This is a genomic window from Streptomyces sp. NPDC059679 (assembly GCF_042734105.1).
In the GTDB taxonomy this organism is placed as follows: domain Bacteria; phylum Actinomycetota; class Actinomycetes; order Streptomycetales; family Streptomycetaceae; genus Streptomyces.
In genome coordinates, this window is sequence record NZ_JBHWES010000028.1 from 73,420 (window position 1) to 131,090 (window position 57,671).

Sequence of the window (57,671 nt, forward strand, 5' to 3'; positions counted from 1 at the left end):
AAGACGGACATCCGGGAGGCCGACACCGTCACCGCCGCCTGGCCCAACGCGGTGCTCTACCGCTCCTTCGACCTCGGCGACGCCGGCCCGGACCGGATCAACGAGATGCTGACGCACCTGGTGGAGCTGTTCGACCAGGGCGCGCTCTCGCCGCTGCCGGTGACCGCCTGGGAGACCCGGCAGGCCCCGGAGGCCTTCCGCTACTTCAGCCAGGCCCGCCACATCGGCAAGGTCGCGCTCACCACGCCGCCCGGCCCGCTCGACGGCACCGTGCTGATCACCGGGGGCACGGGCGTCATCGGCTCCTCGGTGGCCCGCCACCTCGCCACCGCCCACGGCGTAAGGGACCTGGTGCTCACCAGCCGCCGGGGAGCGGACGCGCCCGGCGCGGCCGACCTGGTGGCCGAGCTCGCCGGACTCGGCGCCACCGCGCGGGTGGTGGCCTGCGACGCCGCCGACCGCGAGGCGCTGGCCGGGCTGCTGGCCTCACTCCCCGAGCTGCGCGGGGTGGTGCACGCCGCCGGCGTCATCGACGACGGCGTGGTGTCCACGCTGACACCGGAGCGACTCGACACCGTGATGCGGCCGAAGGTGGACGCCGCCTGGCATCTGCACGAGCTGACCCGCGACCGCGATCTGTCGCTGTTCGTGCTGTTCTCCTCCGCCGCGGGTGTGTTCGGCGCGCCGGGCCAGGGCAACTACGCGGCAGCCAACGCTTTCCTGGACGCGCTGGCGCAAGCCCGCCGCCGGGCGGGGCTCCCGGGGCAGTCGCTGGCCTGGGGGCTGTGGGCCGACCGCAGCGAGCTGACCGGGGACCTGGACCAGGCGGACCTGGACCGGATGGGCCGCACCGGTGTGCAGCCGCTGTCCACCGAAACGGGGCTCGCCCTGCTCGACGCCGTCGTGGGGCGGGGCCAGGCCCACACCGTGCCGGTGCGCCTGGACGTCTCCCGGTTCACCGGTGCGGTCCCGCCGCTGCTGCGCGCACTGGTCCGCGGCACCGCCAAGCGAGCCGTGGCCGACACTGCGGCGGCGTCCGCGGCCGGCGGCGGGCTGACCGAGCGCCTGGCGGGCCTGGCACCCCTGGAGAGCGAGCAGCTGCTCACCGACGTGGTGCGCACCCAGGCCGCGGTGGTGCTGGGCCACGACGACCCGGGCGCCGTGGGCGCGGAGCGCCCGTTCAAGACGATGGGCTTCGACTCGCTGACCACCGTGGAGCTGCGCAACCGCCTCAACTCCGCCACCGGGCTGCGGCTGCCGGTCACGGTGGTGTTCGACCACCCGACGCCCGCCGCGCTGGCCGCCCATCTGCGGCAGCAACTGGTGCCCGAGATCGACCCCGTGGAGCTGGCCACCACCGAGATCGACCGGCTGGAGGCCATCCTTGCCGAGGTCACCGGCGACGACCCCGGCCGGGCCGGCCTCACCACCCGGCTGCGTGCCCTGCTGACCAAGTGGACCGACGGCGAGGCCCGGGACGACGGCCCCGACCTCGACTCGGCCACGGACGCGGAGCTGTTCGACCTCATGGACAACAGGCCGTGGACCTGAACCGGCAGGCGGGCCGCCCCGCCCCCACACGACGTGACCCGTTGATCGCCACAGATCGTTGAAGAAGGCCTGGATGTCGAACGAGCAGAAGCTCCGCGAATACCTCAAGCAGGCGATCACAGACGCCCGCGACGCCCACACCCGGCTGCGCGCGGTGGAGGACGCCGCCCGCGAGCCCATCGCCATCGTCGGGATGAGCTGCCGGTTTCCGGGCGGCGTGAGCTCGCCCGAGGAGCTGTGGGAGCTGGTCGCGGGCGGGCGCGTGGGCATCGCGGACTTCCCGGCGGACCGCGGCTGGGACCTGGGCGCCCTGTACGACCCCGAGGGCGCGCGCCCGCGCAGCTCCTACATCCACAAGGGCGGGTTCATCGACGGTGCCGCCGATTTCGACGCCGACTTCTTCGAGATCTCGCCCCGCGAGGCGCTCGCGATGGACCCGCAGCAGCGGGTGCTGCTCGAGACGTCCTGGGAGGCGTTCGAGCGGGCCGGTATCGACCCCGGGGACCTGAGCGGCGAGAAGGCGGGCGTCTTCATCGGCGGTGTGCTGTCCGGATACGGGGCCGGTGGCGCGGGCGGCCAACAGGACAGCGAGGGCTATCTGCTGACCGGCAGCGCCTCGAGCATCCTGTCCGGGCGGCTCTCCTACACGTACGGCTTCGAAGGGCCCGCGGTCACCGTCGACACCGCGTGTTCCTCGTCGCTGTCCGCACTCCATCTGGCGATGCGCTCACTGCGCGCCGGCGAGAGCTCGCTCGCCCTGGCCGGCGGGGTCATGGTGATGGCCACCCCGGACGCGTTCACCGAGTTCAGCAAGCAGCGCGGGCTCGCCAAGGACGGCCACTGCAAGGCGTTCGCGGCGGCCGCGGACGGTACCGCCTGGGGCGAGGGGGTCGGGCTGCTGGTGCTCCAGCGGCTGTCCGACGCCCGGCGCGAGGGCCGCCGGATCCTCGCCGTCGTCCGGGGCTCCGCGCTCAACCAGGACGGCGCGTCCAACGGGCTGACCGCCCCCAGCGGCCCCGCCCAGCAGCGGGTGATCCGTCAGGCGCTGGCCGGCGCCGGAGTGTCCGCGTCCGAGATCGACGTGGTGGAGGCGCACGGCACCGGCACCACCCTGGGCGACCCCATCGAGGCCCAAGCCCTGCTCGCCACCTACGGCCAGGACCGGCCCGGGGAGCGGCCGCTGCTGCTCGGTTCGGTCAAGTCCAACATCGGCCACACCCAGGCCGCGGCCGGCGTGGCCGGGGTCATCAAGATGGTGATGGCGCTGCACCACGGCGTCGTACCGCCGACCCTGCACGTGGACGAGCCCACCCCGCACGTCGAGTGGAGCGCCGGCGCCGTCGAACTGGCCACCGAGCGAGTGCCCTGGCCCGAGACCGGCAGGCCCCGGCGGGCCGCGGTGTCCTCGTTCGGGATCAGCGGCACCAACGCCCACGTCATCCTGGAGCAGGCGCCGGAACAGGCCGAGGCCGACGGGACCGCCGCGACCCCCGAGCCGCTGATCAGCGGCGGCCCGCTGCCCTGGACGCTGTCCGCCAAGAGCGCCCCCGCGCTGCGCGGCCAGGCCGCCGCGCTCCGCGCCCACCTCGGCGGTGGCGGCGCGGACACCCTGCCGGACCCGGCCGTCGCCGCCGCGCTGGCCGGCACCCGGGCCGCCTTCGACCACCGCGCCGTCGTCCTCGCGGCCGACCGTGGCGCGTGTCTGTCCGAGCTGGACGCGCTGGCAGGTGGCGCCGGGGAACTGGCGGACACGGTGCGCGGGCTGGCCCGGCCCGGGGCCAGGACGGCGCTGGTGTTCCCCGGTCAGGGGTCGCAGTGGGTCGGCATGGCCACCGGGCTGCTGGAGTCGTCCCCGGTGTTCGCCGAGTCCTTCCGGGCCTGCGCCGAGGCGCTCGCTCCCCATGTGGACTGGGATCTGCACCAGGTGGTGCGGGACGAGGCGGCGCTCACCCGCGTCGATGTGGTGCAGCCCGCGCTGTGGGCGGTGATGGTGTCGCTGGCCGCGCTGTGGCGCTCGCTCGGCGTGGTCCCCGCCGCGGTGGTGGGCCACTCCCAGGGGGAGATCGCCGCCGCGTGCGCCGCCGGTGTGCTGTCCCTGGCCGACGGGGCCCGGCTGAGCGCCCTGCGCAGCCGGGTCATCGCCGAGGACCTGGCCGGTCAGGGCGGGATGGTCTCGGTGGCCGCGTCCGTGGAGCGGACCACCGAACTCATCGCGGGGCGCGACGGCGTGTGGGTGGCCGTGGTCAACGGCTCGGCCGCCACCGTGATCGCCGGCGCCCCGGACGCGCTCGCCGAGGTGGTCGCCACCGCCGAGAGCGAGGGGGTGCGGACCCGCACCATCCCCGTGGACTACGCCTCCCACACCCCGCACGTCGAGCGGCTGCGCGAGCGGCTGCTGGAGCTGGCCGCCCCGATCACCCCGTGCGCCGGGACCGTCCCGATGTACTCGTCGGTGACGGCCGAACTGGCCGACCCCACGGCCTGCGACGCGCGGTACTGGTACCGCAACCTGCGTCAACCGGTGCGGTTCGCCGAGACGGTGACCGTGCTGCTGGACGCGGGCGTGGACACCTTCGTCGAGGTCAGCCCGCACCCGGTGCTGACCGCCGCGATCGAGGACCTGGCCGCGGCCGGGGGCCGGCGCGATGTGGTGGTCGCCGGATCGCTCCGCCGCGACCAGGACGAGCGGGCCGCGCTGACCCGGTCGGCGGCCACGCTATGGACCCGGGGGGTCGAGGTCGACTGGCCGGCGCTCGTCCCGCCCGGCACGGCACCGGTCGACCTGCCCACGTACGCGTTCCAGCGGCAGCGGTTCTGGTCGATGGCTCCCGCGTCCTTGGGCAACGCCTCGGATCTGGGCCTCGACCCGGCCGACCACCCCCTGCTGACCGCCGCCACCCGCCCCGCCGGCGCGGACTCGGCCGTCCTCACCGGACGGCTGTCCCTGGTCACCCAGCCGTGGCTGGCCGATCACGCGGTGCTCGGCCAGGTGCTGCTGCCCGGCACCGCCTTCGTGGAGCTGGCCCTGATGGCGGGCCGGGAGTTCGGCTGCCAACACCTCGCCGAGCTGACCCTTCAGACCCCACTGACTCTGGACGGCACGCGAGGCGTCACCCTCCAGGTGCAGCTCTCCGGGGCCGACGAGTCCGGCGCGCGGACCGTGACCGTCCACTCCCGCACCGATGCCCCCGAAGGCGACGGCCCGTCGGAGTGGACCCGGCACGCCACGGCCACCCTCACCCCCGACCTCGCACCGGCCGCCGCCGAGCCCGGCCCCCTGGCCGGAGCCTGGCCGCCGCCAGGGTCCTCGGCCGTCGAGGTGGGGGACTTCTACGACACGCTCTTCGAGCGCGGCTACGAGTACGGCCCGGCCTTCCAGGGGCTGCGGGCGGTGTGGCGGCGCGGTGACGAGGTGTTCGCCGAGGTGGCGCTGGCCGACGACACGGCGGCGGACGGCTTCGTCGTACACCCCGCGCTGCTGGACGCGGCGTTGCACGCGACCGGACTGGGCGGGCTCTTCGGCGACGAGGGCGCGGTACGCCTGCCGTTCGCCTGGTCCGGCGTCCGGGCCTGGGCGACCGGGGCCCGGATGGCGCGCGTGTGGCTGACGGCCGCGGGCGAGGACGCCGTACGCCTGAGGGCCACCGATGCGACCGGCGCCCCCGTCGCTGCCGTGGACGAACTGGTGCTGCGCCCCATGGCGGCCGCGCAAGGGAGCGTGGCCCCGGCCCGGTCGCTGTATGTGCCCCGCTGGGACCGGTGGCAGCCGCAGGCCCCCGCCGTGGCCACGCGCGTGGCCGAGTGGGCCGACGGGGCGTCGGTCGAGGACGTCCTGGCCGAGGGCCCGGAGGTGGTGCTGCTCGACTGCGCCGCCGTGGCGGTGCCCGCCGACGACGTCCCCGGGGCGGTGCGGGCCCTGAACCGTACGGTGCTTGAGCGGATCCACGCGTGGCTGGCGCACGAGGGCGCCTCGGCCGCGCGGCTGGCCGTGCTGACCCGCGACGCGGTGCCGGCCGAGGCCGACGACCGCGTGGACCCGGTGCACGCCTCGGTGCACGGGCTGGTGCGGTCCGCGCAGTCCGAACACCCGGACCGGTTCCTGCTGATCGACGGCAACCGCGACGGCAACCGCGACGGCGACGGCGCCCGGATCCCGGCCGAGGCGCTGGGTGCGCTGGTGGCGGCGGGTGAGCCGGAGGCCGCCGTCCGCGCGGACCGGCTGTACGTCCCCCTGCTCACCCGGCCCGGAACGGCGGCCGCCGAGGCCACACCCCCGTGGTCCGGCGAGGGCGCCGTGCTGATCACCGGCGGCAGCGGAGTCGTCGGCTCGGCGGTGGCCCGGCACCTGGTGGCCGCACACGGCGTCACCGAACTGGTCCTCGTCAGCCGCCGGGGAGCCGACGCCCCCGGCGCGGCGCGGCTTGCCGCCGAACTGACGGAGGCGGGCGCCAAGGTGCGGCTGGCGGCCTGCGACGTGGCCGACCGTGCCGCGCTCGCGGCCCTGCTGGACGGTATCCCGAAGCTGCGGGGTGTCGTCCACGCGGCCGGCGCCCTGGACGACGGCGTGGTCACCGACCTGACGCCCCAGCGGCTGGACACCGTGCTGCGGCCCAAGGCCGACGCGGCCTGGCACCTGCACGAACTCGCCCACGACGTCGCCACCTTCGTGCTGTTCTCCTCGGCGGCCGGCACGTTCGGCACCCCCGGACAGGCCAACTACGCCGCGGCCAACGCCTTCCTGGACGCGCTCGTGGTCCGCCGCCGGGCCGAGGGACTGCCCGCCCACTCGCTGGCCTGGGGCCTGTGGGAGGAGACCAGCGAGCTGACGGCCGGTCTCGGCGTGGCGGACCGGCGCCGGTTGAGCCGGGCCGGGCTGCGCCCCCTCACCACCGGGGAAGGGCTCGCACTCCTGGACCACGCCCTCGCCCTCGACCACGCCCACACCCTGCCCGTCCGGCTGGACCTGCCGCGCGGCCAGGACGGCGGACGGGAGACGCCACGGCTGCTGCGCGCCCTGGTGCGCACCCCGGCCCGCCGCGCGTCCGGCCCCGCCCCGGCGGGCGGCTGGCGGGAGCGGTACGACGCGACACCGGACGACGAGCGCGAGGCCCTGCTGGTCGCCCTGGTCCGTACGCAGGCCGCCACCGTGCTCGGGCACGGCGGAGCCGACGCGATCGCCACGGACCGTGGCTTCAAGGACCTCGGTTTCGACTCGCTGACCGCCGTGGAGCTGCGCAACCGCCTGGACGAGACCACGGGTGTCCGACTGCCGGCCACCTTGGTGTTCGACTACCCCAACGCGGCCGCGCTGGGCGCCTATCTGCACTCGCTGCTGGCCGGCCGGACCCCGGGGCGCGACGAGGCGGTGCCCGTGGTCGCACCGGAGGAGCCCATCGCGATCGTCGGGATGAGCTGCCGGTTCCCCGGCGGGGTGGACTCCCCGGAGGACCTGTGGGACCTGCTGGTCCAGGGCGGCGAGGGGCTGGGCGGATTCCCCGCCGACCGCGGCTGGGACCTGGAGAGGCTGTACGACCCGACCGGCGAGCGCCCCGGCAGCTCCATGGTGGACCGGGGCGGTTTCCTCGACGGAGTCGCCGACTTCGACGCCGCGTTCTTCGGCGTGGCGCCCCGCGAGGCGGTGGCCATGGACCCGCAGCACCGGGTGCTGCTCGAGCTGGCGTGGGAGGCGATCGAGCGGGCCGGTATCGACCCGACGGGCCTGCGCGGCAGCCGTACGGGCGTGTTCTCGGGCCTGATGTACCACGACTACGCGGCGCGGCTGCGGTCCGTGCCCGAGGACGTTGCCGGCTTCCTGACCGGCGGGAACGCAGGCAGCGTGGCGACGGGCCGGGTGGCCTACACGTTCGGCTTCGAGGGCCCGGCCGTCACGGTGGACACCGCGTGCTCCTCGTCGCTGGTGGCGCTCGACATGGCGGTCAGCGCGCTCCAGCGCGGCGAGTGCGACCTCGCCCTCGCGGGCGGGGTGACCGTCCTGGCCACCCCCGTGGTGTTCGCCGAGTTCACCCGGCAGCGCGGACTGGCCCGGGACGGCCGCTCCAAGGCGTTCTCGACCGACGCCGACGGCATGGGGGTCGCCGAGGGCGCCGGCCTGGTGCTGGTGGAGCGGCTCTCGGACGCGCGGCGCAACGGACACCACGTCCTCGCCGTCGTACGGGGCTCCGCGGTCAACCAGGACGGGGCGTCCAACGGCCTCACCGCGCCCAACGGCCCCTCGCAGCAGCGGGTCATCCGCCAGGCGCTGGCCAAAGCCGAGGTCGCCGCGGCCGAGGTGGACGTGGTGGAGGCCCACGGCACCGGCACCTCGCTGGGCGACCCGATCGAGGCCCAGGCGCTGCTGGCCACCTACGGCCAGGACCGGCCGCAGGGCCGTCCGGTGCTGCTGGGCTCCGTGAAGTCGAACATCGGGCACACCCAGGCGGCCGCCGGGATCGCCGGGGTCATGAAGATGGTGCTGGCGATGCGCCACGGCACCGTGCCCGCCACCCTGCACGTGGCCGAGCCGAGCCGGCACGTCGACTGGACGGCGGGCGACGTACGGCTCGCCACCGAGCCCGTCCCCTGGCCCGAGACGGACGGTCCGCGCCGCGCCGCGGTGTCCTCGTTCGGGATCAGCGGCACCAACGCCCACGTCGTCCTCGAACAGGCACCTGAGGCCGAGCCGGCCGCCGAGCCCACGCCCCCCGCCGTCGACACGCCGGCCGGGGCGGTGCTGCCCTGGACGCTCTCGGCCAAGTCGGCCGCGGCCCTCCGCGGCCAGGCCGGACGGCTGCGCGACGCCGCCGCCGAAGGCGTCGGCCTCGCGGCGGCCGCGTCCGCCCTGGCCGGCACCCGCGCGGCGTTCGACCACCGCGCGGTGGTCCTCGCCGCCGACCACACCGGGTTCACCGGCGCCCTGGACACCCTGGCCGGCGGGGAGCCGGACGAGGAGCGGGTGGTGACCGGCACGGTGCGCCCCGGCGCCACCGTGGCGTTCGTCTTCCCCGGACAGGGCGCCCAGTGGACCGGCATGGCGCTCGGGCTGCTCGACTCGTCGCCCGTGTTCGCCCAGTGGCTGGAGCGCTGCGACGAGGCCCTGTCCGCCCACACCGACTGGAACCTGATCGACGTGCTGCGCGGCGCGGACGGCGCCCCGTCGCTGGAGCGGGTCGATGTGGTGCAACCCGCGCTGTGGGCCGTGATGGTGTCGCTGGCCCAGCTGTGGCGCGCCGTCGGCGTGACCCCCTCGGTGGTCGTCGGCCACTCGCAGGGCGAGATCGCCGCGGCCTGCGTGGCGGGCGCGCTGTCGCTGTCCGAGGCGGCCCGGATCGTGGTCACCCGCAGCGCCGTCATCGCCGGACAGCTCGCGGGCCGCGGCGGCATGGCGTCGCTGGCCGTGTCCGCCGACCGGGCGCGTGAACTCGTCGAGCGTTACGCGGGCGATGTCGGCGCGGTCTCGGTGGCCGCCGTCAACGGCCCCGCCGCGGTCGTCATCGCGGGCGACGAGGAGCCGCTGCGGCGGGTGCTCGACGGCTGCGCGGCGGACGGCGTCCGCGCCCGCCGGATCCCGGTGGACTACCCCTCCCACGCCCCGCAGGTCGAGCTGGTCCGGGACCGGCTGCTGGCGGAGCTGAGCGACATCACCGCGGGCCCCGCCGACATCCGATGGCACTCCACCGTGACCGGGGAGCCCATGGACGGCCCGGCGGCCGACGCCGAGTACTGGTTCCGCAACCTGCGCGAGCCCGTGCGGTTCGCCGACGTGGTGGCCGCGCTGGTGGACCAGGGCGTGGACACCTTCGTCGAGGTGAGCCCGCACACCGTGGTCGGCGCGGCCATCGAGGACATCGCCCTCGGTGCCGAGGGCCGCGAGGTGGTCGTGGCCGGTACGCTGCGGCGCGAGACGGACGAGCGCGCCGAACTGCTGCGCTCGGCGGCCACGCTGTGGACGCGCGGCCTCCCGGTGGACTGGCCCGCGCTGCTCCCGGCCGCCAACGCCCCCGTGGACCTGCCGACGTACGCCTTCCAGCGCGAGCGGTTCTGGCTGGAGGCGCCGCAGGAGTCCGGGGACGCGAGCGGCGTCGGGCAGCGGCCCACCGGCCACCCCGTGCTGACGGCCGCGGTCACCCCGGCCGGCACCGACACGGTGCTGTTCACCGGGCGGCTCTCGGTGGCCGGACAGCCCTGGCTGGCCGAGCACACGGTCCAGGACACCGTGGTGGTGCCGGGGGGTGTGCTGCTCGACTGGGCACTCCACGCCGCACACCACCTCGGCGGGAGCGGTGTCGTACGCCTCGAACAGGACACGCCGCTGGTTCTGGAGGCCACGGGCGCCGTACGGGTCCAGCTGATGGCCGGAGCGCCGGACGACGCGGGCCGCCGGGAGCTGACCGTCCACGCGCAGCCGGAAGCGGGGGGCGAGGAGCAGGGACACGACCGGTGGACCCGCCACGCCGCCGGAGCGCTGGAGCCGGCCGACCACGCCGCGGACACCGGGTTCGCGGAACTGGCCGGCGTATGGCCGCCGTCGAAGGCCACGCCGCTGGACGTGACCGACCGCTACGACGAGTTGTTCCGGCGCGGCCACGGCTACGGCCCGGCATACCAGGGGCTGCGCGCCGCCTGGCGGCGCGGCGAAGAGGTGTTCGCCGAGGTGGTCGTCCCCGACGAGGCGGCGGGCGGCGCCGGAGCGCGGGCCGTGCTCCTCGACGCCGTCTGCCACGCCTGGCTGCCGGGCGAAGCCGACCCGGCCGAGGCCGCCGGACCGCTGCTGCCCGCCGCCTGGTCCGGGGCGCGGCTGTGGGCGGACGGCGCCCGGTCGGTGCGGGTGGCGCTGTCGCCCGCGGGCGAGGACGCCGTACGCATCCGCGCCGTCGACGACCTCGGAGCGCCCGTCCTGAGCATGGACCGGGTGACGCTGCGCCCGGTGGCGGCCGAGCGGCTGCGCCCGGCCGGGGCGGCCGCCGCGCGGTCGCTGTACGCGGTGAACTGGCAGCCGTGGGACCCGGCGCGGGCCACCGGGCCCACGGTGTCCGCGGACGGCGCGGCGTCGGCTGACGAGGTGCGCCCGAGGCTCTGGGCGGGCGGCGCGTCGATCGAGGAGATCGCGACCGCCGTCGCGGAGGGCGCGAACCCGGTGCTGTGGGACTGCTCGGACCTCCCGGCGGCCGATGGCGAGGTGCCCGGGCGGGTCCGCGATCTGCTGACCGCCGTGCTGGAGCGGGTGCGCGAGTGGCTGGCCAACGAGAAGCTCGCCGACACCCGGCTGGTCGTGGTGACCCGCGGCGGGGTCGAGGTGTCCGACGCGGACACCGTGGACCTGGCACAGGCCGCGGTGCACGGGCTGATGCGCTCGGCACAGACCGAACACCCCGACCGGTTCTGGCTGGTCGACAGCGACACCGGCGCCGAGGACGTCCCCCTTGAGGTGCTGGCGGCCGCGACGGCCGGGCAGGAGCCGGAGATCGCGATCCGGCGCGACGCGGTGTTCGTGCCCCGGCTGGCCCTGGCGGACGCGGACACCGAGGCCCGGAACACCGGCGCCCGGCCGCCCCGGGAGGGCACGGTGCTGATCACCGGCGGCACCGGGCTCATCGGGGCGGCGGTGGCCCGCCACCTGGTCTCCGCCCACGGCGTCACCGACCTGGTGCTGGTGGGCCGGCGCGGCATGGACGCCCCCGGCGCGGCCGAACTCGCCGACGAACTCACCGAGTCGGGCGCCCAGGTGCGGATCGCGGCCTGCGATGTCGCGGACCGCGCCGCCGCCGCGCGACTGCTCGCGGACATCCCCGCCCTGCGCGGCGTCGTCCACGCGGCCGGTGTCCTGGACGACGGCGTGGTGACGGCGCTGACCCCGGAGCGGCTGGCCACGGTCCTGCGGCCGAAGGTCGACGCGGCCTGGCATCTGCACGAGCTGACTGGAGACGACCTCGACATGTTCGTGGTGTTCTCCTCCGCCGCCGGTGTGCTGGGCGCGCCGGGACAGGCCAACTACGCGGCGGCCAACGTCTTCCTGGACGCCCTGGCGCTCCGGCGCCGGGCCGAGGGCCTGCACGCTGCCTCGATGTCCTGGGGCCTGTGGGGCGAGACCAGCGGCCTGACCGGCGCGCTCGACGAGACCGACCTGAGGCGCATGAGCGGCGGCGGCCTGTCCCCGATGACCACCGAGGAAGGGCTCGCGCTGTTCGACCACGCCCTCGCCTCCGGCCGTGCGCACACCGCGCCGATCCGGTTCGACCCCGCGCGCCTGCGTACCGAGGAGACGCTGGTGCCGGCGCTGATGCGCGGGCTGGTGCGCACCCCGCTGCGCCGCGCCACCACCCTGGACGCCCAGGCGCTGCGCCGCCGGCTGGCCGAACTCGACCCCGGTGAGCGGCTGGAGACCCTGCTGAATCTGGTCCGCGAGCATGTCGCCGCGGTGCTGCGGTACGCGGAACCGACCGGGATCGCCCCCGCCCAGTCGTTCACCACCCTGGGCTTCGACTCGCTCACGGCCGTGGAACTGCGCAACCGGCTCGCCCGGGTGGCCGGCACCCGGCTGCCCACCACGCTGGTCTTCGACTACCCCACCCCCGAGCTGCTCAGCGGCCATCTGCTCGGGCTGCTGCTGCCCGAGACGGACACCGGCGAGTGGGGCACCGAGACCTTCGAGCGCCTCGAGGCGATGCTCGCCGAGGAGCGGGACGAGACCGAGGTCAGGAAGGTGACGGCCCGGCTGGAGACGCTTCTCGCCCGCTGGCGGGAGCGCTCCGGTCCCCGGGACACCACCGGGAAGCCCGACACCGGCGTGGACGAGCTCGGCGCGGCGAGCGAGGACGACCTTCTGCGCTACATCGACGACGAACTCGGGCTGAGCTGATGCGCGCGACCGAGCGGGCGCGCACCCGGCCCACGCACGAGTGCCGTTCTATGAGGGGTTTGGAACATGGCTGAGAAAGAGCAGGTCGTCGAGTACCTGAAGCGGGTGACGGCCGATCTCAAGCGGACCCGGCAGCGGGTCCGGGATCTGGAGGACGCGGGCCGGGAGCCGATCGCCATCGTCGGGATGAGCTGCCGGTTCCCCGGGCACTCGAACACGCCCGAGGAGTTCTGGGAGTTCGTCCGGGACGGCGGCGACGCGATGGGCGGCTACCCGGACGACCGGGGCTGGCGGCGGGGCGGTGGGGAGGGCGACCCCGACGGGCCGCCCGGCCGGGGCGGGTTCATCGACGCGGCCACCGACTTCGACGCGGGCTTCTTCGGCATCTCCCCGCGCGAGGCGCTGGAGATGGACCCCCAGCAGCGGGTGCTGCTCGAAGCGTCGTGGGAGGCGCTCGAGCGCGCGGGCATCGACCCGGCCACCCTTCAGGGCAGCCGGACCGGCGTGTTCATCGGCGTCAACGGCGCGGACTACCCGGGCCTGCTGAACCACGCCGGCCACGAGTCGCTCGGCTATCTGCTCACCGGCACCGCCTCCAGCGTCGTCTCCGGCCGCATCGCCTTCACCTACGGCTTCGAGGGTCCCGCCGTCACGGTGGACACGGCCTGCTCGGCGTCGCTGGTGGCCCTGCACCTGGCGGCCCAGGCCCTGCGCTCGGGCGACTGCCCGCTCGCGCTGGTGGGCGGGGTGACCGTGATGTCCACGCCCGGCGTCTTCGCGGAGTTCGGCAAGCAGCGCGGGCTGGCGGCGGATGGGCGGTGCAAGGCGTTCGCGGCGTCGGCCGACGGTACGGCGTGGGGTGAGGGCGTCGGTGTGCTGTTGGTGGAGCGGTTGAGCGATGCCCGGCGGCTGGGGCACCAGGTGTTGGCGGTGGTGCGGGGGTCGGCGGTCAACCAGGACGGCGCGTCGAATGGTCTGACGGCGCCGAATGGTCCGTCGCAGCAGCGGGTGATCCGGGATGCGTTGGCGGGTGCGGGTGTGGTGGCGTCGGATGTGGATGTGGTGGAGGCGCATGGCACCGGCACCTCGCTGGGGGATCCGATCGAGGCTCAGGCGTTGTTGGCGACGTATGGGCGGGAGCGGTCGGGTGGTGGGGCGGTGTTGTTGGGGTCGGTGAAGTCGAATATCGGTCATACGCAGGCGGCGGCGGGTGTGGCGGGTGTGATCAAGATGGTGATGGCGATGCGGCATGGGGTGGTGCCGCCGACGTTGCATGTGGACGAGCCGACGCCGCATGTCGACTGGTCATCCGGCGCGGTGGAGCTGGCCACCGAGCGTGTCGCCTGGCCCGAGACCGGCAGGCCGCGGCGGGCGGCGGTGTCCTCGTTCGGGATCAGCGGCACCAACGCCCATGTGATCCTGGAACAGAGTTCCCCGGACACCAACACGGTCCCCGTCACTGACGCCGACACGGACACCGACGCCCCGGCGGACACGCGCGCGGACCACGGGGTGCTGCCGTGGGTGCTCTCGGCCAAGTCGGAGGCCGCGCTGCGCGGGCAGGCCACCCGGCTGCGTGACTTCGCGAACGCCGCCGCCCCGGACGTCGCCGGGGCGGCCGTCGCGCTCGCGACCGCCCGTACGGCCTTCGAGCACCGGGCCGTCGTCCTCGCCGAGGACGCCGCCGGATTCGTGCAGGTACTGGACACCCTCGCCGGGAAGGCCGCCACCGGCCGGCACCATGTGCGCGGCGCCGTGCGCCCCGGCGCCAGAGCCGCCTTCGTCTTCACGGGGCAGGGCGCCCAGTGGGCGGGCATGGGACGGGAGTGGTACGGCGCCGTCCCGCCGTTCGCCGAGGCGTTCGACGCCGTGTGCGCGGTGGCCGACCCACAGCTCGATGTGGACCTCGCGGACATCGTCCTCGCCGCGCCGTCCTCCCCGCGGGCGGACCTGGTCCACCGGACCGAGTACACCCAGATCGCCATGTTCGCGATCGAGGTCGCGCTGTTCCGCACTCTGCGGGCCTGGGGGGTGACCCCCGACGCCGTGCTCGGACACTCGATCGGTGAGATCGCGGCGGCCCATGTGGCCGGGGTGCTCTCCCTGTCCGACGCGGCGACCCTGGCCGTGGCCCGTGGCCGGCTCATGCAGCGGCTTCCCGACGGCGGCGCCATGCTCGCCATCGACGCCGAGGAGGCCGAGGTCGCAGGGTGGCTGGCGGACGAGCCCGCGGACCGGGTGGCGATCGCCGCGGTCAACGGCCCGTCCGCCGTCGTGGTTTCCGGCGCCGAGGACGTGGTACGGCGCGTCGCCGACACCGCCGAGGCGGCCGGGCGGCGCACCCGCGGGCTGCGGGTCAGCCACGCGTTCCACTCGCCGCTGATGGAGCCGATGCTCGAGGAGTTCCGTTCCGTACTCACCGGGCTGGTCTGGTCGCCGCCGACGCTCCGCATGGTGTCCACCGTCACCGGGGCCCAGATCGCGGCCGAAGAGGTCATGTCGCCCGAGTACTGGATCCGCAACGCCCGCGAGGCGGTCCGCTTCCAGGACGCCGTGCAGGCCCTGGAGGGAGAGATCGACGTCTTCCTCGAGATCGGCCCGCACACCGCGCTGACCAGGCCGATCGAGGACAGCCTCCGGGACGGGGCGGCGGCCGTGGCCGCGGTCGCCCACCGCGAGCGGCCGCTCCTCGCCGGCCTGCTGCGGGCGGTCGGCACGCTGTGGACCCACGGCGTCGAGGTGGACTGGCGCGCGGTGCTGCCCCCCGCGCCGGGCCGCGTGGACCTGCCCACCTACGCCTTCGACCGGCGCCGCTTCTGGCCCCGGATGTCCTCGCGCGGGGCGGCGGCCGACGTCGCGTCGGCCGGGCTGACCGGTGTCGACCACCCGTTGCTCGGGGCGGTGGTCAGCGTGGCGGACGGCGACACGGCCGTGCTCACCGGCCGGCTGTCCCTGGCCACCCACCCCTGGCTGGCCGACCACGCCGTGCTGGGCGCGGTGCTGCTGCCCGGCACGGCCTTCGTCGAACTGGCCCTGCGCGCCGGGCAGGACCTGGGGTGCGGCCAGGTGCGGGACCTGACCCTGGAGACCCCGCTGGTGCTCGACGCCGCGGGCGCGGCACAGGTCCAGGTCGTGGTGGGCCGGGCCGACGCCGACGGACAGCGTTCGGTGTCCGTCCACTCGCGCCCCGAACCGGCCGACGACGGCGCGGTGCAGGGGCAGGCACAGGGGCAGGGGCAGGGGCAGCACGAGTGGACCTGCCACGCCCAGGCCGTGCTCGCGCCACCGCACGAGAGCCCGGGCACCACCGACTTCGGGCCGCTGACCGGCCGGTCCTGGCCGCCGAGCGACGCCGCCCCCGTCGACACGGAGGACTTCTACCCGGCGCTGGCCCGCCAGGGCTATGCGTACGGCCCCAGCTTCCAGGGGCTGCGCGCGGCCTGGCGGCGCGGCGACGACTTCTTCGCCGAGGTGGTCCTGCCCGACGACGCCACCGAGGAGGCCGAGGAGTTCGGAGTCCACCCCGCGCTGCTGGACGCCGCGCTGCACGGCATCGGGCTCGGCGTGTTCGCCGATGACACGAACGGCGCCGAGACCACATCGCGGCTGCCCTTCGCCTGGTCGGGAGTGCGGCTGTGGGCGGGCGGCGCACGGACGGTCCGGGTATGGCTGCGGACCGTGGGCGCGGCCGCGGTCCGGGTCCGGATCGCCGACGCCACCGGCGCCCCCGTCCTGGGGATCGACGAGCTGGTGCTGCGCCCGGTCACCCCGGCCCAGGTGCGTTCGGCGCGCTCGGCGGTGGCCGGATCCCTGTTCGCCCACCGCTGGGAGCCCTGGGAGCCGGAGGCGGTGGCCACCGGCGGGCGCCCGCCGGTGTGGTGGGCCGAGGGAACGCCCGTCGAGGAGCTCGCGGCCGCGGTGGCCGACGGGGCCGACACCGTACTGCTGGACGGCACGGGCCCGGCGGCTTCCGGCGCTGTCCCGGAGCGGGTGCGGGGCTCGGTGGCACGCGTCCTGGAGCGGGTACGGGAGTGGCTGGCCCACGACGGACTCGACGGCGCCCGGCTGGTGGTGACGGTGCGCCGCGGGGCCGAGGTGAACGCCGGGGATGGCATCGACCTCGCCGGGGCGGCCGTCCACGGCCTGCTGCGCTCGGCCCGCTCGGAACACCCGGACCGCTTCGCGCTCCTGGACATCGAGACAGAGGCAGACACCGACACCGCCGCCGACCTGCCGATGGACCTGGTCCGCGCGGCGATCGGCGCGGGCGAGACCGAGATCGCCGTCCGCGGCGCCCGGATGTTCGTCCCCCGCCTGGCCCGTACGGCTCTCCCCGCAGCCGACGCGCCGGTGCCCTGGTCCGGCCGGGGCACCGTGCTGATCACGGGAGGCACCGGGGTCATCGGCGCTGCCGTCGCCCGGCACCTGGTCACCGCCCACCAGGTCACCGACCTGGTGCTGGTCGGCAGGAGCGGCCCGGCCGCCCCCGGCGCCGCCGAGCTGGCCGAGCGGCTGCGCGGCCTCGGCGCCACGATACGGCTGGCTGCCTGTGACATCGCGGACCGGGACGCCGTCGCCGAACTGCTGGCCTCCCTCCCCGAACTGCGCGGGGTGGTGCACGCGGCCGGTGTCCTCGACGACGGCATGGTCGCCGCGCAGACACCGGAACGCCTCGCGGCGGTCTTCCGGCCGAAGGTGGACGCCGCGTGGCATCTGCACGAGCTGACCGAGGCTCTGGACCTGGACTTCTTCGTGCTGTTCTCCTCCGCCGCCGGGATCTTCGGCTCCCCGGGACAGGCCAACTACGCCGCGGCCAACACCTTCCTCGACGCCCTGGCCCGGCACCGGCACGCCGCGGGCCTGCCCGCGCAGTCGCTGGGCTGGGGGCTGTGGGCCGAAGTGTCCACCATGACCGGGGCGTTGAGCGACACCGACGTCAAGCGGCTGAACCGAGGCGGCCTGCGGGCGCTCTCCGAGGAGGAGGGGGTGGCGCTCTTCGACGCCGCCGCCCGGCTGCCCGAACCGGTGCTCGTCCCGGTCCACCTGGACCTGCGCGGCCGCGGTGACGCGCCCCCGCTGCTGCGCGGGCTGGTCACGGCCCCACAGCGGCGGGCCGCCGCCGCGCCATCGGCCGCGGACTCCGGCTGGCGCGACCGGCTGCGCGGCCTGTCGGCGGGGGAGCGGTCGGCGCTGCTGGTCGACCTGGTGCGGGAGCATGTCGCCACCGTGCTGGGACACGCCGCGCCCGACGACATCGAGCCCGCGCAGTCCTTCGCCACCCTGGGCTTCGACTCGCTCACCGCGGTCGAGCTGCGCAACCGGCTGGCGGAGGACACCGGAGTGCGGCTGCCCACGACGCTGGTGTTCGACTACCCGAGCCCCGAGGCGCTCGCCGCGTTCCTCGGCTCGGCGCTGGTCGGCACGGCCGACGAGGGCGACCGGCCGCGGGCCACGCTCGCCGTGGCCGACGAGCCGATCGCGATCGTCGGCATGAGCTGCCGCTATCCGGGCGAGGTGCGCTCCCCCGAGGACCTGTGGGACATGGTCCTGCACGGCCGCGAGGGCATCGGTGGCTTCCCCGACGACCGCGGCTGGGACCTGGACGCGCTGTACGACCCGGAGGGCGCGGGCGCGAACACGACGTATGTGCGGGAGAGCGGCTTCCTCTACGACGCCGCCGACTTCGACGCCGCCTTCTTCGGCGTGGCGCCGCACGAGGCGGTGGCCATGGACCCGCAGCACCGGCTGCTGCTGGAGCTGTCGTGGGAGGCCGTCGAGCGGGCCGGTATCGACCCGGTCCGGCTGCGGGGCAGCCGGACCGGTGTGTTCACCGGTCTGATGCACCACGACTATGTGGCGCGGCTCCAGGAGGTGCCCGAGGAGATCGCGGGCTATCTGAGCAACGGGACCGCGGGCAGCGTGGCATCGGGCCGGATCGCGTACACCTTCGGCTTCGAGGGTCCCGCCGTCACGGTGGACACGGCCTGCTCGTCCTCGCTGGTGGCGCTGGACATGGCGGTCAGCGCGCTGCGGCGCGGAGCGTGCGACCTCGCCCTGGCGGGCGGTGTCGCGGTCGTCTCGACCCCTGCCGCGTTCACGGAGTTCGGCAAGCAGCGCGGGCTGGCGGCGGATGGGCGGTGCAAGGCGTTCGCGGCGTCGGCCGACGGTACGGCGTGGGGTGAGGGCGTCGGTGTGCTGTTGGTGGAGCGGTTGAGCGACGCGCGGCGCAACGGACATCGCGTCCTCGCCGTCGTCCGGGGCTCCGCGGTCAACCAGGACGGGGCGTCCAACGGCATGACGGCGCCGAATGGTCCGTCGCAGCAGCGGGTGATCCGGGATGCGTTGGCGGGTGCGGGTGTGGTGGCGTCGGATGTGGATGTGGTGGAGGCGCATGGCACCGGGACGCCGTTGGGGGATCCGATCGAGGCTCAGGCGTTGTTGGCGACGTATGGGCGGGAGCGGTCGGGGGGTGGGGCGGTGTTGTTGGGGTCGGTGAAGTCGAATATCGGTCATACGCAGGCGGCGGCGGGTGTGGCGGGTGTGATCAAGATGGTGATGGCGATGCGGCATGGGGTGGTGCCGCCGACGTTGCATGTGGATGAGCCGACGCCGCATGTGGACTGGTCGTCGGGCGCGCTGGAACTGGTGACGGAGGCCGTGGCCTGGCCGGAGGCGGCCAGGCCGCGGCGGGCGGCGGTGTCCTCGTTCGGGATCAGCGGCACCAACGCCCATGTGATCCTGGAACAGGCGCCCGACGACACCGACGCGGAAACCACCGTAGAACCCACCGCGGACACCGCCGAGCGGCCCTCGGTGGTCGTCGAACCCTCCCCGGCGGCGCCCCCGCCGTGGGTGCTGTCGGCCAGGTCGGCCGTCGCCCTGCGTGGCCAGGCCGAGCGGCTGCGGGAGTTCGCCACCGCTCCGGCGGGCGCCGCGGTGTCAGCCGGCGATATGGCGGCCGCCCTGGCGGAGTCCCGGACCGTCTTCGGCCACCGCGCGGTCGTACTCGCCGCCGACGGCGCCGGGTTCGCCTCGGGCCTGGACACCCTCGCGGGCCAGGGCACCCTCGCGGGCCAGGACAACGAGGAGCCGGACGTCGTACGCGGCGTGGCCCGCAATCGCACCAAGGCCGCCTTCGTGTTCCCGGGCGAGGCGTCGGCGTGGGCCGGCATGGCGGCCGGACTGCTCGACTCCTCCCCAGTGTTCGCCAAGGCGATGGGGGAGTGCGCCGAGGCGCTGGCGCCGCACACCGGCTGGGATCTGGACGCGGCGCTCCGGGGCGAGCCGGGCACGCCGATGCGCCATGACGTCGCCGTTCCCGCGCTGTGGGCCGTGATGGTCTCGCTGGCTGAGCTGTGGCGCTCGGTCGGTGTCACACCCGCCGCCGTGGTCGGCCGGGCGCACGGCGAGATCGCCGCCGCCTGCGTGGCCGGTGTGATGTCCCTGGCCGACGGGGCCGCGCTGGCGGCGTGGCGGGGCCGGGCGCCGGCGGCCGAGCCGTCGGAGGCGCCCCCGCCGGTCATCGTACGGAGCGGTCGCGTCCGGCTGTACTCGTCCGCCACGGGGCGCCCGTTCGACCCGGAGAGCGCGGACGCGGACCACTGGCACCGGCGCCCCGGCGCGCCCGACGGGTTTTCCGACGCGGTCGGGATGCTGCTGCGGGACGGGGTGGACACCTTCGTCGAGCTGAGCCCCCATCCGGTGGCGACGGACACCGTGGCCGGCCTGGCGGCCGCCGCCGGACACGACGCGGTCGTGGTCGGGTCCCTGCGGCGCGAACACGACGACCGCGCCGCGCTGACCCGGTCGGCGGCGACGCTGTGGGTCCACGGCGACGGGGTGGACTGGTCCACCCTGGTGCCGCGCGCGACACGCCCGGTCGACCTGCCCACCTACGCCTTCCAGCGGCAGCGGTTCTGGCTCGAGGCGCCCGCGCGCGCCGGGGACGCGAGCGGAGTCGGCCTCGACGCGGCGGACCACCCCCTGCTCGCCGGCGCGGTCATCCCCGCCGAGGGCGACACCGCCCTGTTCACCGGCAGGCTCTCGCCGGCGGCGCAGCCGTGGCTCGCCGACCACGCGGTGTCGGGCACGGCCCTGCTGCCCGCCGGTGTGCTCGTCGACTGGGCGCTGTACGCCGGTCACCGGCTGAACTGCCCCGAGCTGCGTGAACTCACCCAGGAGGCGCCGCTGATCCTCGGCCACGACACCGCCGCGCACGTTCAGGTGCAGGTGGGCCCGGCCGGCGAGGACGGCCACCGCGCCCTGACCGTCCACTCCCGCCCCGAGTCCTCCGGCAATGGCGAGGCCGCGGACTGGACGTGCCACGCCCGCGCGGTCCTGGCCCCCCGGTCCGACGGCCCGGAAGACATCGAAGACCAGGACGCGCCGGAGGGCTTCGAGGAATTCGCGGGCGCCTGGCCGCCGCCCGGCGCGGTGGCGGCCGACGTGGCAGGCCTCTACGACGCACTGGCCGAACAGGGCTTCACATACGGCCCCGCGTTCCAGAGCCTGCGCGCCGTGTGGCGGCGGGGCGCGGAAGTCTTCGCCGAGGTGGCCCTGGCGGAGGGGACCCCCGTCGGCGGCTTCCGCCTCCACCCGGCGCTGCTCGACGCCGCCCTGCACACCACGGGCCTGGGCGGGTTCCTCGCCCTCGACGACGCTCAGGTGACGATGGCGCGAGCGTGGGCCGGGGTGCGGCTGCACACCACGACCGTCGCCACAGCTGCCGACGCCGTTGCCACGGCCGTCCGGATCCGGCTCTCCGGCGCGGGCGAGGGCGCGATCGACGTCCGCCTCGCCGACCCCGAGGGCCGCCCGGTCGCCGGAGTCGACCGTCTGACGCTGCGCGCCATGCCCACGGCCGAGTTCCAGCCCGCCCCCGGGTCGGCTGCCACGCGGCCCGCCCGGCCCGGAAGGCCACCGCGGAAGCCTGGGGAGCGGGGGGTGCAGGGGGAGCCGGGGGAGAACACCCTGGCCCGGGTGCGCGAGGCCGCGCCGGACAAGCGCCGCCGACTGCTGGAGGACATCATCCGCGGCGAGCTGGCCGCGGTCCTGCGCCACGGCGTGGGCGCGGACATCGACTCCGACGTGGAGTTCCTCGACCTGGGGGTGGACTCGCTGGCGGGCATCACCCTGCGCGACCGGCTCGGCGCGCTGCTGGAGGTCGAACTCCCGGCCACCACGATGTTCGAGTACTCCACCACGGCCCGGCTCGCCGGCCACCTGGCGCAACTCGTCACCGCCGGCGCCGCGCCCGGCCACCGGGCCGCGGACCACGCGCCCTCGCCCTCCTCTCCCTTCGACAGCATCGAAGCGCTCTACCGCGAGTCGTACGCACTCGGGCAGGCGGGCACGGCGGGCATGGACCTCATCCAGGCCGCCGCGCGGCTCAGGCCGTCCTTCACCGCGGAGACCGCGGCGGACCACGTCCCGCGGACCGTCCGGCTCGCCCGGGGCGACGGCGGCCGGGCGGCGGTGGTCTGTGTGCCCGCCATCACCGCCACCGCGGGTCCGGTGCAGTACGCCCGGCTCTCACAGTTCCTTCAGGGCGAGCGGGATGTGCTGTCCCTGGTCAACCCCGGTTTCGTCGAGGGGGAGTTGCTGCCCGACTCGTTCGAGACCTTCCTGGAGTTGCAGCTGGCCGCGCTGCGTTCGTCCGTCGCGGATGGCTCGTATGTGCTCCTCGGACACTCGGCGGGCGGGCTGATCGCCTACGCTCTGGCGATGCGGGCCGAGCGGGCCGGGCTCGCGCCCGCCGCGGTCGTCCTCATCGACACCTTCCAGGCCGACAGCACGTTCTCGGCCGAGACGCTGGGCGCGATGAACGACGGCCTGTTCGCCCGCGAACACATCCTCGGGCCCGACGCGCTCAGCGGTGTGCGGCTGACCGCCATGGGCCGCTACCACACGCTGATGGACGAGTGCGAGGTGGCGCCCATCGAGCGCCCGACGCTCTTCCTCGGTGCCGAATCCCCGCTGCCCCACCAGGACAGCGGATTCGACGGCGACGACTGGCGGCCGTCCTGGCCGTTCCCGCACACGGCCGCCACCACACCCGGCGACCACTTCACGGTCATGGAGGACAACATCGCCCTGACCACCGAGGCGATCGAGCGCTGGCTCACCGAACAGGGACTGTGACCCCGGGCGCGCCACTGTCCCTTCACCCAAGCACGAGCCGCGGCCAAGGACGACCGCGGTCCGGAAAGGAAAAACAGAAATGATCATTCTGGGATACAACGGCTTCTCGCAGATAGCGGAGCTGTTCGGCCGGCTGTACGGCTACACCGCCGACAGCGTCGACCGCCACAGCTTCCTCGGCCATGACGCCGCTGCCGCCCTCTTCGTCGACGGCGAGCTGGTGGCCGCCGTCGAGGAGGAGCGGATGAACCGGCAGAAGAAGACCACCGCCTTCCCCGCGAACGCCATGCGGTGGTGTCTGGAGCAGGCCGGTATCTCCTACGAGGACGTGGACTACTACGCCTTCGGCTGGAACTTCACCGCGGAATTCGCCGACACCGCCATCACGGGCATCGCGAGCGCGCCGATCCCGCCCGAGTACAAGTTCCAGGCGATCGGATCCTTCGGCGAGCTGTGGAACGGAGCGCTGGGCAGGACCGCGCTGATCGAGGACTTCACCAGCCACACCGGCTACGCACTGCCGGACGAGAAGCTGATCACGGTCCCGCACCACCGGGCCCACCTGGCCTGCGGCCGCACCTTCTCCGGCCTCGGTGACGCCGCCTTCCTCATCAACGACGGTCAGGCCGAGGCGGACAGCGCCATCATGGGCGAGGTGCGCGACGGCAAGGTCGAGGTCTTCGAGCGGTTCACCATCGACGCGAAGAACTCGCTCGCGCAGCTGTTCGCGAACATCACCCGCTACCTGGGTTTCACTCCGAACAACGACGAGTACAAGGTCATGGGCCTGGCCGGGTTCGGAAAGGCCCCGGACGAGCAGGACAACCCCCTGCTGACCAAGGTCGTCACCCTCGAGGAGGGCGGCCGGTACTCGCTGGCCCTGGCAAACGATCCGCGCGGCCCGCGCGCCTATGACCCCCTGTTCGACGAGCTGTTCGACGGCAACGACGGCAACCGTCAGGAGTTCGACTTCCGGGTCCGCGTCGCCTGCGCTGCCCAGCAGGTGATCGAGGCGGTGACCGCGCACCAACTGCGCGCCCTGGCCGAGGCGACCGAGCTGCGCGATCTGATCTTCGAGGGCGGCCTCGCCCTGAACTGCGTCAACAACACCAAGCTGCTGGAGGAGCTGCCCTTCACCCGGGTCGAGGTCAGTTTCGGGGCGAGCGACCCCGGCGTCTCCATCGGCGCCGCCGCCCATGTCGCACGGGAGAAGTCGGTCGCCCTGGCGCCGACCGAGTCGCCGTACCTCGGCCCGGAGTTCGGCGAGGACGAGATCCGCGCCACGCTCGAGGAGTACACCTCCTCGGTCATCTGGGAGTTGCTGCCCAGCGACGAGGTGGTGGGGAAGACCGCCGAGCTGCTGACCGGGAAGACCGTCATCGGCTGGTTCCAGGGCCGCACCGAGTACGGGCCGAGGGCGCTGGGCAACCGCAGCATCCTGGCCAACCCGTCCTACGCCGACATGAAGGACGTCATCAACAACCGCGTCAAGCACCGCGAGCCCTTCCGCCCGTTCGCGCCGATCGTGCTGGAGGAGAACGCGGCGCGGGTGTTCGAGATGGGCAGGAAGGAGCGCTCCCCGTACATGACCTTCGTGTTCCCGGTGCGCCCCGAGTACACCGAGAAGATCGCGGCGGCCACCCATGTCGACGCCACCTCACGCATCCAGACCGTGACGGACGAGAGCAACCCGCGACTGGCCGCGCTGTTGCGCGAGTTCACCTCCCGCACCGATGTGCCGTGTCTGGTGAACACCTCCTTCAACGTGGCGGGCGAGCCCATCGTCTGCTCCCCGAAGGACGCGGTCGAGTGCTTCCTGGGCACCGATATCGACCACCTGGTCATCGGCGACTTCCTGGTCTCCAAGCGATGAGGGAGCAGAGAGCGGCGGTCGACGCATGGGGGGCCGCACATGGCTGACCGACAGACCCCGGCCGCCGCGGCGGCCGGGGGTGTCCAGTGGCGGGCCCGGGTGGCCTCACTCCTGGAGATAGCCGGCGCGGTGGCCACCGTCGGCTCGATGATCCTCGTCGTCGAGATCTGCCGGGAGCTGCTCACCACCGACCCCGACACGGGCCGCCTCGAAGGGCTCGTCCTGACCACCGTCGCCACCGCGGTGCTCGCACTCACCCTCCAGATCGCCGGACGGACGCTGAGCCGCCAGGCGGCCCAGCTCAGCCAGGAGCTGTTCCACGCCGGGGTGGCCGCCAGGCTGCGTGCCCGCCCCGCCGCCCGGTCGCTCCACGCGGCGTGGCGGGCCCAGAGCGCCACCCTGGGCGGCGACATCGCCTCGGCCGGGGCGATGGTCGGCCGCGCGGCCTCGGAACTCGTCTCGGCGTTACTGGTGTTCGTCCTCTCGATCGGCTACCTGTTCTGGGTCGACTGGCTGATGGCCCTGGTGACGCTGTTGCCGATCCTCCTCGGATTCGTCACCTTCGGCGTGATCTCCGCGCGCTTCTTCAAGGAGATGAAGGACGAGTACGTGGCGTCCATCGGCGCCGTCGACGCGGTGCGCCCCACCATCGGCCTGGACGCCCGGATCAACCGCGCCGGCGCGCGGGCGCGCACCGCGGCGGTGACGCGCACCTCCGCCCGCAGGCTGACCGAGGCCACCGACGGGTTCAGCGACTTCTTCCAGGTCCGCATCGGTGCCCTGCTGGGCGGCCGGGCGATCGCCGAGATCGCCTTCTCGCCGCTGACCGTCCTGGTGTTCGTGCTGTGCGGGGGCGCGCTCATGGTCCGGGCGGACTCGCTGGCCCCGGGCGACCTCGTGCCGTTCCTGGTCGTGGGCGCCGGGCTGGCGGCCCCGCTGCTGGCCAGCACCTACTACATGGAGGAGGTCGGCGAGGGCAAGAAGGCCACGGCGCGGTTGACCGCGTTCGCCGCGGGCGTCCCGGCGCCCGCCGAGGGCGAAAAGGCGGCGACCGAATCCGCCGAACAGGCCGCGAACGACTCCGCCGAACGGGCTGCGCCCGCCGACGACGACCTCGGCCTCGAGTTGCCCGAGCGCGGGGTACTGACCGTTATCGAGCCCACGCCCGAAGGCACCGACCGCGTGGCCGACTGGATCAAGGCCGACACACCCCCCGAGCGGTTCGCCGCGGTGGAGGCCGAGCCGGCCGTCGTGCTCGGGCCCGTCGCCGCGTACATCACCGCCGACCGGCCCGGCGGGACCGAGCGGGACGCCGAGCGGGCGGCGCGCACCGCCGGGGTCCACGACACTGTCACGGCGTTCCCCCACGGATACGACTCGGTCGTGGGCGCCGAGGTGTCCCTGTCCTATCCGGAGCTCCAGCGGCTCGCCCTGGCCAGGGTGGTCGCGACGGAGGAACACGGGGTCGTACTGCTCGACCAGCGGGCGTTCGGCGGCGACACCGGGGTGCTGCGGGCCGTGGTGGACGAACTGCGGGAGCGGGCGGCCGTGGTCGTCCTCAGCCCCGGGCCCTCGGCCGTCACCGACGGGCGGCTCGCGGTCATGGAGGCCGGGCGGGTCGTCGAGTCCGGCACGCACGAGGAGTTGCTCCGCGAGGGCGGCCGGTACGCGGCCATCCTCGGCGGGCACCCGGACACCCCGCAGGCCGTCCCGGCCGCTTCCCGAACCGCTACGTCCCAGGAGGGCAGCCGATGAGGGCCGTTCTCGACCGCTACCTCCAGGTGTCCGGCACCAAGGCGTTGGTGTCGCTGCTGATGTTCCTGGTCCTCGGCGCCATCACGCAGGGCATCGCCTTCACCCTGGTGGTCCCGATCGCCGACGACCTCCTCACGCCCGACACTCCGGTGCCGTGGTCGTGGATCGCCGTCCTGGTGGCGATCACCGTGGTGCACTCCGTACTGCACTACCGGAGCGTTCCGATGGGCAACCGCATCGGCGCCGACCTCGTCACCACCCTGCACCGGGCCGTGGCCGACCGCGCGTCGTCCCTGCCCACCAGGTCCCTCGGCCCGGTGCACGCCGACCGGCTCGCCTCACTGGACGGCAGCGCGGTCGTGGTCCTGATGGGCCTGCCCGCGCATGTGCTGCGCCCGCTGGTGGCCGCCGTCATCACCCCGCTCACCGTGATCGTGATCAGCCTGTTCTTCGAGCCGCTGCTGGCGGTCACGCTGGCGGGCAGTCTGCTGGTCGTGATGGCGGCGTCCTTCGCCACGGCCCGGCTGCTCACTCGGGACGAGGAGCCGGACGGTCCCGAGTGGCTGCGCCGGGCGTACGAGCGCCCCGGGGCCTCGCCGCACGGCGGCCGGCCGGGCGTGCTGCTGCCCGCAGTGGGACAGGTGCTGCTGTGGCGGGTCGTCGAACTCGCGGTCTGCGGTGCCGTGGCGGTGTGCGCGGTGTTGTCCACCGGGGACGACGTATCGGCCCCCCAGGGCGTCGCGCTGATCGTGCTCTCGGCGCTCACCTTCCGGCCGGTCATGGAGGCCGCCCTGCTGACCAGCACGGTCGTCAACTCGCGTGCGACGCTGATCACGATCGGCCGGCTGATCGGCGCCGGCAACCCTGAGCCGCCCACCGCCACGTGGCCCGCGGCGTGTGACATCGAGTTCGAGGACGTCGGTGTCGCGGTCGACGGAGCGACGGTGCTGACCGGAGTCTCCTTCCGGCTTGCGGCGGGCACCACCGCGGCGCTCACCGGCACACCGGACGGGGTCCGCCTGACACTGGCGGATCTGCTGACGGGCGATCTCCGGCCCACGTCGGGGCGGGTGCTGATCGGCGGGGTGGACGTCGCCACCATCGCCGCGTCCGAGGCCGAACGGCGGCTGTGCCGGGTCTCGCCGGTGGAGGGTGCGGGGTTCGAAAGCGTAGAAGGTTCCGACGGGTTCGACGGTTCCGGCGGGGTGGCGGGCTCCTCGCCCTCCCAGGCCGACCGCTGGCGGCTCGCCCTGGAAGGGGCGATCGCGGCCGACCCCGCCCTGGTGGTCGTGGACGCGACCGCCGGCGCGGAGGCGTTCGCCACCTCCCCGGACTTGGCCGAGCTGCTGTCCACGCTCCTGCGGGACCGCACCTGCCTGGTGATCCCGGGCGCCGGACTTCCCCTGCCGCGCTGCGACGAGGAGTTGGTGGTCGAGGGCGCTCGCGTGGCCGTGCGCGCGACCGAGGTGAGATGACCGGGCGGCGGCAGGCCAGGGCCGCCACAACGGAGAACGCCGGGCCGGAGCCGTTTCCACGGCATCCGGCCCGGCGTCCCGGACCACAGAGGAGGCTTCAGCCCTTGATCGGCTCCCACCAGTCGCGGCGTTCGGTGTACCACTGGACGGTGGCGGCCATGCCCTCGTCCCATGACGTCGCGGGCCGGTAGCCCAACTGGTCGGTGATCTTCGCACAGTCCATGGCGTAGCGGCGGTCGTGCCCCTTGCGGTCTGCCACGTGCTCCACCATCGACCGGTCCACGCCGAGCCTCTCCAGCAGTCCGTCGGTGACCTCGCGGTTGGTCAATTCCGTGCCGCCACCGACGTTGTAGATCTCGCCCGGCTTTCCGCCCTCGGCCACCAGCGCTATGCCCCTGCAATGGTCGTCCACATGCAGCCAGTCCCGAACATTCTCGCCGTCGCCATAAAGCGGCACTTTTCTGCCGTCGAGCAGATTGGTGACGAAGAGCGGGATGAGCTTCTCGGGATATTGGTGTGGGCCGTAGGTGTTGGAGCCCCGGGTGACGCAGACCGGCAAACCATGTGTACGGTGCACGGCCAGGGCCAGAAGGTCGGACGACGCCTTGGAAGCGGAATACGGAGAATTGGGACGGAGCGGCTCCTCCTCCGTCCAGGGAGCATCTCCGTTCTCCAGCGACCCGTATACCTCGTCGGTGGAGACATGTACGAATTTCCGTACGCCGGTCTCGGTCGCCGCACTGAGCAGCGTGTGGGTCCCCACGACATTGGTCCGCACGAATTCATCGGCCCCCGCAATGGACCGGTCGACATGTGACTCGGCCGCGAAATGCACCACGAGGTCCGTTCCCCGCAGCAATTCTCCGACCAGCCGGCCGTCGCAGATGTCCCCCTCGACGAATCGCAGCCGGGGACTGTCCGCGACGCTTGCGAGATTCGCCTTGTTCCCCGCGTAGGTGAGCTTGTCAAGCACCACTATGTCGGCCTCCGCGAAGGCCTCGTAGTGACCCTGCACCGTCCGCCGGACGAAGTGCGAGCCGATAAAACCCGCACCTCCGGTTACCACTATGCGCACTGGCTGCCCTTCAGTCCTTACCGGCGATTTCCATCAGATACCTGCCGTAGTCCGTCCGCGCTAACTGCCGGCCCAATTCATAGCATGCGTCGGCGTCGATGAACCCCTTGCGAAAAGCAATCTCCTCGAGACAGGCGATGCGTACGCCCTGGCGTTGTTCGAGCACCTGCACATACTGCGACGCCTGGAGCAGCGAGTCGTAGGTGCCGGTGTCCAGCCAGGCGAAGCCGCGCCCCAGGTTGATCAGCCTGGCCTTGCCCCGCTCCAGGTAGACCCGGTTGACGTCGGTGATCTCCAGCTCGCCCCGGGCGGACGGGCGGACGTTCTTCGCGATGTCCACCACGTCGTTGTCGTACAGATAGAGGCCGGTGAGCGCCAGATTCGACCTGGGCCGGGTCGGCTTCTCCTCCAGTGAAATCAGATTCCCCCGCCCGTCCACCTCGCCGATGCCATAGCGCTCCGGATCGCCAACCGGATATCCGAAGAGCACACAGCCCTCCACCTCGGCCATCTCTTTCTCCAGCAGCCGACCGAATCCCGGACCGTGGAAGACATTGTCGCCCAGTACCAGGGCCACCGACTGATCGCCGATGTAGTCGGCCCCGATGAGGAACGCCTCGGCGATTCCGTTGGCGCAGGGCTGCTCGGCGTACTCGATGTTCAGGCCGAGCCGGCCGCCGTCCCCCAGCAGATCCCGGAACATGGTGAGATGGGAGGGCGTGGAAATAATCAGGACATCCCGTATGCCGCCGATCATGAGCACGGAAAGCGGATAATAGATCATCGGCTTGTTGTAAACGGGAAGCATCTGCTTCGACACCGCGTGGGTCAGCGGATGCAGGCGCGTGCCGCTGCCTCCGGCCAGGACTATGCCCTTCATGTGACCAACTCTCCATAACTGGCAAGGATTAGCGCAGACATCTCCAGTTGGGTGGCCCGTGACATATTCAATTCACTTGCGAGAGCAGGGGTGTCGGCCTGAGGCGAGGCACTATCAACGGGCGCTCCGTGGACGGGAAATCCGACCAGGGTGACGTCGAGACCTGGCGCTGCGGTACTGATACTTTGGTTCGGGATCGACCGTACGGCTATCTGATCAGTTCTGTCAAATGTGACGGTGGATTCGTCCAGGGTAAAGCCCGGTGCTCTTGCAGCCATTGTGCCGCCCTTACCCGTTTCCGCCTCTCGATAACTCACCGAGTGGAGTCGGCGGGCCCGTCCGAAAACATGGCGACCTGTGCCGCTCGTAGGTGGCAAGGACGTGGCGGGTGTGGGCCTCGTTCATGATCAGGAGGTGGTCGAGGGCTTCGCGTCGGAGGCTGCCGATGATGCGTCCGCGTTCGCAGTGTGCGTTCATGCGGGGAGTCTGTGGTGCACTTTTGAGGATCTCCATCTCCTCGGCCTGGAAGACGGCGTCACATGCCTCGCCGTACCCGTCGTGGGCGGCACCCCGGTGGTGTGCAGCCGCCGGGTGAAGCTTCCCCTTGCCCGCTCCTCCGACAAGACGATCACGGAGGTTGCGCGGGATCCGGGGGTGAGCCCGGGAGAGTCTGCGCGGCTGGGTCAAGCGTGACCGGATCGACCGTGGTGAGGACAGGCCGGACGAGCTGACCGGTACCGAACGCCAGGAGCTCGCGCGGCTGCGCAAGCAGAACATCGAGCAGCAGAAGACGATCGAGATCCTGAAAAAGCCGCGGCCTTCTCCGCCCAGGACAGCGACCGGTGAGCGAGGTCTACCGGTTCATCGCCGCGGAGAAGGCCGCATACCCTGTGGCCCTGCTGTGCCGTGTCCTGCACGTGGCACGATCCTCGTTCTACGCCTGGCTGAACGCGGATGAGGCCCGGCAGTTGCGGACACGTGCTGATGACGCGCTCGCCCATGAGATCGCGCCCGGCCCGACAAGCAGGCGCGGCCGACGCCGGATCTGATCGGCCGCGACTTCACCGCCGCCCGGCCGGGCACCCGGCTCGTCGGCGACATCACGTACCTGCCCACGCGAGAGGGCCGGCTGTATCTGGCCCGCTGGTTGGACCTGGCCACCCGCGAGGTCATCGGCTACGCGATGGCCGACCACCACCGTGCCGAGCTGGTGACTGACGCACTGCGGATGGCTCACGGCCGGGGCAGCCTGCAACCCGACTTGACGCCCTCTCAAAGCCGGGTGGACGGACTGAGTCGGCCTGTCGGCCGCGGACGGCAGCGGTTCCAACGGCTGTACGGCCAAGTTCCTCGCCGTCTACTTCGACCAGGGCGCGAGCACCGCCGCCCACCCGTCGCTGCCCGCGAAGGGCGTGTACATCGACAGCTCGATCCGCGCATCGTACGGGCAGCAGACCATCGACGACGTCCTGAACTCGTGACGCGTCCGTACGCCCTCGCCTGAAAGGATCCGGCCGGTGCCGGACAGGACGGGCTGTGGAATCCATGACGGAAGAGGAGTCGCGCCAGAGGCAGCGGGCGCGCTTCGAAAGACTGGCGCACGTGGTGGTGGAACCGTTGCACCGGTATCTGCTGCGACGGACGAGCGCCGACATGGTCGACGACATCCTGGCGGAGGCGATGCTGGTGCTGTGGCGCCGTATCGACGACGTCCCCGGCCTGGGGTCGGAGCCGGATTCCCTGCCCGGCCCCGATGACGTGTTGCCGTGGTGCTACGGGGTGGCGCGGGGCTGCCTGGCGAATGCCCGCCGTGCCGACGGGCGCCGGCTCCGGCTGGTGGAGCGGTTGATCCGGACGCAGGAGCAGCAGTCGGCCGGGGTCGCCGACTACAGCGATCTGCACGCCGCGCTCGCCGCCCTCGGGGCGCTGGACCGTGAGGTGGTGCGGCTGTGGGCGTGGGAGGGGCTGGCGCCCCGGCAGATCGCGGAGGCGACCGGGTTGACGTCCAACGCAGTGAGCATCCGGCTGCACCGGGCGAAAAGGAAACTCGCCGAACAGCTGGGCGAAAGCATGACGAACCGTCCGGACACAAGAGGGATGAAGGAAGGAGCGGTCAGTGAATGACGACGAGTTGCTGGCCCGGCTGAAGTCCGCGGACCCGGCGCTGACCCCACATGCTCCGCTGCCCGACATCGACCGACTTGTGGAGGACATCTTGACCACCGACACCGCGCTCCAGACCGGCAATACGGCCCCCGCGAAGACCGCTGCGCGACGGAGCCGCCGTCAGCTCCTCGGACTCGCGGCGGCGGCCGGTCTGCTTCTGCTCGGCGGCGGCATCGCCGGAGCAGTCATGGCGAACAACGACAATGGGCACTCGGCCTCGACCGGCCCATTGACACTCACCACCCACAGCGGTTTCGGCGGCCAGAAGTGTGTGACACCCAGTCCCGACACCCTGCGCGGGTACCCGACCCTCTTCGCGGGAACGGTCACCTCCATCAAGGGCTCCACGGTCACCTTCCGCGTCGACTACTGGTTGAAGGGCGGCGACACGGAGACGGTCGTGCTCGACAGCGACGCGAGCCGGCCGGAGGCGCTGACGTTCTCGGAGGGTGTGCGCTACATCGTGGCCGCCGAGAACGGCGTCGTCCCGGTGTGCGGCGCGAACGGGGCCTCGAACGAGACCGTCGACGAGTTCCGCCAGGCATTCGGGAAGTAACGGAAAGCAGCTGCACGGACGGTCCGAGCCCACCGACGGCCGCGGTGGGCTCGGCCGGTTCGGGAAGCCGGTGCTTCTGTTGTTATGACCGTGTTCCACAGTCGACTGAGAGCTGAGGGCTTCCCCCGCCTGGCTTCCCCCGCCTGGCTTCCGCCGTGGCAGGCGGAGACGGCCTCGAAGGTGTTGTCGGGGTTGCAGTTCTCGCCGAACCGGTAGTAGTACCGGACTTCGAGGAAGCACGCCGACTGCGCGCCCAGCTCGGCGAGGAAGCGCTGCCGGCCGAGCAGCGGATCGAGTGGATGGAGAAGCTGACGAAGGCCCGGGAGGCCGCGCAGGCCAGCATGACCACGCTCGGACAAGTGGAGGCGCTGATCCTGCAGATCTGACCGGTCATGTGCACGGCCCCGGGGCCTCCTTCCGGCCCGGGGCCGCCTGCTCTCACACCCGCTCGCCGGGCAGGACCACCACGCCCCCGCACGCGCCCGTTGGACGCTCTCCCACGACCCTGGTGGCCGGCAGGAGTTCGACCGCGAGGATCCAAGTAGCTACCGGGCGAGCACTCCGCCGTGCTCCACCGCGCCGGAAAGGCCCAGCCGCGCCGGTGTCACCGAGGCGACCGGGGGCTTGGGGCCCTCATCGCGGGTGGCGTCGAACCACACCCCGCCCGAGCTCGCGTTCTCGCCGGGCGCACCGATCGCCATGTCCGGGGAGCCGTCGCCGTTGTAGTCGCCGGTGGCGACCGCCGCGCCGAAGAGGTCGCCCGCCTCCGCCGTACCAGCCACGCCCGGGGAGTTCTGGTTGAAGCCGACGCCGGTCATGCCGCCGTCCTGTCCCGCGGCGAGCCACAGGTACGAGCCCGCGTCCGCCTCGGCGCCGATGGCCTCGTGGCTGACGCCGACGACCAGTTCGTCGAAGCCGTCCCGGTCGAGGTCGGCGACGGCGAGGGCCCCGCCGAAGTTGTCCTCCGGCTCGGCGGTGCCGGGCACATACGGCGAGGACTGCGTGGTGCACACGACATCGCCGCCGAGAGTGGTGTCCGGCTTGCCGTACGCCACGGCGACGGCACCACCAAGGCGGTCCGCACAGAAGGTGGTGTCAGTCTCCGGGTTGGGCTGGACCTGGCCGATGGCGAGGTCCGCGGTGCCGTCTCCGTCGAAGTCGCCGGTGGCCAGTGCGCTGCCGTGGTCGCCCGTGCGCCACGTCGTCCGCCACTCGCCCGAGGCCCGGCTGAGCACATGGGTACCGGAGATCTCCATGCCCTTGTAGGTGACCGCGAGGTCGTCGCCGCCGTCACCGTCGAAGTCCCCCGTGACCAGGGCCCGAGCGCCGCCGAAGTCATACCCCTCGACGAGGGAGGTGTCAGTGGCGGAGCCGGTGGTGAACGGGCCCCGGCGCAGTAGCGTCGCGCCGCCGTCCCCGTTGCCCTCGGTGGTCACGGCGAGGTCCTGGTGGCCGTCGTGGTCGAAGTCGCCGACGGTGAGCAGTCTGCCGAGTCGTCCGTCGGCCTGTCCCTTGGCCGCGGTGAGTCCGCTGCTGAAGCCGGACGCCGAGCCCCATACGACGGTGGCGGTGCCCTCGTGGTCGTCGCCGGTGTCCTTCAGCCGTTCGCCGGGCGCGGTGACGGCCAGGTCGCCGTAGCCGTCGCCGTTGAGGTCGGCGGCGCTGACCGAGGTGCCGAACAGATCGCCTGCCTCGGCGGTCCCCGGCACCCCGGCGGTGGACTGGCTGACGCGGGCGGAGCCCGCGGTGCCGAGGCCGTTCGGGCCGCCCCAGACCACGTTGACATAGCCCGCCTTCGCCCGGCCGTCGACGGTGGCCTTCGGCATGCCGACCGCCAGGTCCGCGTATCCGTCGCCGTTGAAGTCACCCTTGAGACCCGAGGGTGCCGCGGCGGCCGTGTCCTCGGTCGGGCCCGAGGGGGTGAGGACGGCGGCCAGTGCCACCGCGGTGGCGGTCACGGCCAGGGTTCGTATGCGCACGGGCTCTCCCAGAGGTGCGGGGTCGGGCTTCCGTGGCTTTGACTCCCGAGCGAGGCGGAGGGTTGTGGTGGAGCGGCGTGTGAATGGACATCAGGTGAACGGGCGCATGTGCGCCGCGCGCCGGTGTCCACCGTCCCCCGCGCCACCCAGCGGCGCAGCACCTCCTCGGCGGTCTTTCCGTGCGTGGTGCAGGGCCAGGCGCCGCTCGGTCTCGCCCCTGTCCGCCGGCCGTCCCACATCCACCAGCACACCCCGGGCCAGGAGGCCGCCAGGTTCGAAGAACCGTCGCCTGGCCACCCGCCACGACGTCGGCAGAGTCCTCGCCACCGGCGAGGCATAGGCCCCGCCTGCGCATCACCAGAGGGGAACCAAACCCCGACGAACAGGATGAGCGACAGGCAGATCTTCCGTCCGAGTCCGGAAGTCCCGCCAGAAGCCGGGATGGGAGGATCTTGTCGACAGTTTTGTATGAGGAGGCAAGGTGGATGACGGCTCGAAGCATGACCACTGCGGCTGGGAGGCGGTCGTGCTCGCGGCTCGGGAGCGTGCCCGCTCGCGGCAGGCCGTCATGGTCGAGCGCTTCGGCTTGTCAGGGGACGTGCGGTACGACTGGTCGATGGACGACGCGCAGATCACATGGTCGCGCGACGGAGAGGTGTTCCTCACCGGCCGACTCACGCTGATCGGCAGCGTCAGCCTTGCCCAACAGACCTGGTTGTGGTCCTGGGCGAACGAGTCACTGCCGCACGCCGTCCTGGGCGACATCGAGCGGGTGCGGCAGTTCGGCGAGGAGAACGACTACCCCGTCCTCCCTTGGCCGGGCTTCAGCTACCACCCCGAACTCGTCGCAGAGGCACGGATGGTCGCGGCCTCCGTGCTCGACGCTGAGGGGCTGTGGACGGAGTCCATGGACGACGGACAACTCCACTTCATGGTCCACGACCTGGTGTTTGCTGCCGAACGACAGTGATGGTCGCACGGACGGTCAAGATGCCGGTGCCGGCCGTCGAACGTTGAACGACAAGCTGAGGTGACAGGGGGAGCTTCGTCGGCTACCGCCCGGCAGGGGGCGATGGCCTGGATCGGGGCGCAGGCGCGTCGACAACGGTGTCGTGTTCGAGTCGGATCGCGTGCCGCCCGGACAGGTGAGCTGGAATCGTGCTGGGCCGCGCACCTGGGGACCCTGCTCATGCACGGGTGTACGGCACAGTTCAGGCGGAGGCCGGGGGAGCTCGGCCTCGGCGAGGACGACCTGCGAGCGCCCGCCGCCGGCCATCGTCTTCCGGTAGTCGGTGGGCCTGGGGCTGGAGTCCGCGGCGACCGCGCGGGCGTGCCCGGTCAGCTGCAGTGCGATCTGCTCGTAGTCGCGCGGTGCGAGGCGCGGGTCCCTCCACGCGAGCATGGCCATGGCGAGTGTCTCGTGGGGGCGCGGTCGAAGGGGAGTTCCGCCTCGATCATCCCGTCGGGGTCGTACAGGACCGTATGCGTGTTGGTCACCGGCGTCTTCGGTGCGTGATCGTCACCGCTCGCCTTGTCGTCCTGGGACTGAAGGCCGTGACCATCCGGTGCAGCGTGGGCGGTGTTGCTCGTGCGCGTGCGCACGGGCCGCCTCTTCCGCTGCTGGTGGTGGCGTCGGTGTCTTCGACGCTACGGGGCTCGATGGGGGGTCTCAGTGAAATTGCGGATGATTGCGCGGATTCAGTGTCAACCGCGGACCGGATCAGGACGCGGGCGGCAGCGCCGTGCACGGCCAGCTTCGCCAGGCTGGTGAACGCCCGTGCGCGGTCGGAGATCTCGCGGGGCCGGCGGGCGTTGATGACGGCGGTGAGGGTTTCAACCACGGTGTGCTGGTCGTCGTAGAGGTAGAAGACCTCCACACCAATGAACCGATGACCGCCCTACTCCGCAGCGAACTCCACACGGCCCGGGGGCGGACCCCCATGCACCCCGGGCCGTCCGCGGCCCCCTTAGAACGAGCGGCTCAGACGGAGTGACAGGTAGCAGCCGCCGGCGCGGCCGTCCGTGTCGTCGCCCACCGTCACAGACTTGGTCTCATCGACCGTGTCCCAGCCGCCCTGCGGAATGTACCCCCTGCACTGCCCCGAGGCATCGCGTCCGCCATCGCCGTACCACTGCACGTCGAGCCGAATGTCCGAGCGACCGGACAGGGCGAAGGTGAGGTTGCACCAGCCCGCGCGGTTGTCGGTGTCCACCCGGATGCTGTCGCCGAATGTCTTGAACGTCTTGATCGGGATCGTGTGCGGTCCCTCGTTCTCGCACTGGGTCTCGTCGCTGCCAGGCTCCACCATCCAGGTGTAGGTGACGTTCAGGCCCGCGAGAGTGTTCGACGGGTCGTAGATGCCGAAGGCCAGCTGGCAGCCGCCCGCGCGGTTGTCGGTGTCCAGGCGGATGGTGGAGGTCCAGTCGGGCGCGGTGACCCACCGCTCCGGCGGATTCGTCGGCCCGTCGCACTGGCCGTCTCCGTCGGGGTAGAACCGGACGCCCAGTTCGGGCGCGGCGTTGGCCGAGGACGGCGCCGCGTCGGCCGATGTGGCCGACAGGCCGCTCACCATCAGTAAGCCGACCGCCAGCACGGCCGCCCGTCGGGCCGATCTGCTGCCCAGCTTGAGCTTTCTCACGTGTGTCTCCCACGATGTCTTCGGTTGATCCGGAAAAGGTGCCGAACCGTGCCACGAGCGTGAATGACCATCACTGAATTCCCATTGGTGCGATGGAGCGAAGAGGTACAGAGAGGTACGGAGAGAAACCGAGGTGGATCAGACGGGGGAGGGCGGATCGGGCCCCTCCAAACCGAGGCGCCGCACCGAGGGCGCGGCGACGACGCCACATTATCCAGGGCACATCAGGACAAGCAGTAAGGCCGATACCGGCCAGGTACGGTCAATATCGGGCAATGTCCGGCCGAAATCAGCGCCACCGGGCCGTACCGGACGACCGTGATCGCCGTGCCAGTTGCCAGCTGCTGGAGCAGAAGTCGGTTGATGACCCGGCCCTTGAGAGGCGTGGAAGAGGGGGTCGGCCAGGACGGGGAACCTGGCCGATGCCGGACTGTGGGGTGCGGGCTGCCGGCGGTGGCGGTCGCCTTCGCGGCGAAAGGCACCGTGGGGCTTCAGCCGAACGATCTTCCCCACGGGCAATAGGTGAGGCCCGGGGACACTGTCCACCGGCCGGCACCCGCGAATACTCCAACCAGAACCGATCCCCGGACATTCCCGCACCGGAACCGCTCAGCCCGAGGAGAAGGTGCCTGGCTGTCGGGCTCGGCGAGACGGAGCGGGCACCAGTCGTCGTGATCTTTGTGCCGCTGGAGGGCAGGTACGTCACCGCGCCGTTGCCGGAATTCTCCCAGGAGCCGTCGCCGGGCACGCCGGCGGTGCTCTGCGCGAAGTACTGTGCGCCGCACCTGGTGTCCAGGCCGCTCTCGGAGCCGTACCGGACGGTGACCGCGCCGGTGTCGGCGACGCCGTTCAGGTCCTCGCCGGCGGCGCTGATGACGATGTCCTGGTAGTGATCGCCGTTGATTGCGCCAAGCGCGCCAGAGCGCTCCGGCCTGGGCGTGTACCGCTGGGTCGTGGAAGGAGCGATCGCGCTGCTGCACTGGTCTGCCGTCTGCGCATCCGCTGGGAGATTCGCGACGACATCCACCACGCGTTCGTCGCCCTCGGCTGCGCCGTCATCTGCTGGTGACTACTGCGCACCGTACTTTGTCGGGAGTAAGGACTCTGTTGCTCAATTCGTCTGGGCCCGGGGACCGTTGATACACAAGGGTGACTTGCCCGATTTTCGACGTTCTGGTGGTGAGGCTGCGGGCACGGGACTGACGAACCAGATGCTCAGGAATCAGGAGTTGCGGGCGGCGGATGCGGCGTGGGCGGCGGTCTGGCTGACTGGGAACCCGTTGCCGCGTTGGGAGCCGTTAGCCTGTCGGTATGTCAGAGCGTGTCATGCCCGGTCGCACGGACGGCCTGATCACCCTGGGTGCCGCGGACGCTCTGTGGGTCGATTTGACGGCCGACAGTGCTGTGCCGACGGCTTTTGGGGCGTTCACCTGCTCTCCTGCCCATGCCCGGGTGGGGTACGTCCTGCTCGGCGGCCATGTGGTGGCGACGGTGAGGGCGAGCGGCGGTCAGTGGAGTGTTCCGGAGGCTGAGGTGCGCCGGGCGGCCGCGGAACTGAACGCGGTGGAAATGGATCGGCAGGACTTGGTCCGCATCGGTCCGTTTCGTGGGGCGCCGAGGCAGGAGTCCGACGAGGAAACGCCGCTGCGTTGGCGCGGGCGCATCATGAGGGGACTGCAGGAGCTGGGCGGCCCCGGGCGGGCAGCACGACGTGAAGTCGGCCGGCCTTACCATCTGGCGGGGATCGACTGGCGACAGATACTCGTGGAGCAGACCCGCGACGGGACGCAGCGGACGTGGTGGCTGCCGCGTGCCGTGGTCAGGCTGCTCGACGCGGCCGAGCACACCGAAACGCAGTGGGTGCAAGCCGCGCGGACCCTTCAGACAAGCGCATCCGCCACCGAACCGCGCTTCCGCCCCCGGCAGGCCCGAGATGCCGACGGTCGGCAGACGACGAGGCCCGAGGGCCCCACCGCCTCACCGCGCCCGTACAACGCAGAGCTGGAAGGCCAGCTGTACTCGGTGCTCAGCAGGAAGCCCGGTACCTCCCGCAGGGTGGCCGGGTGGGTGTGCGCCGTCTGCCGCACCGCGCCCGCCGCCGTCCTCGACCACTGCCACGAACACGGCTATGTCCGTGCCCCTGTCTGCCAGTCCTGCAACACACAGGAACGCCCCGACCACCTGTACAGCAACGACATCCGCGTGGCGAGCCGCTACACACGCCTCTTCCACACCGACGCCGACGACTGGCTCCGCCACTGGCACCGCTGCCCCGGCTGCCGCGCACGCACCACCCTGCCCCTGCCGCACCTGGCCGCATGGACCGCCCACATAGGCTGCCGATCGCTGCGCCCGACCCACCGCGCCTCCGGCGGGCGCAAGCCCTGCGGTGTCCTGCGTGTGTCCTGGACGGGCAGTCAGAACGCGCCCCGTTCGTGCCTGCTCACTGTCGCCGTCGATTTCTGTCCCTCCGGCGAGCACCGTGTCCTGGCGCGAGTCCCCTACCGCGAAGCCGCCGAGCGGTTTCGTGTCTGGTTGGCCGAGACGGCTCCTGCTGTGGCCGCCGCGGCCGGTCCTGACCGTTTGGACGGACTCCCTGCCCAGTTCCGGCCAGTCATCGCGGACACCAGCGGCGAGGGCCTGGCACTGTTCTGAGCGGGGACCGGGAGACCTGACACCCCAACGTCACCTCGCAGCTGCCGGCTCCCGACACGGTCACCCCGCACGCCCAGTGAAATGCCCGGAGAGTGAGTAAGGGCAGGCGATGCGCCGCAAGGAGCCGGCCTGTTCGATGTGTCAGAACGCACTCGTAGCAGTCGGGCCCGCGCAGCCTCACAGCCGGGATCTCAACACGTCGACCACAGCCCGGCGGGTACGGGTACGAGCGTCAAGTATCTGAGTCCGTCCGTCTTCTCTGGCATCGGTACCAGCAGCACGGCCCCGGCCTGGGACACCACCCCACAGCCCCCACCCTCGACTCACCCCTACTGGTCAGAGGCGCTTCTCGCTTACCTGGCCACCTGTCGGAGAGCCCGCTTCATGAAAGCTGTGGAGTCACCGTTGAGAATGTCACCCCGGTGAGTTCCTCGGAGACGGTCCACAGGCGCTGCTGGGTGGCCTGGTCGTGGGAGTCGGGGCTGGAGGTGACCAGCTTCGGGTAGCCGCGGATCTCGCCGCGGTTGCCGGGGCCGTAGTACTGGCCGCCGGTGACGGCCGGATCGGTGGCGGCGCGCAGGGTGGGCAGGGCGCCCATCTCGGCCTTCTGGGTGAGCAACGGCGCGAGCCAGGTGATGAGCACGCGAACCGCGGCGGGTGTGTTGCGGGCGAGCTCGGTGTTGGACATGCCGGGATGGGCGGCCACCGCGACCGTGGTGCCGTGCGGTGCGAGCCGGCGCTGTAGTTCGTACGTGAACATAAGGTTGGCGAGTTTGGCCTGGCCGTAGGCGGCGGCACGGCTGTATGAGCGCTCCCACTGCAGGTCGTCGAAGTGGATGGCGGCCCGGATGCGGTGACCGGTGCTGCTGACCGTCACGACGCGGGAGCCGGGGACGGGCAGGAGCCGGTCCAGCAGCAGGCCGGTCAGGGCGAAGTGGCCGAGGTGGTTGGTGCCGAACTGCAGCTCGAAGCCGTCGGCGGTGGTCTGCCGCGGGGTGTACATCACGCCCGCGTTGTTGATCAGAAGGTCGATGCGCGGGTGGGCGGCGCGCAGGTCGGCCGCCGCGGACCGGATCGAGTCCAGGGAGGCCAGGTCGAGGGCCTGGACGGTGACGTCGCCGGTGATGCGGGCGGCTGCCTGCTTGCCCTTCTCCACGTCGCGGACCGCCAGGACCACCGCCGCCCCGCGCGCCGCGAGCATCCGGGCGGTCTCGAAGCCCAGCCCGGTGTTGGCGCCGGTCACGATCGCCACCCGGCCGTGCTGATCAGGGATGTGCTGCTCTGTCCAGTTGCCGCTCATGAGGTACCCCTAAAGAACCATCGGTCTGTTATGGGAGGCAAACGTAAAAGACCGCCGGTCTTTTGTCAAGGGACCGATGGTCTTTAAGCTAGGCTGAGGGCGTGACATTTCAGCGGGCGCGAAGCGAGGAGCAGCGGGAGATCCGCCGCCGGGCGATCCTGGACACGGCGGCGGCGATGCTCGGCGAGATGCCCGTGGCCGAGGTGAGCCTCAACGAGCTCAGCCGACGGGTGGGCCTGGCCAAGTCGAACGTCCTGCGGTATTTCGAGTCGCGCGAGGCGGTGCTGCTCGAACTGCTGGACGTTTTTCTGGAGAGCTGGCTCGCCGAGCTGGCGGACGAGCTGGCCGCGGGCATCGAGGCGCATGCGGCGCCGGAAGTGCGGGCGGGCCAGCTAGCCGAGATCCTCAGCCGGTCGCTGGCGGGCCGGGTGGTGCTGTGCGACCTCTTCGGCGCGCAGGGCGGCGTCCTTGAACGCAACGTCTCGGTCGAGGTGGTCAAGCGGCACAAGCGTTCCTCCCTCACGAGGCTCGCGGCCATGACCGAGCTCGTGTGCCGCCACGTACCCGAGCTCGGCGACGGCGCGCAGCTGTTCTGCCTGATGAGCCTGGTCTCGGCGGGTGCCCTGTCGGCGTACGTCCCGCCACCGCCCAGCCTCCTCGCCGCCTACGCGGACGAGCCTGCCCTCGGCGTGCTCCACCTGGAGCTACGTGACGCTCTGCGGGACTCCTTCACCTCGGCGCTCCTGGGCGTACTGCCGCGCGCCTGAACATTTCCGCAACCGGCGCTTCTATGCCTATCCGGCCGGAACGGACATCACCACGACTTTGCCGGGCCCTGGGGTGTGAGGGTTTCCGGCAAGGCTTCCAGGTCGGCCTGTTCCGTCGAGGAGTCGGCCACGAGATCGGGTGCCGCCTGCCGCTCCGTGCTCCGGGCGACGACGTCCTTGATGGCGTGCGAGGCACCTTGCTCGTCGGTGGTGACCATGGCGTTCCAAGCGCGGCTCTTGTGTCGGTACTGGAGCATGGACATCGCGGCCTCGGGTCGGATGAAGTCGGCGTCGCGCAGCAGTCGGCTCTGCCAGGTGCGGCCGAGCGGGCGCGCCAGCGAAGTCGCCGAGGCGAGGCCGCTGTTGAGGCCGCGACCGGGCCAGAAGTGGACGGCGTTGGCCGCGTCGTCCAGCAGGAAGCCGTAGGTTTCCGGGCTGCTCGACGTGGGATGTCTTTCGCGCGCACGTGGGAGCCGTCCGCGCACACGCGGGTCGTTGGCGGTGCGCGCCCCGAAGGCGCGATGTCCTTCGGGGCGCGCGGCAGGGGTTCCGGTTCAGGCGTTGTAGCCACCGTGGGCGTCCAGCACCGCGCCTGTGACGTACGACGCGGCGGGGCTCGCCAGAAAGGCGATCGCCGCGGCGATTTCTTCGGGGTGACCCATGCGTTGCAGAGACAGCGAGCTGACCAGGGCTTTGAGGGTCTCGGGGTCCGGCCCTTCCATACCGCCCTCCATCAGTCCGGCCTCTACGACGTTGGCCGTGATGTTCCGGGGCCCGAGGTCCCGTGCGACCCCCATGGTGTACCTCTCGATCCCTGACTTGGTCGCCGAGTAGTCGGCAAGGCCCGGGGCGCCGACCCGGGAGCCCAGTCCGGAACTCACCGTGATGATGCGGCCTCCCGCGCGCAGCACCCGGGAGGCGGCCCGGATGACGGCGATCACGCCGAGGTAGTTGGTGGCGTGCATCCGGTCCAGTGCGGCGGTGTCGGCGTCCGGGTCGTCCACCGTGCGGCCCTGCTCCACCGAGATCGCCGCGTTGTTGACGAGGATGTCCAGGCCGCCGAAGTGCGCGACCACGTCGTCGATCAGCGTCGGCGCCCGGCTGATGTCCGCCTGGTCGGACTTGAAGGCGACGGCCTTGGCTCCCTTGCCGTGCACCTCGTCGACGACAGCCTGCGCCTGCTTCTCGGAGCTGACATAGGTGAAGGCGACGTCGGCGCCCTGCTCGGCCAGCAGTCGTACGGTCGCGGCTCCCAGTCCGCGCGACCCCCCGGTGACCAGGGCGACCTTGCCTGTGAGTGGCTTGCTCATTCTTCTCACCTCGTTGATTGACCCTTCCCGATAGTCGCAACATTAATTGTTACGACAGATTGTTGCAACCTTCGCTGTTACGACTGTGGTGTCGTAACATAAAGCGTTGCGGCCGAGAGGAGGGGTTCATGAGTGCCAACAGCAGGTTGACCATTGCCGCCCACGCGCTGGCCTGGATCGGTCTCTACCAGCGCCAGGGCCATGAGGTCGCCACCTCCGAGCAGATCGCGACCAGCGCGAACACCAACCCCGTGGTGATCAGGCGGCTGCTCGGCGAGCTGCGCAGGGCCGGGCTCGTGGAGTCCCGGCGGGGCGTGGGCGCGGGCTGGTCGCTGGCGCGCGAGCTGGGGTCGATGACCCTGCTCGACGTGTACGAGGCGGTGGAACCCGGCCCGCTGTTCGCGATGCACCGCACCACCCCGGACCAGGGATGCGTGGTGGGTTACGGCATCCAGCCGGCGATGCAGGGCATCTACGAGGGCATCGAGGAGACCCTGAGGCACGAGCTGGCCCGCGTCACGCTCGAGAACGTACTCCGGGACGTACTCGCGGCACCTCGCTAGCCTCCCCGTTACGCCCTGACATCACCAAGATCCCCATCCATGCCCAGGCCAGGGAATAGCCTGGCAACTCCCGCCGCTGGAGCTTGGGTTCGGCTCCGGACGGCCCTGCTGGCGGCGCCTGGAGCGTTGGCAGCAGGCTGGGGTCTTCGACCAACTGCACCGCGTCCTGCTCGCCGAGCTGAACGCGGCCGGCGAACTCGACTGGTCCCGCGCGTGCGTGGACGGCTCCCACGTCCGCGCGAAAAAGGGGGCGCCGGCACTGGTCCGTCGCCGGTCGACCGGCGGAAGATGGGCAGCAAACACCACCTGATCTGCGACGGAGCGGCACCCCGGCCAAGGTCATCACCACCGCGGCCAACGTCAACGACGTCACCCAGACCCTCGCCCTGGTCGATGGCATCCCCCCCCGTGGCCGGACGGCCCGGCCGCCCGCGCCGCCACCTCGACTCACTCCTCGGTGACAAGGGCTACGACTCCAATCCCAACCGGCGGGAACTGCGCAAGCGGCGGATCCTGCCGGTCATCTCCCGCAAGGGCGTCCCGAATATCAAGGGCCTGGGCAGACTCCTTCCCCAAGCTCTCGGCTTCGCTCGAGCAGGGGAGACCCCATCCGTCGTCGAGCAGACCTTCGCCCTGCTCCACCAGTTCAAGCGCCTCGCCGTCCGTTGGGAACGCCGAACCGAACTCCACGACGCGTTCGTCTCGTTGGCCTGCGGCCTCATCTGCTGGAGACGCCTCCAGAAGACCTGCCCATGATCGTGTTACGAGCTCTTAGGGCTCATGCCCGAGGATGCGATGTCCTCGCGCCGAGCCGGGACTTCCCGCCCCTGATCCTCGGGAACGGGCGGATCCGCCCGGACGTCTCCCGCCTGATCGGATGTCATTGCTCCGCCACCCCTGTTCTCCCCTCTCACGTCAGCAGTTCCCTTGCCAAGGCACCGCATAGGAGCTGCCGATTTCATACAGCCCTGGTGTGGAAACTTTAAAACGGATCCAGTCACCATCACGCTCGATACAACCAGCGCTGGTGCGTAGCCAGGGGGAATAGGGGATACGGAACCTAACCATGCCGGGCTTGGGAACTTGTACTGCAATTTTTGCATTGTCGCTGCTGACGACTGACGCATCCGCACCTGAGATGATTGGCCTGGCACCCTTCACCCGAAAAATCTGCCACTGGGAGTCGTGCCATACCGGCTCCAGCCAGCTTGGTCTGCTGCGGACGAGTTTGGCTTCGTCTTTTGCCGCCCAGTCAGGCTCACCCCCCGGCAAGACGACATAACCTACCGCCCACTTGTCGAGCCATGCGCGATATTTCCCAATCGTGAACTGGTTTTCATAGAACAGGCCCCCACGTTCTACATCGAGCTGACGATTCCACCCCCGTGCCAGATTCACGTGAGGACCGAGTACGGTGGTTTCACGATGATTGACAGCAGGCACTACCTCCACACGCGTGCGGTCCGCGTGCAAACGGTCGAGTGCTTTCAGTACACCTTGCGTGTGGGACGCCCATGACGGCACAGGTGTCGACATATTGAGCACATGGATAGTGTGTGCCGTCACCCACTGCACAGAAAGAGCGAGGGAAAGCCCGATAGCTACCCTTGACGCTATTCGAACGCCGCGCTCGAGCAGCACGCAGAGAAGCACCGGAGGCCCGAATAGTTCAGCGAGACGGATTACGTTGGAACCGACAGGCGAAGAAATCAGTCCGGTCAAAACCACACCTGACGCATAAACCGCGGAGCTGAAACGTAGAGTCCTCCACTCTCGCGGTGCCAGTAGCGCCAGAACGATTCCGAAGAGAGCTGGCTTCCAAATGTTGCCCATTGCCATGGGCATTACGCCGCTAAAAGGAAAGAGCAAGATCGTCAAAGCGACCACTGCGACAGGCGGTGCACAAACAGCGATAGCCCTTCCAATATCCCGGTTCAAGAGCCACCCTGCCCCAAGGACCAGGAGAAACAGCCCTGCGACGGGACTAGCCATAGTTGCCAGGGCGCTGAACGCCGATGCCAGGACCAAGCGCCGGCTGGAACCTGCGAGGCTAAGACAGGACACTAGTGCCAGAGTCACGCCCAGTGCGAAAGTCGAGCGCCCCGATGCGACATTCGCCCAGAGAGACAGGGCCGCCAGGAGTGAAGGCCACAGCGGACGACTTACTCCGCTACGTACGAACACACGCCCCGTGAGCCACGTGGCAATGATTCCCGCCCCCGCAGTGACGGTCCGCACACCAAGAACGGCCATCAACTGCGGCGCAATTACACTGTAGTTGCCGACATGGATGCCCCCGTACCAGCCCAGGTTGTAGGGGGATCCGGGGTTTCGGGAGACGAAATCCGCCCATGAAAATTGCGCGGCAAGATCACCGCCACCTGTTGCCAGATATGCGGCCCATACTGCATACAGCGGCAGGGCCAGGGCGGTAGCCGAAATCGGGACGTAGTGTTGGCGCCAGCGTGTACGCGCCCATGCGAATCTGCCGGCATGAACACTATCTACAGGCGGCTGGACCGCCGATACGGAGAGAGGCAATGGTCGTCCGTTCAGTGTTTCCCGCGGAACTTTTGTGGAGCTGACGAACGTCCCGCTGGGCAATTTGATTGAATTCTGGCTCGATGATCGGCCAGAATTGCTCGAACATTTTGCTGGCGACGGGTGTTCGCCGTCTCGATCTCGTCGAATTAGTCCATCCGTCCTCAGTTGGCCACGGTGCTGGACAGTCGAATCCCGCCGAGTTCATGTACTCGCTCCAGCGGGCTACAGAATCTTCCGTGGCCGAGGTGCTCTTCGCATCATCGGACGCGTGCCACTTCAGTTCATTGAACTTAGCGAGGGAGACTTTCGGGCCGCGGCTCGAGATCCTCTCCGCTTCAGGCGGGTTTCGGATCAATAGAGCGCTGGTCAGCGACAAGGGCGCGATGACGACAACGGCTTTGGCCGGGCTCGGTGATTTTCGGCGGGCGGGTACGGGAGGGGAAACCGTCCTGACCACGGCGGGGCCACGTTCATCACAGGACATCGGCGACAGGGCCTTTCAGCAGTGGCGAAGACACTCCGCCAGCGTGCCCGGACCTCATTGACCGGATGCTGACCCAACCTGACCGGCCGATCAGGAAGACGGGCCGACGCTGTGCATGGCCGCACCACATGCGCATCCTGGTGGTCGAAGACGAGGTGGACCTTGCCCACACCCTGCACACCGGCCTGACCGCCGAGGGCTACAGCGTCGACCTCGCCCATGACGGCCGACAGGCACTGTGGATGGCCCGGACCGGCGAATACGTGCTTATCGTACTGGACTTGATGCTGCCCGGACTCAACGGCTACAAGGTCTGCGCCCAGCTGCGCCGGGAGGGCAACGCGACCCCCATCCTGGTCCTCACCGCCAAGGACGGGGAGTGGGACCAGGCAGAGGCCCTGGACACGGGGGCTGATGACTACCTGGCCAAACCCTTCTCCTGCATGGTGCTCGTCGCACGGCTGCGGGCACTGGTCAGACGAGCCGCCGCGCGCCCCGCCCGTCCTTGCCGTGGGCGACCTCTCGTCGGATGTCGCCGGCCGGGTCTGCCGCCGGGCCGGGGCCCGGGTGGAACTCACACCCCGGGAGTTCGCCGTGCTGGAGCTGCTGGCCCGCCGGGCGGGCCAGGCGGTCTCCAAAACGGATCTGCTCTATCACGCGTGGCCCGGCGAAGCCCGGGATCCCAACCTGGTGGAGGCGCGCGTCAGCGCCCTCCGCAGCCCTGGCCGTCGCCTCGACCGCCGCCGTCATCCTGGCCGGCATCGGCTGGTGGGTACACCGCGAGGTCTACCGCGAGGGCACGCGGATCGCCGAAGAACAAGCCCAGGAACAGCTCTGGGCTCTCGTCGATCAGCTGAACGAGGGTGTGGTTCCCGTTCGCAGAAGCGCCGTGCCGTACGAGGTCGTCGCGACCGGCCGACGCACCGCTGTCGCCTACGGCGAAGGCATGGACGACTTCGATCCCGGCACCCGCCATGTGTGCTGCCCGCCCCATCGGAGGCCAGGGATCCCAGGCTCTTGACGATCCGTCCCATCCGCATACCGGTGCGCCGCGACGACAACCCCAGGGACAGATTCGATATGGCCGGCGGGACCTACATGGTCATGTCCGCCGATATCAGCGCCGATGAACTCAGCAGCGACAAAGTCGCCGCTCTGGGCGTCGCCGCCGACGCCAAGCTGCGGGTCTATGTGGTGGTGCTCCCGAACACAGCCGAGGCAATCACCAAGACCACCGACCGCCTGCTGCTGGCCGGGCTCGTCAGCCTCGTACTGATCGCCCGCCTCGACACCCACACCCCCACAGCCGGCCCCGAAACCGTCGACCTGACAGCCCTCGCCTCCCGGCTGACCGAGTTGGTCGGCCGACTCCGCGCGGCCGGCCTCTGCCCTTGCCGGAAACCTCATCGGTGCAGGTCACGCGGTGACAGGTCGGTATCCAGAGCTCCATGATCGAGTTCATTCGTGGCACCTGGATGCCGCTGAGGACGACTTCGATCCCCGCGTCCCTGAGGACGGCATCGAAAAGGTCGGGGAGCTTCCCGTCCCGGTCCCGGATCATGAACCGTGCGCGGCAGCCGAGGTCGCCCGCGGTGCTGGAGCTCCGGTCGGGAGAGTCCGGATGGAGCGCACGGCGCGAGGCCGACCGGGTTGCTCGGGCTGAACCGGGCCTTTCCCTTGCCGAGTTGGCGTTCCAGGACCGTGATCTGATGACGGAGAGCCAGGATCTCCGCATCCTTGTCCCGGTCGCTCGCCACCGGCTACGCGAGAGCGTCTGCACGAGCGACCGTGGCCGACGACCGTGGAACTCGGTGTACCCGCTCTGACCAAGGCGGATGAAATTCTCGGCAAGCGCACGGTGGGGCTCTCGCCGGTTCGGGACAGGGCGGCCGCGGAGCGAACGACGACACCGCGCTGTGCTGCACGCCTTTCAATTCTTGGCTACCAGCATCCGGGCGCTCGCCCCACGGGCTGTACTGGTAGGACGTTGTCCCCTCAGCGGCGGGCGGGGCGGGCGCAACGCACGTGCCCGGATGTGATCGCGTCCCGGGGCAGGGACAGGTTGAAGGCGCGTTCCAGTCCGGCGAAGAACAGCGGAATGCTGTCCGCCCAGTCTGTTTCCTTTTCCGCGCGGCGGATGTGCGGGTTGAGGAAGCCCAGAGGCGCGTTCGGGGCGAATGGTGTCTCACCCGGGGTGTACCAGATGAGCTCGTACATGTCTCGCCGTGCGTCAGCGCGGTCCTCGATCGGGAAGGGGTTCTGGTACACCCCGTCCTTGCTGTAGCTGAAGTCGTAGATGGCCTTGGCCATGGTCGCGGTCAGGGTGATCTGCTGCGGGGGAGGCGGGTTGAGGAGGGGAGAGAAGGCGTTGTCAAAGTTGTGGTAGCCCAGCCACGTCCACCCGGCTGCTTCCCCGAAAACGAGCACGCGAAGGAGGTCGTCAGTACCGTCGCGTGCATCCCACTCTCGCACCTGGTGCAGCAACAGCCCGTCGGTGATGTCCTGAGCGTCGGCTCCGTAGGCGAGTGCGACCTCTTCGGCGGCCGGGCCCTTGATGAATTCGAGCACCGTGAAGGGCTCCTGGGCTCTCCAGTCGTCGGCGATCCACGCTATGCCATCGCCGACCGGAGGTTGGCGAGTGAGGAACTCCTCGAACGCGGCCGCCTGCTTCGGGTCCATGTAGCCCTGGCGGCCGGTGCGCGCGTTGCCCTCCAGCCAGTCAAGCTCGTCCAGGGACCGAAGCTCGGCCACGACCACGCGGTCCCGTGTGAACGTCATCCGCACCCCGTCGGTATGCATATACCGAATATAAGAGCCCTGCTGCTCCGGGCCGACCGGACGCTCCTGCACCGTTTTCGGCCGGGGTCTCGGGCCGCCGTGTACTCGTTGCGCAAAGTGCTCCAGATCGGCCAGCTCGGCCGCTGGGAGGAGCACGCCCATCGGCTCGCCGCCGTCGGTGATACACACCCGCTCGCCAGTCTCCTCGACACGGCCGAGCAGGCGCCCGAAGTCTGCTATTACCTCGCACAGTTCAATGCTGTTCATATCCCGGACAATACCGGCAGCCCCGCCCGCGTCAGGGCGATCGCAGACTTTAACCCTGACGAGCCGAAGTCGGTAGAGCAGGCTCATGATAGGGCTCCGCGATGATCCACGCGCGAGACGCGGGGATCAGGAGACCATACGGCGGGCGTGCCGGAGGCACCTTGATCCGCTTGGATATCACCGCCGACTTCGCGACGCGAAGCCATCATGCAAAGGGGCGCAACCACAGTGGACTTGCTGAAAAACGTGCTGGCCGATAACGACTACCCTGGCCGCGGCGTGCTGTGGTGCACCACCGGCGACGGCACCACGCTCGGCGCCTACTTCCTCACCGGGCGGAGTCCCGCCTCCCAGGCCCGCACTCTTCACCGCACCTCCGCAGGCGAGCTGATCGTCGCGCCCTCCGACGCACGCGAACACGACCACCTGCGGCATTACGTCGCCGCCCGTCAGAGTCCAAACTGGCTGGTCTTCGGCAACGGAGAGCAGGTCTCCACCGTCGCCGACCGACTCGCCTGCGGACAGGCTCCGCTCCTGGCCCTGGACGGACTGGACTACGAACCCGACCCCCCGATCTTCACCCCCGCCTGACCGTGATCGCGGACAACCATGAAGGCGGCCAAGCCTGGTTCGGGGCCGCCCGACACAGCGCCGGAAACCGTACCGCCACCAACCGGCTCACCCTGCACATCAGCGACCTGCCTCCCAGCGAGGGAGTGCTCATGACGACCTACCACCCGAACGGACAGGAGATCGCCACCGGCGCCCCATTCACGGAGATCCGCACCACTGCCGAGACCAGCGGCGACCTCCTCGACGAGCTGTGGTCGGCGCTGCCACCTCATCTCCGCATTGCCGCGGCTGTCTTCACACCAAGGGACCTGGCGGGTTCCAGCATCCGACAAACCTCACGCACACGCGACCACAGCCCCTGGGGAATCACGTGATCGTCCACATCGTCTTCACGCGTTGAAACGACACGCCCTCCTCGCGGAGCAGGGCGCGAGGGCCCTCGTGGCTGATGTCGTCGACCACCCCCTTGGGCCGACCGCCCCTGCACTTCGGGTAAAGCGAATCGAAGCCGTCGGCGTTGAAGTCGTGGATCACATCCCGAACCCGGTCAGCGCTGGTGAACGTCACCTCGACGATCTTCGCCACGCTCATACCCCGCGCGGACAACAGCACCATCTGCGCGCGCCGCCAGGTCACCACCGACCCCGTGCCTCGACGGACGATCCGCAGCAGCCGCTGCCCCTCGTCACTGTTGATCTCCCGCACCCGCACCCGTTCTGCCGTTCAGTTGCCTTCGATCTCCGTCAGTGGTGACCGGTGTCGATGACGCAGAAGCGGTTCCCCTCGGGATCGGCGAGCACGACGAAGTCGGCGTCGTCCGGATAAAGATCCCAGTCGACGCGCTGGGCTCCCAGGGACACCAGCCGCTCGACCTCGGCGGCCTGGTCGGCCGCGTCCCCGGCATACAGGTCCAGGTGGATGCGCGGATGCTCCTGGACTGGTGTCTTGCTGAGACCGAGCGCCAGCTGCACCCCGGTCCCTTCCGCAGGCACCAGCACCACCCAGTCGTCTTCCATCTCCTCGCGCGGGACGTATCCCAGCGCCTCCATCCAGAACGCGGCCGCACGCGGCACATCCGAGACACCCAGCACAACGGAACCAACTCTCAGCATGCGCCGATTCTGACGGACACCAGCGAGCCGACGACACTGACTACGCCCCCAACGACATGGCGAGCGTTGCCTGATGCGGCACTGGTCACACGATAGGCGGAAGAAAACCAAGGCCCGTGCAGGTCCTTCCCTGCAATGCTTATCGCCGGGGCCGGGGCCGGGGCCGGGTTCGGGCGCCGAATGGTGTTCGCGAAGACATCGGGGGCGTCGCTGTTGTCCCCCAGACGTGTATGCGTACTCAACAAGAGGGAGGACGGTATGGAGCCACTGGAACTCCGCCGTGCAGTTGAGGCAGGACGGGCGACTGCTTCGGAGCTGGGCCTTCAGGTCGACGATGTGGTCGTCATCCACAACTCGGATCGCGTCGCGCTGCGCCTGGTCCCTTGCGATGTTTTGGCTCGGGTCGCACCTCCGGGGCATCTGGTTGATTCCGAGTTCGAAGTAGAGGTTGCCCGCCGTCTCGCCGACGTCGACGCTCCGGTGGCTGAGCTCGAGCCTCGGGTCGGCCCCCGAGTCCATGTGCGTGATGCCTTCGCCATCTCGCTCTGGACCTACTACGAGCCTGTGGAATCAGAGATCGCGCCGGCTGACTACGCAGACGTGCTCCTGCGGCAGCATGCAGCCCTGCGCCAGATCGATCTGAATGCACCGCATTTCACCGATCGAGTCGCCGCGGCACTCAGAGCGGTGAACGACCGGGATCAGTCCCCCGAGCTGGCCGATTCTGACCGGGAACTCCTCAGCGACACGCTCAGTGGACTGAGCGCCACGATCAGCACCGAGAAGGCCGGCGACCAGCTGTTGCACGGCGAGCCGCATCCGGGCAACCTCCTCAACACGAGGAGGGGGCCACTTTTCGTAGACCTCGCCACGTGCTGCCGTGGGCCGATCGAGTTCGACCTCGCCCATGCGCCCGAAGAAGTGGGTAAGCACTATCCGGGGGCTGACCACACCCTGATTCACTGGTGCCGCGCACTGAACTGGGCCATGTTCTCGGCCTGGCGCTGGCGCCGAGACGACCAAATGCCTGACCGGGACCACTGGAGAGTGGAGGGGCTCAACAAGGTCCGTGCTGCACTAGAACGCCGCGGACTGGGCTGAACTCGAGACAGAGGGGTTGCTGGGTCCCAACCCGTTGCGCCGTGTGCTGCATCCCGGCACGGTCCAGGGGCCGAACTCGGCTGACTCGAGCAGAAACCGGATCCCCTCGCCCCATGCCACATCAACAACTCGGACGCGGACTAGTGTCGCATCAGGCAACGTTCGCCCTGCCGTGACTCGCCGTCTGGGGCAGGTCTGGGCGGCGTGTATCCGCCATGCTGTCCTGGTGGCTGAGCGGGTACGTCCGGGCTGCCGCGAACAATGTCGAGATCGCCTACACGCCGACCAACAGCTCCTGGCTCAACCGCATAGAGGCCCAGTTCACGGCCCTGTGCTACTTCGCACTGGACGGCACGGACCATGCCGACCACAAGGAGCAGGGCAGCATGATCCGCCGCTACATCATCTGGCGGAACAAGCATGCCACCGACGAGCGCCTGCGGAGAGTTAGTTGTGCGCAGGGCGAATGTCGCCTGACGTGCAAGACCATCACGTGGTTGCGACCTGTGGCTCGTCGTTGACGAAGCCGAGCCGTCGGTTCATGCCAATGGCCGCTGCGTTGTCAGGGTGGTGGAAGGTCCTCAGCCAGTGCATGCCGTGAGACCGCGCGAAGCCGATGGCCAGGAGCTTCATGGCCAGCGAGATTCCCCTTCCCCGGTGGCTGGCCAGCAGCCCGGTCATCTCGCTGAGGGCGTGCCCTTCGGGTTGGAGCGACGTGGTTGCCATGCCGACCCATGACCCGCCGTCCAGGGCGAGAACGACGCCCTGGGGGTCGTAGGTCGGAGTCTCGATGCGCTGGGCGAGGTACTCGGTGAACGTGTAGAACTCCCCCCGCTCTGGGATGTCGGCGGAGCACGTCTTGTTCAGGTCGTACAGCGCGCGCCGATGTTCAACTGTGTCGCCGACAGCTGCCATGGTCGTGAACGCGATGCCAGTCTGCTGGCAGCGTTGGACGTAAGGCTCGAATCGGGCATCGTCGAACGCATCCAGGTCGAGCTTGAGCCGAACCCACTCGACGGCCATGAGGGAACCTCCAGGGTCACCAGCCTGAACACGTCCTCGAAGCCTTATCGATCAACGGCACGCCGCATCACAGTAGGGCGAACGTTGCCTGATGCGGCACTAGTCACATGATCGGCCGGACAAGCCCAGGCGAAAGCACCGGCTTGAGTGACCGATGGGTGAGTAAAAGGCCCTTTCTGGGGCCGTGCGTTGTCCCGGGCGGTGCCATGGCGGCAGGATCAGACGGTTTCGTGCAGCGCTTCGGCGGTGGCCGTGGAGGTGATGCCGGCGACGGGTCCCTGATAGAGGATCTGCCCGCCGCGCTTCCCGGGACCGGGGCCGAGGTCGATGATCCAGTCCGCCCGTCGGATGACGTCGAGGTTGTGCTCGATCAGCACGACGGTGTGACCGTGGTCCACCAGGCCGTCGAGGTGGCTCAGTAGGGTGTCGATGTCGCGTAGGTGCAGGCCGGTAGTGGGCTCGTCGAGGATGTAGAGGGTCGGGTCGGTTGAGTCCCGGAGCTCCTTGGCGATCTTCACGCGCTGGCATTCACCTCCGGAGAGAGACGTGAGGGGCTGGCCGAGCCGGAGGTAGCCCAGGCCGACCTCGTCGAGGTGGCGCAGCGCCTTCGTGACCGTGCGATCGGAGAGCCGGTCGATGGCGTCGGTGACCGTGAGGTCGTCGATGTCGGCGATGGACAGCCCGTCGACCCGGTACTGCAGGACCTCGGGCCTGAACCGGCGCCCCTGGCAGGTCTCGCAGACCGTCTCCTGATCCTCCATGAACGCCAGGTCGGTGGAGACGATCCCGAGGCCCTTGCACTCGGGGCAGGCGCCCTCGGAGTTGGCGCTGAACAGGCCGGCTGGGACCTGGTTGTGGCGTGCGAAAACCTTACGGATGGGGGTCGCGATCCCGGCGTAGGTGATCGGGGTCGAGCGGCGGTTGGTGCTGACCGGTTTCTGGTCGATCACGACCGCGTCGTGCTGGGCGACGAGTTCGCTCGCGAGACTGGATTTCCCGGAGCCGGCCACGCCGGTGAGCACGGTTGTCACGCCCGTCGGAATGTCCACGGTCACGTTCTTGAGGTTGTTGCGCGTGGCGTCGGCCACGGTGATGTGTCCCCGCGGCGTCCGCGGATCGCCCTTGATGGGCCGGCGCTGTGACAGCGCCGCCGTCGTGGCGGTGCCGGCCGTGCGGAGGCCACGGAAGCTGCCCTGGTAGACGAGCGTTCCGCCGTGCGCGCCCGCGAGAGGCCCGACCTCGATGATCTGGTCGGCGATGGCCATGACGGCGGGGTCGTGCTCGACCACGAGGACGCTGTTGCCCTTGTCCCGGAGCTGCTTGAGCAGCTCGGTCATGGAGGAGATGTCGTGGGGGTGCAGTCCGACGGTGGGTTCGTCGAATACGTAGAGCATCTCGGTGAGGCTGCTGCCCAGGTGCTTGACGGTCTTGATCCGCTGGGACTCGCCGCCCGAGAGCGTCGTGGTGGCGCGGCCGAGGTGGAGATAGCCGAGCCCGATGGTGATCATCGCCTGGAGTCGTTCCGTCAGCGCGGCCACCACCGGTGCCACGGTTGCGTCGGTCACGCTCGTCATCAGCTCCGCGAGCTCATCGACCTCCATCCGCGCCATCTCGCCGATGGTGTGGTCGAGCACCGTGGCCGCCCGGCTCGCCTTGTTGAGACGGTCCCCGCAGCAGTCCGGGCACACCTTGGAACGGGTGAACTTGGCGAGGGTTTCCTTCTTGCGCTCGTTCATGTCGTCGGAGGTGCGCAGGTAGATGCGCTCGAATCGCTCGACGACGCCCTGGTAGCCCTTGGGCAGCCGGTTCGCCAGCGACCCGGCGGACCCGATGCCGTACAGCAGCGCGTCCCGCTCGGTCCGGCTCCAGCGGCGCAGCGGCTTGTGGACGTCGAAGACGTCGATGTCGGCGAAGTTCGTGTACCAGTAACCGTTGACGGCGAACCCGGGCAGCAGGACGGCGCCCTCGCGCAGCGACCTGTCCGGGTCGATGAAACGGTCGACGGCGCTGGCCACGACCTCGCCGATGCCCGAGCAGGTGGGGCACATGCCGACCGGGTCGTTGAAGGAGAAGTGGCTGGACTCGCCGACGTGCGGTGTGCTCACCCGGGAGAACAGCAGCCGGAGGTAGGTCCAGGTGTCCGTGATCGTGCCGACCGTGGAGCGGGCGTTCCCGCCCAGGCGCCGCTGGTCGATCACCACCACCGGGGAGAGCCCCTCGATCGCGCCGACCTCGGGGCGGGTCCACTTCGGCAGCCGGTTGCGGATGTAGGGTGGGAACGTCTCGTGCAGCTGGTAGCCCGCCTCCGCTGCGATCGTGTCGAACACCAGCGACGACTTGCCCGAGCCCGACACGCCGACGAAGACCACGACTTGTGAGCGGGGCACGTCCACGTCGAGGTCTTGCAGGTTGTGGGTACGGGCTCGCCTGATCTGGATCCCTTGGTTGGACATATTCAGGACCGTACTGCGAGATGTGGACGGAAAGTGGCCGCGACTGTCTGCGACGATGCGGTCATGGCCGACGTCATGCAACGCATCCTCGCTCTGCTGGGCGTGCTGCAGTCGGGCAAGACGTTCACGGGTGAGGAGCTGGCGGCCCGGCTGGACGTCCCCCCGCGCACCCTGCGGCGCGACATCAACCGGCTCCGCGGCTACGGATACCCGGTCGAGACGCAGCCAGGCCCGGGCGGCTACTACCGGCTCACGGCCGGGCGGGCCATACCCCCGCTGCTCCTCGACGACGACGAGGCCATCGCGACCCTCCTGGGCCTGGCCGCCCTCGGCGCGACCGGCAACGCGCGTGAGGGCAGCGTCGACGACGCGGCGATCCGCGCCTACGGCAAGGTCGATCAGTACCTGCCCAAGCGGCTGCGCCCCCGCGTGGCTGCGCTGCGCACCAGCCTGGAGACGACGCCGACGCCGACGCCGAGCATCAGCGCGGAGACGATGAGCACGCTCGCCGAAGCGATCACGCACGAGCGCGTCGTGGAGTTCCACTACGTCGGCGCGAACGGGATGGCCACCTCGCGCAGGGTCGAGCCCTATCGCCAGATCCACCTGCTCCTGAGGTGGTACTTGCTGGGATGGGACACCGACAAGGAGGACTGGCGCGTGTTCCGCATCGACCGCGTCAGTGAACTCCAGGCGCAGAGCAGGACGTTCGCACCGCGCGCGCTGCCCGCGGGGACCGGCGTCGACTACCTCCGCCAGGGCATCAACAGAAACCGGCAGCGTGTGGTGGTGACGATCGACGCCCCGATGACGGAGGTGGCGGACGCGTTCGCGCATGAGGACATCGACATCACGGCGGCTGCCGGAGGCGGGACCCACGCCGTCCTCATGCTCGACTCCTGGCAGTGGCTCCTGCCGCGTCTCGCCTTTCTCGACGCTGACTTCCGCGTCGAGGAGCCCGCGGAGTTCCGCGAGGTGTTGCGGCGGTTCGGCGCCCGCCTCGGCCGTCAGTGACCGGCCGGCCGTCCCGGCGGCGTGCGACATCACGAGCCCGACAGCTCGAGGAGAACCCGGACGGCGGATTCCAGCGCGTAGTTCATGGACCCGCCATTGGGCTCGTAGGAGGTGTGCTCGCCGGCGAAGTGGATCCGTCCCTCCGGGCGCCGTGCGGGTTCCATCAACGCGTGGTGGCCCAGCTCCGGGAGCACGTACGCGCCCCCTGTGCTACCGGCCGATCGATCGTCGGTGATCTGCGTTGACGCCGTAAGCGACACGTGGGTACCGCGTGACGTCGGCAGCGGCGTTGCGGTGGCGGAGCGTGATGATCAAAGAATGGCAAGTTTTTAGATCCTGGTTCTGGATCAACGTGACCGGGACAGGGAGGTCGGCGGGCAGGTTTGATGCCGGCAGGGTCAGCATCTTGTTGTGGTGGCGCAGCACCGCGATGAGTTCGGCATGACTGATCGGCAGTGCCGCCTTCCATGCCTGCTGGAAGGCGGCACTGCCGAGAACGGCCGGGACAGCGTTGGCCACCCCTGCCGGATCTGCCCGGTGAGGAGGGACAAGAGCGTGCCCGCGCCCATATCGCCACCGCGTCGACCAGGACCGAACCCACCGCACCCGCGATGCAGAGCCCGGCGGCCAAGGACCGCAGCCGGCCAAGCCACGATGAAGACTTCCGCATCAAGTGCTGCGCTGGTCGGCTGCCTCGAGTTCCGGTTCGCCGGCGGTCGGCGCGTTGCCGGGTCCTTCTACGGATACGTGGGGCAGGACCCGGTCGACCGCCCGGGGAAGGTA

Annotated in this window: 36 protein-coding genes and 8 pseudogenes (2 of these 44 only partly in view); 26 read left to right on the plus strand and 18 right to left on the minus strand. The window is 70.8% G+C overall.

The features are described 5' to 3' along the window. The 7 genes and pseudogenes from ACFV2X_RS27690 to ACFV2X_RS27720 all read left to right on the plus strand — a co-directional run. Window positions 1-1,551 carry the 3' end of an SDR family NAD(P)-dependent oxidoreductase gene (locus tag ACFV2X_RS27690; protein ID WP_385621418.1) on the plus strand. Its footprint begins 4,962 nt before the window's first position, so the window shows 1,551 of its 6,513 coding nt (coding positions 4,963-6,513); its start codon lies off the left edge, out of view; it ends in the stop codon at window positions 1,549-1,551. Between the two features lie 58 nt (window positions 1,552-1,609). Continuing rightward, window positions 1,610-10,597: pseudogene (locus ACFV2X_RS27695) on the plus strand (type I polyketide synthase); the annotation flags it as partial. Window positions 10,598-10,666: 69 nt separating this feature from the next. Then, a pseudogene (locus tag ACFV2X_RS27700) lies at window positions 10,667-12,406 on the plus strand (SDR family NAD(P)-dependent oxidoreductase); the annotation flags it as partial. 66 nt (window positions 12,407-12,472) lie between these two features. Beyond that, on the plus strand, window positions 12,473-22,546 hold the full coding sequence (locus ACFV2X_RS27705; protein ID WP_385621332.1) for an SDR family NAD(P)-dependent oxidoreductase: 10,074 nt from the start codon (window positions 12,473-12,475) through the stop codon (window positions 22,544-22,546). A 79-nt stretch (window positions 22,547-22,625) separates the two neighbouring features. Beyond that, a complete protein-coding gene (locus tag ACFV2X_RS27710; RefSeq protein WP_385621334.1) occupies window positions 22,626-24,419 on the plus strand; it encodes a carbamoyltransferase in 1,794 nt (597 codons plus the stop codon). 39 nt (window positions 24,420-24,458) lie between these two features. Then, window positions 24,459-26,174 (plus strand): hypothetical protein, encoded by a 1,716-nt coding sequence (locus tag ACFV2X_RS27715; protein ID WP_385621336.1) that lies wholly within the window; start codon window positions 24,459-24,461, stop codon window positions 26,172-26,174. Beyond that, on the plus strand, window positions 26,171-27,649 hold the full coding sequence (locus tag ACFV2X_RS27720; RefSeq protein ID WP_385621339.1) for a hypothetical protein: 1,479 nt from the start codon (window positions 26,171-26,173) through the stop codon (window positions 27,647-27,649). The genes ACFV2X_RS27715 and ACFV2X_RS27720 overlap by 4 nt, the downstream gene beginning before the upstream one ends. Before the next feature lie 97 nt (window positions 27,650-27,746). Here the strand turns inward: ACFV2X_RS27720 and rfbB are convergent, their stop codons facing one another. Continuing rightward, window positions 27,747-28,724, minus strand: a complete 978-nt coding sequence (gene rfbB / locus ACFV2X_RS27725; RefSeq protein ID WP_385621341.1) for a dTDP-glucose 4,6-dehydratase — start codon at window positions 28,722-28,724, stop codon at window positions 27,747-27,749. Between the two features lie 10 nt (window positions 28,725-28,734). Next, entirely contained in the window at window positions 28,735-29,604 is an 870-nt protein-coding gene (rfbA, locus tag ACFV2X_RS27730) for a glucose-1-phosphate thymidylyltransferase RfbA (RefSeq protein ID WP_385621343.1), read from the minus strand. An 842-nt stretch (window positions 29,605-30,446) separates the two neighbouring features. On the opposite strand from rfbA, the gene ACFV2X_RS27735 reads away from it, so the two are divergent. From ACFV2X_RS27735 to ACFV2X_RS27755, 5 genes are all read left to right on the plus strand, one after another. Continuing rightward, on the plus strand, window positions 30,447-30,653 hold the full coding sequence (locus ACFV2X_RS27735; protein WP_385621345.1) for a hypothetical protein: 207 nt from the start codon (window positions 30,447-30,449) through the stop codon (window positions 30,651-30,653). Continuing rightward, a complete protein-coding gene (locus tag ACFV2X_RS27740) occupies window positions 30,653-31,108 on the plus strand; it encodes a DDE-type integrase/transposase/recombinase (RefSeq protein ID WP_385621419.1) in 456 nt (151 codons plus the stop codon). The genes ACFV2X_RS27735 and ACFV2X_RS27740 overlap by 1 nt, the downstream gene beginning before the upstream one ends. A gap of 41 nt (window positions 31,109-31,149) precedes the next feature. Then, a complete protein-coding gene (locus ACFV2X_RS27745) occupies window positions 31,150-31,728 on the plus strand; it encodes an RNA polymerase sigma factor (protein ID WP_385621421.1) in 579 nt (192 codons plus the stop codon). After that, complete coding sequence (locus ACFV2X_RS27750) at window positions 31,721-32,326, plus strand: hypothetical protein (protein WP_385621348.1); 606 nt, start codon at window positions 31,721-31,723, stop codon at window positions 32,324-32,326. The genes ACFV2X_RS27745 and ACFV2X_RS27750 overlap by 8 nt, the downstream gene beginning before the upstream one ends. A 155-nt stretch (window positions 32,327-32,481) precedes the next feature. After that, on the plus strand, window positions 32,482-32,712 hold the full coding sequence (locus tag ACFV2X_RS27755) for a hypothetical protein (RefSeq protein WP_385621351.1): 231 nt from the start codon (window positions 32,482-32,484) through the stop codon (window positions 32,710-32,712). 159 nt (window positions 32,713-32,871) lie between these two features. On the opposite strand, the gene ACFV2X_RS27760 is transcribed toward ACFV2X_RS27755, so the two are convergent. After that, window positions 32,872-34,305, minus strand: a complete 1,434-nt coding sequence (locus ACFV2X_RS27760) for an FG-GAP repeat protein (RefSeq protein ID WP_385621353.1) — start codon at window positions 34,303-34,305, stop codon at window positions 32,872-32,874. A gap of 481 nt (window positions 34,306-34,786) precedes the next feature. On the opposite strand from ACFV2X_RS27760, the gene ACFV2X_RS27765 reads away from it, so the two are divergent. Next, window positions 34,787-35,275 carry a DUF6882 domain-containing protein gene (locus ACFV2X_RS27765; protein ID WP_385621355.1) on the plus strand — a complete coding sequence of 163 codons (489 nt, stop codon included), beginning with the start codon at window positions 34,787-34,789 and terminating at the stop codon, window positions 35,273-35,275. Between the two features lie 997 nt (window positions 35,276-36,272). Here the strand turns inward: ACFV2X_RS27765 and ACFV2X_RS27770 are convergent. Both ACFV2X_RS27770 and ACFV2X_RS27775 read right to left on the minus strand, forming a co-directional pair. Continuing rightward, window positions 36,273-36,944: a hypothetical protein gene (locus tag ACFV2X_RS27770; RefSeq protein ID WP_385621358.1), complete on the minus strand. Its 672-nt coding sequence runs from the start codon at window positions 36,942-36,944 to the stop codon at window positions 36,273-36,275. Window positions 36,945-37,233: 289 nt separating this feature from the next. Further along, the gene (locus ACFV2X_RS27775; RefSeq protein ID WP_385621423.1) at window positions 37,234-37,911 is read right to left on the minus strand and encodes an FG-GAP repeat protein; all 678 of its coding nucleotides are present in this window, start codon (window positions 37,909-37,911) and stop codon (window positions 37,234-37,236) included. On the opposite strand from ACFV2X_RS27775, the pseudogene ACFV2X_RS27780 reads away from it, so the two are divergent. Next, window positions 37,841-38,013: pseudogene (locus tag ACFV2X_RS27780) on the plus strand (IS5/IS1182 family transposase); the annotation flags it as partial. The gene ACFV2X_RS27775 and the pseudogene ACFV2X_RS27780 sit on opposite strands and share 71 nt — an antisense overlap. A 242-nt stretch (window positions 38,014-38,255) precedes the next feature. Next, window positions 38,256-39,599: an endonuclease domain-containing protein gene (locus ACFV2X_RS27785; RefSeq protein WP_385621361.1), complete on the plus strand. Its 1,344-nt coding sequence runs from the start codon at window positions 38,256-38,258 to the stop codon at window positions 39,597-39,599. Between the two features lie 382 nt (window positions 39,600-39,981). Here ACFV2X_RS27785 and ACFV2X_RS27790 read toward each other — a convergent pair whose 3' ends face one another. Next, window positions 39,982-40,899 (minus strand): SDR family NAD(P)-dependent oxidoreductase, encoded by a 918-nt coding sequence (locus tag ACFV2X_RS27790; RefSeq protein ID WP_385621363.1) that lies wholly within the window; start codon window positions 40,897-40,899, stop codon window positions 39,982-39,984. Between the two features lie 101 nt (window positions 40,900-41,000). Here ACFV2X_RS27790 and ACFV2X_RS27795 point away from each other — a divergent pair, with 101 nt between their 5' ends. Continuing rightward, a complete protein-coding gene (locus ACFV2X_RS27795; RefSeq protein WP_385621365.1) occupies window positions 41,001-41,666 on the plus strand; it encodes a TetR/AcrR family transcriptional regulator in 666 nt (221 codons plus the stop codon). A gap of 47 nt (window positions 41,667-41,713) precedes the next feature. On the opposite strand, the gene ACFV2X_RS27800 is transcribed toward ACFV2X_RS27795, so the two are convergent. Then, window positions 41,714-42,151 carry a hypothetical protein gene (locus ACFV2X_RS27800; protein WP_385621367.1) on the minus strand — a complete coding sequence of 146 codons (438 nt, stop codon included), beginning with the start codon at window positions 42,149-42,151 and terminating at the stop codon, window positions 41,714-41,716. Window positions 42,152-42,220: 69 nt separating this feature from the next. Next, window positions 42,221-42,976, minus strand: coding sequence for an SDR family NAD(P)-dependent oxidoreductase (locus ACFV2X_RS27805; protein ID WP_385621369.1), 756 nt, complete (start codon window positions 42,974-42,976; stop codon window positions 42,221-42,223). Between the two features lie 128 nt (window positions 42,977-43,104). On the opposite strand from ACFV2X_RS27805, the gene ACFV2X_RS27810 reads away from it, so the two are divergent. Both ACFV2X_RS27810 and ACFV2X_RS27815 read left to right on the plus strand, forming a co-directional pair. Next, complete coding sequence (locus ACFV2X_RS27810) at window positions 43,105-43,539, plus strand: Rrf2 family transcriptional regulator (RefSeq protein WP_014182561.1); 435 nt, start codon at window positions 43,105-43,107, stop codon at window positions 43,537-43,539. A gap of 393 nt (window positions 43,540-43,932) precedes the next feature. Continuing rightward, the gene (locus ACFV2X_RS27815; RefSeq protein WP_385621372.1) at window positions 43,933-44,295 is read left to right on the plus strand and encodes a transposase; all 363 of its coding nucleotides are present in this window, start codon (window positions 43,933-43,935) and stop codon (window positions 44,293-44,295) included. 159 nt (window positions 44,296-44,454) lie between these two features. Here the strand turns inward: ACFV2X_RS27815 and ACFV2X_RS27820 are convergent, their stop codons facing one another. Beyond that, the gene (locus ACFV2X_RS27820; protein ID WP_385621374.1) at window positions 44,455-45,261 is read right to left on the minus strand and encodes a hypothetical protein; all 807 of its coding nucleotides are present in this window, start codon (window positions 45,259-45,261) and stop codon (window positions 44,455-44,457) included. Between the two features lie 902 nt (window positions 45,262-46,163). On the opposite strand from ACFV2X_RS27820, the gene ACFV2X_RS27825 reads away from it, so the two are divergent. The 3 genes and pseudogenes from ACFV2X_RS27825 to ACFV2X_RS27835 all read left to right on the plus strand — a co-directional run. After that, window positions 46,164-46,628: a hypothetical protein gene (locus ACFV2X_RS27825; RefSeq protein ID WP_385621376.1), complete on the plus strand. Its 465-nt coding sequence runs from the start codon at window positions 46,164-46,166 to the stop codon at window positions 46,626-46,628. A gap of 67 nt (window positions 46,629-46,695) precedes the next feature. Next, a pseudogene (locus ACFV2X_RS27830) lies at window positions 46,696-47,284 on the plus strand (response regulator transcription factor); the annotation flags it as partial. A gap of 4 nt (window positions 47,285-47,288) precedes the next feature. Then, window positions 47,289-47,848 (plus strand): annotated as a pseudogene (locus tag ACFV2X_RS27835) (two-component sensor histidine kinase); the annotation flags it as partial. Window positions 47,849-47,987: 139 nt separating this feature from the next. On the opposite strand, the pseudogene ACFV2X_RS27840 reads toward ACFV2X_RS27835, so the two are convergent. Beyond that, window positions 47,988-48,152 (minus strand): annotated as a pseudogene (locus ACFV2X_RS27840) (integrase); the annotation flags it as partial. Window positions 48,153-48,562: 410 nt separating this feature from the next. Further along, a complete protein-coding gene (locus ACFV2X_RS27845; protein WP_385621378.1) occupies window positions 48,563-49,699 on the minus strand; it encodes a type II toxin-antitoxin system Phd/YefM family antitoxin in 1,137 nt (378 codons plus the stop codon). Between the two features lie 141 nt (window positions 49,700-49,840). Here ACFV2X_RS27845 and ACFV2X_RS27850 point away from each other — a divergent pair, with 141 nt between their 5' ends. Both ACFV2X_RS27850 and ACFV2X_RS27855 read left to right on the plus strand, forming a co-directional pair. Next, window positions 49,841-50,203 carry an IMP cyclohydrolase gene (locus tag ACFV2X_RS27850; protein ID WP_385621380.1) on the plus strand — a complete coding sequence of 121 codons (363 nt, stop codon included), beginning with the start codon at window positions 49,841-49,843 and terminating at the stop codon, window positions 50,201-50,203. A gap of 131 nt (window positions 50,204-50,334) precedes the next feature. Continuing rightward, complete coding sequence (locus ACFV2X_RS27855; protein WP_385621383.1) at window positions 50,335-50,559, plus strand: hypothetical protein; 225 nt, start codon at window positions 50,335-50,337, stop codon at window positions 50,557-50,559. A 1-nt stretch (window position 50,560) separates the two neighbouring features. Here ACFV2X_RS27855 and ACFV2X_RS27860 read toward each other — a convergent pair. Next, window positions 50,561-50,857, minus strand: a pseudogene (locus ACFV2X_RS27860) (helix-turn-helix domain-containing protein); the annotation flags it as partial. Between the two features lie 71 nt (window positions 50,858-50,928). Beyond that, window positions 50,929-51,297, minus strand: coding sequence for a VOC family protein (locus tag ACFV2X_RS27865; protein WP_385621385.1), 369 nt, complete (start codon window positions 51,295-51,297; stop codon window positions 50,929-50,931). A 258-nt stretch (window positions 51,298-51,555) separates the two neighbouring features. Between ACFV2X_RS27865 and ACFV2X_RS27870 the strand changes: the two genes are divergently transcribed. Together ACFV2X_RS27870 and ACFV2X_RS27875 are read left to right on the plus strand one after the other, a co-directional pair. After that, the gene (locus ACFV2X_RS27870; RefSeq protein WP_385621388.1) at window positions 51,556-52,398 is read left to right on the plus strand and encodes a phosphotransferase; all 843 of its coding nucleotides are present in this window, start codon (window positions 51,556-51,558) and stop codon (window positions 52,396-52,398) included. Window positions 52,399-52,646: 248 nt separating this feature from the next. Further along, window positions 52,647-52,919: pseudogene (locus ACFV2X_RS27875) on the plus strand (hypothetical protein); the annotation flags it as partial. Here the strand turns inward: ACFV2X_RS27875 and ACFV2X_RS27880 are convergent. Then, on the minus strand, window positions 52,888-53,421 hold the full coding sequence (locus tag ACFV2X_RS27880; RefSeq protein WP_385621390.1) for a GNAT family N-acetyltransferase: 534 nt from the start codon (window positions 53,419-53,421) through the stop codon (window positions 52,888-52,890). The pseudogene ACFV2X_RS27875 and the gene ACFV2X_RS27880 sit on opposite strands and share 32 nt — an antisense overlap. Before the next feature lie 218 nt (window positions 53,422-53,639). Next, window positions 53,640-55,874 carry an ATP-binding cassette domain-containing protein gene (locus tag ACFV2X_RS27885; RefSeq protein WP_385621392.1) on the minus strand — a complete coding sequence of 745 codons (2,235 nt, stop codon included), beginning with the start codon at window positions 55,872-55,874 and terminating at the stop codon, window positions 53,640-53,642. Between the two features lie 63 nt (window positions 55,875-55,937). On the opposite strand from ACFV2X_RS27885, the gene ACFV2X_RS27890 reads away from it, so the two are divergent. Further along, window positions 55,938-56,888 (plus strand): helix-turn-helix transcriptional regulator, encoded by a 951-nt coding sequence (locus tag ACFV2X_RS27890; RefSeq protein WP_385621394.1) that lies wholly within the window; start codon window positions 55,938-55,940, stop codon window positions 56,886-56,888. 29 nt (window positions 56,889-56,917) lie between these two features. Here ACFV2X_RS27890 and ACFV2X_RS27895 read toward each other — a convergent pair whose 3' ends face one another. The 3 genes from ACFV2X_RS27895 to ACFV2X_RS27905 form a co-directional block, all read right to left on the minus strand. Further along, entirely contained in the window at window positions 56,918-57,148 is a 231-nt protein-coding gene (locus ACFV2X_RS27895; RefSeq protein ID WP_385621396.1) for an FAD-dependent oxidoreductase, read from the minus strand. Further along, window positions 57,099-57,407, minus strand: a complete 309-nt coding sequence (locus tag ACFV2X_RS27900) for a hypothetical protein (protein WP_385621398.1) — start codon at window positions 57,405-57,407, stop codon at window positions 57,099-57,101. Before ACFV2X_RS27900 ends, ACFV2X_RS27895 begins: the two co-directional genes overlap by 50 nt. Window positions 57,408-57,557: 150 nt before the next feature. Then, window positions 57,558-57,671: the end of an MMPL family transporter gene (locus ACFV2X_RS27905; RefSeq protein ID WP_385621401.1), read on the minus strand. It continues 2,082 nt past the right edge of the window; only the last 114 of its 2,196 coding nucleotides appear in the window; its start codon lies off the right edge, out of view; the stop codon is at window positions 57,558-57,560.

Coding starts and splice junctions, on each gene's coding strand:
- ACFV2X_RS27705 (WP_385621332.1), top strand. CDS start 12,473: ATGGCTGAGAAAGAGCAGGTCGTCGAGTACCTGAAGCGGGTGACGGCC.
- ACFV2X_RS27710 (WP_385621334.1), top strand. CDS start 22,626: ATGATCATTCTGGGATACAACGGCTTCTCGCAGATAGCGGAGCTGTTC.
- ACFV2X_RS27715 (WP_385621336.1), top strand. CDS start 24,459: ATGGCTGACCGACAGACCCCGGCCGCCGCGGCGGCCGGGGGTGTCCAG.
- ACFV2X_RS27720 (WP_385621339.1), top strand. CDS start 26,171: ATGAGGGCCGTTCTCGACCGCTACCTCCAGGTGTCCGGCACCAAGGCG.
- rfbA (WP_385621343.1), bottom strand. CDS start 29,604: ATGAAGGGCATAGTCCTGGCCGGAGGCAGCGGCACGCGCCTGCATCCG.
- ACFV2X_RS27745 (WP_385621421.1), top strand. CDS start 31,150: ATGACGGAAGAGGAGTCGCGCCAGAGGCAGCGGGCGCGCTTCGAAAGA.
- ACFV2X_RS27785 (WP_385621361.1), top strand. CDS start 38,256: ATGTCAGAGCGTGTCATGCCCGGTCGCACGGACGGCCTGATCACCCTG.
- ACFV2X_RS27790 (WP_385621363.1), bottom strand. CDS start 40,899: ATGAGCGGCAACTGGACAGAGCAGCACATCCCTGATCAGCACGGCCGG.
- ACFV2X_RS27805 (WP_385621369.1), bottom strand. CDS start 42,976: ATGAGCAAGCCACTCACAGGCAAGGTCGCCCTGGTCACCGGGGGGTCG.
- ACFV2X_RS27810 (WP_014182561.1), top strand. CDS start 43,105: ATGAGTGCCAACAGCAGGTTGACCATTGCCGCCCACGCGCTGGCCTGG.
- ACFV2X_RS27815 (WP_385621372.1), top strand. CDS start 43,933: ATGGCATCCCCCCCCGTGGCCGGACGGCCCGGCCGCCCGCGCCGCCAC.
- ACFV2X_RS27825 (WP_385621376.1), top strand. CDS start 46,164: ATGATCGGCCAGAATTGCTCGAACATTTTGCTGGCGACGGGTGTTCGC.
- ACFV2X_RS27845 (WP_385621378.1), bottom strand. CDS start 49,699: ATGAGCCTGCTCTACCGACTTCGGCTCGTCAGGGTTAAAGTCTGCGAT.
- ACFV2X_RS27855 (WP_385621383.1), top strand. CDS start 50,335: ATGACGACCTACCACCCGAACGGACAGGAGATCGCCACCGGCGCCCCA.
- ACFV2X_RS27865 (WP_385621385.1), bottom strand. CDS start 51,297: ATGCTGAGAGTTGGTTCCGTTGTGCTGGGTGTCTCGGATGTGCCGCGT.
- ACFV2X_RS27870 (WP_385621388.1), top strand. CDS start 51,556: ATGGAGCCACTGGAACTCCGCCGTGCAGTTGAGGCAGGACGGGCGACT.
- ACFV2X_RS27880 (WP_385621390.1), bottom strand. CDS start 53,421: ATGGCCGTCGAGTGGGTTCGGCTCAAGCTCGACCTGGATGCGTTCGAC.
- ACFV2X_RS27885 (WP_385621392.1), bottom strand. CDS start 55,874: ATGTCCAACCAAGGGATCCAGATCAGGCGAGCCCGTACCCACAACCTG.
- ACFV2X_RS27890 (WP_385621394.1), top strand. CDS start 55,938: ATGGCCGACGTCATGCAACGCATCCTCGCTCTGCTGGGCGTGCTGCAG.